General features: G+C 49.4%; 53 protein-coding genes and 1 pseudogene (1 of these 54 running past the window's edge). 27 read left to right on the top strand and 27 right to left on the bottom strand.

The genetic code is table 11. The features are described 5' to 3' along the window. From Q3O60_RS12655 to Q3O60_RS12645, 3 genes are all read left to right on the top strand, one after another. Positions 1-263, top strand: partial view of a virulence RhuM family protein/type II toxin-antitoxin system death-on-curing family toxin gene (locus tag Q3O60_RS12655; RefSeq protein ID WP_305894307.1) — the final stretch only. It extends 706 nt beyond the left edge of the window; the window shows 263 of its 969 coding nt (coding positions 707-969); its start codon lies beyond the left edge, outside the window; its stop codon occupies positions 261-263. A gap of 20 nt (positions 264-283) precedes the next feature. Further along, positions 284-4,210 (top strand): DEAD/DEAH box helicase family protein, encoded by a 3,927-nt coding sequence (locus tag Q3O60_RS12650; protein ID WP_305894306.1) that lies wholly within the window; start codon positions 284-286, stop codon positions 4,208-4,210. Positions 4,211-4,816: 606 nt separating this feature from the next. Further along, entirely contained in the window at positions 4,817-5,437 is a 621-nt protein-coding gene (locus Q3O60_RS12645; RefSeq protein ID WP_305894305.1) for a DUF642 domain-containing protein, read from the top strand. A gap of 108 nt (positions 5,438-5,545) precedes the next feature. On the opposite strand, the gene Q3O60_RS12640 is transcribed toward Q3O60_RS12645, so the two are convergent. Then, positions 5,546-5,668 (bottom strand): hypothetical protein, encoded by a 123-nt coding sequence (locus Q3O60_RS12640; RefSeq protein WP_305894304.1) that lies wholly within the window; start codon positions 5,666-5,668, stop codon positions 5,546-5,548. An 11-nt stretch (positions 5,669-5,679) separates the two neighbouring features. Here Q3O60_RS12640 and Q3O60_RS12635 point away from each other — a divergent pair, with 11 nt between their 5' ends. Further along, positions 5,680-7,539, top strand: coding sequence for a tetratricopeptide repeat-containing diguanylate cyclase (locus Q3O60_RS12635; protein ID WP_305894303.1), 1,860 nt, complete (start codon positions 5,680-5,682; stop codon positions 7,537-7,539). 80 nt (positions 7,540-7,619) lie between these two features. On the opposite strand, the gene katG is transcribed toward Q3O60_RS12635, so the two are convergent. Both katG and Q3O60_RS12625 read right to left on the bottom strand, forming a co-directional pair. Continuing rightward, entirely contained in the window at positions 7,620-9,809 is a 2,190-nt protein-coding gene (gene katG, locus Q3O60_RS12630; RefSeq protein WP_305894302.1) for a catalase/peroxidase HPI, read from the bottom strand. Between the two features lie 166 nt (positions 9,810-9,975). After that, positions 9,976-10,401 carry a VOC family protein gene (locus Q3O60_RS12625; protein ID WP_305894301.1) on the bottom strand — a complete coding sequence of 142 codons (426 nt, stop codon included), beginning with the start codon at positions 10,399-10,401 and terminating at the stop codon, positions 9,976-9,978. Between the two features lie 250 nt (positions 10,402-10,651). Between Q3O60_RS12625 and Q3O60_RS12620 the strand changes: the two genes are divergently transcribed. From Q3O60_RS12620 to Q3O60_RS12605, 4 genes are all read left to right on the top strand, one after another. Continuing rightward, complete coding sequence (locus tag Q3O60_RS12620) at positions 10,652-11,575, top strand: chemotaxis protein CheV (RefSeq protein ID WP_305894300.1); 924 nt, start codon at positions 10,652-10,654, stop codon at positions 11,573-11,575. Positions 11,576-11,933: 358 nt separating this feature from the next. Next, a complete protein-coding gene (locus Q3O60_RS12615; RefSeq protein WP_305894299.1) occupies positions 11,934-12,626 on the top strand; it encodes a PspA/IM30 family protein in 693 nt (230 codons plus the stop codon). Next, positions 12,619-12,939, top strand: coding sequence for a hypothetical protein (locus Q3O60_RS12610; protein WP_305894298.1), 321 nt, complete (start codon positions 12,619-12,621; stop codon positions 12,937-12,939). Before Q3O60_RS12615 ends, Q3O60_RS12610 begins: the two co-directional genes overlap by 8 nt. Before the next feature lie 219 nt (positions 12,940-13,158). Further along, positions 13,159-13,530 carry a DUF6746 family protein gene (locus tag Q3O60_RS12605; RefSeq protein ID WP_305894297.1) on the top strand — a complete coding sequence of 124 codons (372 nt, stop codon included), beginning with the start codon at positions 13,159-13,161 and terminating at the stop codon, positions 13,528-13,530. An 84-nt stretch (positions 13,531-13,614) separates the two neighbouring features. Here Q3O60_RS12605 and Q3O60_RS12600 read toward each other — a convergent pair whose 3' ends face one another. Both Q3O60_RS12600 and Q3O60_RS12595 read right to left on the bottom strand, forming a co-directional pair. After that, positions 13,615-13,839, bottom strand: a complete 225-nt coding sequence (locus tag Q3O60_RS12600) for a YheU family protein (RefSeq protein WP_305894296.1) — start codon at positions 13,837-13,839, stop codon at positions 13,615-13,617. After that, on the bottom strand, positions 13,836-14,819 hold the full coding sequence (locus tag Q3O60_RS12595; RefSeq protein ID WP_305894295.1) for a hydrolase: 984 nt from the start codon (positions 14,817-14,819) through the stop codon (positions 13,836-13,838). Before Q3O60_RS12595 ends, Q3O60_RS12600 begins: the two co-directional genes overlap by 4 nt. Positions 14,820-14,984: 165 nt before the next feature. On the opposite strand from Q3O60_RS12595, the gene Q3O60_RS12590 reads away from it, so the two are divergent. Beyond that, positions 14,985-15,557: a porin family protein gene (locus tag Q3O60_RS12590; protein ID WP_305894294.1), complete on the top strand. Its 573-nt coding sequence runs from the start codon at positions 14,985-14,987 to the stop codon at positions 15,555-15,557. An 8-nt stretch (positions 15,558-15,565) separates the two neighbouring features. Here the strand turns inward: Q3O60_RS12590 and Q3O60_RS12585 are convergent, their stop codons facing one another. Then, positions 15,566-16,321, bottom strand: coding sequence for a substrate-binding periplasmic protein (locus Q3O60_RS12585; protein ID WP_305894293.1), 756 nt, complete (start codon positions 16,319-16,321; stop codon positions 15,566-15,568). Between the two features lie 193 nt (positions 16,322-16,514). Between Q3O60_RS12585 and Q3O60_RS12580 the strand changes: the two genes are divergently transcribed. From Q3O60_RS12580 to Q3O60_RS12565, 4 genes are all read left to right on the top strand, one after another. Next, on the top strand, positions 16,515-17,144 hold the full coding sequence (locus tag Q3O60_RS12580; RefSeq protein ID WP_305894292.1) for a methyltransferase domain-containing protein: 630 nt from the start codon (positions 16,515-16,517) through the stop codon (positions 17,142-17,144). 3 nt (positions 17,145-17,147) lie between these two features. After that, positions 17,148-17,666 carry a DUF1569 domain-containing protein gene (locus Q3O60_RS12575; RefSeq protein WP_305894291.1) on the top strand — a complete coding sequence of 173 codons (519 nt, stop codon included), beginning with the start codon at positions 17,148-17,150 and terminating at the stop codon, positions 17,664-17,666. An 81-nt stretch (positions 17,667-17,747) separates the two neighbouring features. After that, complete coding sequence (locus tag Q3O60_RS12570) at positions 17,748-18,146, top strand: MAPEG family protein (protein WP_305894290.1); 399 nt, start codon at positions 17,748-17,750, stop codon at positions 18,144-18,146. A 75-nt stretch (positions 18,147-18,221) separates the two neighbouring features. Beyond that, positions 18,222-19,079 (top strand): PA4780 family RIO1-like protein kinase, encoded by an 858-nt coding sequence (locus Q3O60_RS12565; protein ID WP_305894289.1) that lies wholly within the window; start codon positions 18,222-18,224, stop codon positions 19,077-19,079. A gap of 4 nt (positions 19,080-19,083) precedes the next feature. Here the strand turns inward: Q3O60_RS12565 and Q3O60_RS12560 are convergent, their stop codons facing one another. Then, entirely contained in the window at positions 19,084-19,710 is a 627-nt protein-coding gene (locus Q3O60_RS12560; protein WP_305894288.1) for a DUF2799 domain-containing protein, read from the bottom strand. Between the two features lie 124 nt (positions 19,711-19,834). Between Q3O60_RS12560 and Q3O60_RS12555 the strand changes: the two genes are divergently transcribed. Beyond that, positions 19,835-20,386, top strand: a complete 552-nt coding sequence (locus Q3O60_RS12555; protein ID WP_305894287.1) for a histidine phosphatase family protein — start codon at positions 19,835-19,837, stop codon at positions 20,384-20,386. A gap of 57 nt (positions 20,387-20,443) precedes the next feature. Here Q3O60_RS12555 and Q3O60_RS12550 read toward each other — a convergent pair. Further along, positions 20,444-20,590 (bottom strand): annotated as a pseudogene (locus Q3O60_RS12550) (helix-turn-helix domain-containing protein); the annotation flags it as partial. Between the two features lie 9 nt (positions 20,591-20,599). Between Q3O60_RS12550 and Q3O60_RS12545 the strand changes: the two are divergent. Continuing rightward, a complete protein-coding gene (locus Q3O60_RS12545; protein ID WP_305894286.1) occupies positions 20,600-21,004 on the top strand; it encodes a hypothetical protein in 405 nt (134 codons plus the stop codon). A gap of 197 nt (positions 21,005-21,201) precedes the next feature. Beyond that, entirely contained in the window at positions 21,202-22,335 is a 1,134-nt protein-coding gene (locus tag Q3O60_RS12540; RefSeq protein WP_305894285.1) for a Fic family protein, read from the top strand. Between the two features lie 174 nt (positions 22,336-22,509). On the opposite strand, the gene Q3O60_RS12535 is transcribed toward Q3O60_RS12540, so the two are convergent. From Q3O60_RS12535 to Q3O60_RS12520, 4 genes are read right to left on the bottom strand one after another with little or no spacing between them, the layout of a single operon-like run. Next, positions 22,510-23,370: a DUF7281 domain-containing protein gene (locus Q3O60_RS12535; protein ID WP_305894284.1), complete on the bottom strand. Its 861-nt coding sequence runs from the start codon at positions 23,368-23,370 to the stop codon at positions 22,510-22,512. Then, positions 23,370-24,611 (bottom strand): hypothetical protein, encoded by a 1,242-nt coding sequence (locus Q3O60_RS12530; RefSeq protein WP_305894283.1) that lies wholly within the window; start codon positions 24,609-24,611, stop codon positions 23,370-23,372. The genes Q3O60_RS12535 and Q3O60_RS12530 overlap by 1 nt, the downstream gene beginning before the upstream one ends. Then, positions 24,611-25,231 carry a hypothetical protein gene (locus tag Q3O60_RS12525; protein ID WP_305894282.1) on the bottom strand — a complete coding sequence of 207 codons (621 nt, stop codon included), beginning with the start codon at positions 25,229-25,231 and terminating at the stop codon, positions 24,611-24,613. The genes Q3O60_RS12530 and Q3O60_RS12525 overlap by 1 nt, the downstream gene beginning before the upstream one ends. Further along, complete coding sequence (locus Q3O60_RS12520) at positions 25,231-28,896, bottom strand: ATP-binding protein (protein ID WP_305894281.1); 3,666 nt, start codon at positions 28,894-28,896, stop codon at positions 25,231-25,233. The genes Q3O60_RS12525 and Q3O60_RS12520 overlap by 1 nt, the downstream gene beginning before the upstream one ends. 262 nt (positions 28,897-29,158) lie before the next feature. On the opposite strand from Q3O60_RS12520, the gene Q3O60_RS12515 reads away from it, so the two are divergent. Together Q3O60_RS12515 and Q3O60_RS12510 are read left to right on the top strand one after the other, a co-directional pair. Further along, positions 29,159-29,779: a hypothetical protein gene (locus tag Q3O60_RS12515; RefSeq protein ID WP_305894280.1), complete on the top strand. Its 621-nt coding sequence runs from the start codon at positions 29,159-29,161 to the stop codon at positions 29,777-29,779. Between the two features lie 46 nt (positions 29,780-29,825). Next, positions 29,826-30,899 (top strand): hypothetical protein, encoded by a 1,074-nt coding sequence (locus tag Q3O60_RS12510; RefSeq protein ID WP_305894279.1) that lies wholly within the window; start codon positions 29,826-29,828, stop codon positions 30,897-30,899. A 52-nt stretch (positions 30,900-30,951) separates the two neighbouring features. Here Q3O60_RS12510 and Q3O60_RS12505 read toward each other — a convergent pair whose 3' ends face one another. From Q3O60_RS12505 to Q3O60_RS12470, 8 genes are all read right to left on the bottom strand, one after another. Further along, positions 30,952-31,560 (bottom strand): YigZ family protein, encoded by a 609-nt coding sequence (locus Q3O60_RS12505; protein ID WP_305894278.1) that lies wholly within the window; start codon positions 31,558-31,560, stop codon positions 30,952-30,954. A gap of 121 nt (positions 31,561-31,681) precedes the next feature. Next, positions 31,682-32,446, bottom strand: a complete 765-nt coding sequence (locus Q3O60_RS12500) for a hypothetical protein (protein ID WP_305894277.1) — start codon at positions 32,444-32,446, stop codon at positions 31,682-31,684. 579 nt (positions 32,447-33,025) lie between these two features. Further along, positions 33,026-33,778: a DUF3083 family protein gene (locus Q3O60_RS12495; RefSeq protein WP_305894327.1), complete on the bottom strand. Its 753-nt coding sequence runs from the start codon at positions 33,776-33,778 to the stop codon at positions 33,026-33,028. Positions 33,779-33,874: 96 nt separating this feature from the next. Further along, the gene (locus Q3O60_RS12490) at positions 33,875-36,157 is read right to left on the bottom strand and encodes a putative bifunctional diguanylate cyclase/phosphodiesterase (protein ID WP_305894276.1); all 2,283 of its coding nucleotides are present in this window, start codon (positions 36,155-36,157) and stop codon (positions 33,875-33,877) included. A gap of 100 nt (positions 36,158-36,257) precedes the next feature. Further along, positions 36,258-38,297 carry a S9 family peptidase gene (locus tag Q3O60_RS12485; protein ID WP_305894275.1) on the bottom strand — a complete coding sequence of 680 codons (2,040 nt, stop codon included), beginning with the start codon at positions 38,295-38,297 and terminating at the stop codon, positions 36,258-36,260. 63 nt (positions 38,298-38,360) lie between these two features. After that, positions 38,361-39,251 carry a substrate-binding periplasmic protein gene (locus Q3O60_RS12480; RefSeq protein ID WP_305894274.1) on the bottom strand — a complete coding sequence of 297 codons (891 nt, stop codon included), beginning with the start codon at positions 39,249-39,251 and terminating at the stop codon, positions 38,361-38,363. A 145-nt stretch (positions 39,252-39,396) separates the two neighbouring features. Next, positions 39,397-40,521 carry a beta propeller repeat protein gene (locus tag Q3O60_RS12475; RefSeq protein ID WP_305894273.1) on the bottom strand — a complete coding sequence of 375 codons (1,125 nt, stop codon included), beginning with the start codon at positions 40,519-40,521 and terminating at the stop codon, positions 39,397-39,399. A gap of 101 nt (positions 40,522-40,622) precedes the next feature. Continuing rightward, on the bottom strand, positions 40,623-41,000 hold the full coding sequence (locus tag Q3O60_RS12470) for a c-type cytochrome (RefSeq protein WP_305894272.1): 378 nt from the start codon (positions 40,998-41,000) through the stop codon (positions 40,623-40,625). Positions 41,001-41,193: 193 nt separating this feature from the next. Between Q3O60_RS12470 and Q3O60_RS12465 the strand changes: the two genes are divergently transcribed. Both Q3O60_RS12465 and Q3O60_RS12460 read left to right on the top strand, forming a co-directional pair. Further along, positions 41,194-42,420 carry an MFS transporter gene (locus Q3O60_RS12465; protein ID WP_305894326.1) on the top strand — a complete coding sequence of 409 codons (1,227 nt, stop codon included), beginning with the start codon at positions 41,194-41,196 and terminating at the stop codon, positions 42,418-42,420. Between the two features lie 44 nt (positions 42,421-42,464). Beyond that, positions 42,465-43,760, top strand: a complete 1,296-nt coding sequence (locus Q3O60_RS12460) for an amidohydrolase (RefSeq protein ID WP_369812669.1) — start codon at positions 42,465-42,467, stop codon at positions 43,758-43,760. A 71-nt stretch (positions 43,761-43,831) separates the two neighbouring features. On the opposite strand, the gene Q3O60_RS12455 is transcribed toward Q3O60_RS12460, so the two are convergent. The 4 genes from Q3O60_RS12455 to gorA form a co-directional block, all read right to left on the bottom strand. Continuing rightward, positions 43,832-44,443, bottom strand: coding sequence for a hypothetical protein (locus Q3O60_RS12455; RefSeq protein ID WP_305894271.1), 612 nt, complete (start codon positions 44,441-44,443; stop codon positions 43,832-43,834). Then, on the bottom strand, positions 44,440-45,009 hold the full coding sequence (locus tag Q3O60_RS12450; protein WP_305894270.1) for a hypothetical protein: 570 nt from the start codon (positions 45,007-45,009) through the stop codon (positions 44,440-44,442). Before Q3O60_RS12450 ends, Q3O60_RS12455 begins: the two co-directional genes overlap by 4 nt. Positions 45,010-45,125: 116 nt before the next feature. After that, positions 45,126-45,887 carry an alpha/beta hydrolase gene (locus tag Q3O60_RS12445; protein WP_305894269.1) on the bottom strand — a complete coding sequence of 254 codons (762 nt, stop codon included), beginning with the start codon at positions 45,885-45,887 and terminating at the stop codon, positions 45,126-45,128. Positions 45,888-45,921: 34 nt separating this feature from the next. After that, a complete protein-coding gene (gorA, locus tag Q3O60_RS12440; protein ID WP_305894268.1) occupies positions 45,922-47,277 on the bottom strand; it encodes a glutathione-disulfide reductase in 1,356 nt (451 codons plus the stop codon). Between the two features lie 166 nt (positions 47,278-47,443). Between gorA and prlC the strand changes: the two genes are divergently transcribed. Further along, a complete protein-coding gene (gene prlC / locus Q3O60_RS12435; RefSeq protein ID WP_305894267.1) occupies positions 47,444-49,492 on the top strand; it encodes an oligopeptidase A in 2,049 nt (682 codons plus the stop codon). Between the two features lie 11 nt (positions 49,493-49,503). On the opposite strand, the gene Q3O60_RS12430 is transcribed toward prlC, so the two are convergent. Both Q3O60_RS12430 and Q3O60_RS12425 read right to left on the bottom strand, forming a co-directional pair. After that, positions 49,504-50,343: a complement resistance protein TraT gene (locus Q3O60_RS12430; protein ID WP_305894266.1), complete on the bottom strand. Its 840-nt coding sequence runs from the start codon at positions 50,341-50,343 to the stop codon at positions 49,504-49,506. A 2-nt stretch (positions 50,344-50,345) separates the two neighbouring features. Then, positions 50,346-51,077, bottom strand: a complete 732-nt coding sequence (locus Q3O60_RS12425) for a complement resistance protein TraT (RefSeq protein WP_305894265.1) — start codon at positions 51,075-51,077, stop codon at positions 50,346-50,348. Positions 51,078-51,206: 129 nt separating this feature from the next. On the opposite strand from Q3O60_RS12425, the gene Q3O60_RS12420 reads away from it, so the two are divergent. The 4 genes from Q3O60_RS12420 (at position 51,207) to Q3O60_RS12405 (ending at position 53,948) form a co-directional block, all read left to right on the top strand. Then, entirely contained in the window at positions 51,207-51,695 is a 489-nt protein-coding gene (locus Q3O60_RS12420) for a hypothetical protein (RefSeq protein WP_305894264.1), read from the top strand. Between the two features lie 68 nt (positions 51,696-51,763). Then, complete coding sequence (locus Q3O60_RS12415; RefSeq protein ID WP_305894263.1) at positions 51,764-52,519, top strand: class I SAM-dependent methyltransferase; 756 nt, start codon at positions 51,764-51,766, stop codon at positions 52,517-52,519. 106 nt (positions 52,520-52,625) lie between these two features. Next, positions 52,626-53,099 carry a peroxiredoxin gene (locus Q3O60_RS12410; protein ID WP_305894262.1) on the top strand — a complete coding sequence of 158 codons (474 nt, stop codon included), beginning with the start codon at positions 52,626-52,628 and terminating at the stop codon, positions 53,097-53,099. Positions 53,100-53,207: 108 nt separating this feature from the next. Further along, on the top strand, positions 53,208-53,948 hold the full coding sequence (locus tag Q3O60_RS12405) for a glycosyltransferase (protein ID WP_305894261.1): 741 nt from the start codon (positions 53,208-53,210) through the stop codon (positions 53,946-53,948). A 66-nt stretch (positions 53,949-54,014) separates the two neighbouring features. Here the strand turns inward: Q3O60_RS12405 and Q3O60_RS12400 are convergent, their stop codons facing one another. After that, positions 54,015-55,025, bottom strand: coding sequence for a glycosyltransferase (locus Q3O60_RS12400; protein WP_305894260.1), 1,011 nt, complete (start codon positions 55,023-55,025; stop codon positions 54,015-54,017). 137 nt (positions 55,026-55,162) lie between these two features. On the opposite strand from Q3O60_RS12400, the gene waaA reads away from it, so the two are divergent. Both waaA and Q3O60_RS12390 read left to right on the top strand, forming a co-directional pair. Beyond that, positions 55,163-57,274, top strand: coding sequence for a lipid IV(A) 3-deoxy-D-manno-octulosonic acid transferase (waaA, locus tag Q3O60_RS12395; RefSeq protein ID WP_305894259.1), 2,112 nt, complete (start codon positions 55,163-55,165; stop codon positions 57,272-57,274). A gap of 1 nt (position 57,275) precedes the next feature. Next, on the top strand, positions 57,276-57,671 hold a 396-nt coding region (locus tag Q3O60_RS12390; RefSeq protein WP_305894258.1), incomplete at its 3' end, for an FAD-dependent oxidoreductase.

The raw sequence follows: 57,671 nt of genomic DNA, 5'->3' as shown, positions 1-57,671 counted from the left end.
CCGCTTACCCCAGCATTGAAAGTAAAGCCGCGCATTTAATGTATTTTGTGGTGAAGAACCACCCGTTCAGTGACGGCAACAAACGTAGCGCAGCATTTTTATTTGTTGATTTCTTAAATAGAAACAAACGTTTGTTTAATGAACACTACCAAGCTGTTATAAATGATACAGGCTTGGCCGCTATTACCTTGTTGGTGGCTGAATCTGATCCGCAGGAAAAGCAGACCTTAATTCGGTTGATTGAGAATTTATTGGCAAAATAATAGTTAGCACAGGAAGTTGCATGTCGAATTTTTTATTTTTATCTGAATGGCCTGAGTTACAGGAATATGCGCTAAAAGCTGAAGCGGTAGTTAATGCCGACCCGCGCTCCAGTTGTTTTTACAGCCGCTATACCCTGGAACGTACAGTGCAGTGGATGTATGAATTCGATAAATGGCTGCAAAAACCGAAATACGACCAAACCTTAAATACCCTGATTAACCAAAGTGACTTTAAGGCTGCGCTTGGCAGTACAATTTTCCCCAAGATTAAAGCGGTGCAAAAAGCCGGCAATAATGCCGTTCACAGTGAGCGCAAGGTCACAGAGCCGGAATCAACCCAGGCATTAAAAGAGCTGCACCATATTCTGTACTGGTTTTACCGTACTTACAGCAGTGGCATAAAACAAGGCCAGCCGCTGCAAGATCAGGTATTCGACCTGGCCAAGCTGCCAAAAACCATACAAATAAATGCAGATTTGGTGATGCAGTCTGCCAAGCAGCTAAAGCTGCTGCAAAAGCAACTGACCGAGCGCGACGAAGCACATCAGCAAGCCTTGGAAAAAGCCCGCCAACAAAATACGGCCCTGCAACACCAGCTTGAGGCATTGCAAAACCAGTTGGCGCAGCAAAAAGCCAGCAATGCCAAAGTAGCGCAAAAAGTAACAGACCCGCACAATTACAACGAAGCAGAAACCCGCGAATTTATAATAGACCAGTATTTAAAAGAAATGGGCTGGGTATTGGATGCGGCCAATGTAAAAGAGTTTGAAGTGAAGGGCATGCCGCCCAGTATTCACAATAAAACTGGTACCGGCTTTATTGATTACGTGTTGTGGGGAGCTGATGGTAAGCCTCTGGCAGTAGTAGAAGCCAAACGCACTATGCTTAGTGCCAAAGAAGGACGACAGCAGGCCATTTGTTATGCGGATTGTCTGGAAAAAAACTTTGGCCAACGCCCTCTGATTTACTACACCAATGGTTATGAAATCCATTTTTGGGATGATTGCCAGTACCCACCCCGTTTGGTGCAGGGCTTTTTAAATCAAGATGAAATGCAGCGCTTGATAAACAGACGTACCGCCAGGCAAGCGTTGAGTGAGGTTGAGCTGGATACCAGTATAGCCGGCAAGGGCAGGCCTTATCAGCGCCTGGCTATTGAGTCGGTATGCCAGCAGTTTGATATACAAAAACAGCGTAAAGCCTTACTGGTTATGGCCACCGGCACAGGTAAAACCCGCACCACTATTGCCTTGGTTGATGTACTCATGCGCGCCGGCCTAGTAAAGAACACCTTGTTTTTGGCCGACCGCAATGCGTTGGTTAATCAGGCAAAGAAGGAGTTTTCTAAATTACTATCGAAAAGCTCGCCGGAGATCTTATCCGGCGGTACCTCGCAGTTAAAAGGGCGGGTATACCTTTCTACTTACCCTACCATGATGGGATTACTCAGTGCGGCACCCGATAGCCGGCTGTTTGGTGTCGGCCATTTCGACTTGGTGATTGTCGATGAAGCCCACCGATCGGTCTATAAAAAATACCGCTACATTTTCGATTACTTTGATGCGTTGTTATTAGGTTTAACGGCTACACCCAAATCTGAGTTAGATAAAAATACCTACGATATTTTCGAGCAGCCGGAAGGCGACCCCACCTTTGCTTATGAGTTAGAGCAAGCCATAGCCGATAAGGTGTTAGTGCCACCCAAAGACGTAAAAATAGATCTTGGTTTTATTCGTAAAGGTATTAAGTACGCCGAATTGTCAGCTGCAGACAAAGAAGAGTGGGAAAGTAAGGAGCAATTGGAGGGGAAAGACGAGGTATTACCATCAGAGGTAAACAAATTTCTGTTCAACAAAGATACCGTTGACAAAGCCCTGCAGGTACTGATGGAGCGTGGCGTTACTGTCGCTGGCGGTACCCGGTTGGGGAAAACCATCATATTTGCTGCCAACAACGACCATGCCGAGTTTATTGTTGAACGTATTAATGCCAACTACCCGAGTTACAAAGGTAAGTTTGCACGGGTGATCACCTACAAAGAACAGTACGCCGATACCCTGATTGATGAGTTTAAAGGCGAAAAGAAACCGGTAGATCCCAACTTGCCGTTAAGCATTGCCGTGTCGGTGGATATGCTGGATACCGGCATTGATGTGCCGGAAGTGGTTAACCTGATGTTCTTCAAGGTGATCAAATCTAAAGTTAAATTTATGCAAATGCTGGGCCGGGGCACCCGTTTGTGTGAAGATTTATTTGGCCCCAGTGAACATAAGCAGTTTTTTAAGGTGTTTGATTGCTGTAAGAACTTTGAATATTTTGAAATGAACCCTGAAGGGGCGAAGGACAGCCTGAGCAAAAGTTTACTGCAAGTTATTTTTGAGAGCCGATTGCAGCTGTCGCAATTGCTTAAAGATAAGCCTGAATTTGGTGATTTTGGTAGCAACTACCAGCAGTACAACATTCGTAGCTTGCAGCACCGGGTTGCCGGAATGAACCTGGACAACTTTATTGTGCGCGCTAAACGTCAGTTAGTTGAAAAATATCAACAAAGTGCAATATGGCAGCATTTAACTAACGAGCATCTGGCTGAACTGGAAAAGCAGATAGCGATATTACCCAGTGAAGCTTCGCCGCTGATACCTGAAGAAAAAGAAGAAGAACTGTCACTCCGGTTTGATCAACTGCTGCTAACCATGCAACTGGCACTGGTGAACAAAACCGGGATTTCGGATTTTTATCGTGACAAGCTGAATCAAATAGCGGCAAAGCTGGAGAGCAAAGCCAGTGTGCCTGCGGTCATGGCTCAGCTGGACTGGATCCAATATGTACAAAGTGCCAACTTCTGGACTGATGTATCGCTGGAAGATATAGAAAAGACCCGGCTTAAACTGCGTTTACTCATGCGCTTTATCGAAAAAGAAAGCACCGGTATTGTGTTTACGAACTTTCAGGATCAATTGCTGGAAGTGCATGAAAATGAAGGTGTGTATGAGTTTTCTACTGATTCAAGCCTAGCCTTGTATCGAAAAAAGGTGGAAGCCTATATTCGCGAACATGAAGATGACCTAACTATTCAGCGGATTAAGCGTAACCAAGCGATTACTAAATTGGATTTGGAACAACTGGACCACAAGTTATTTGAAGCCAGCGGTATAGCAGATTTAGAGCAGTACAATAAAACCATTCACCCAGATAAATCCGTTGGCGAATTCGTGCGGGAACTGGTGGGGCTTGATCGCGGTGCTGCTAAAATCGCCTTTGCAGACTATCTTGATAACGCCAAGTATAATCCGCAGCAGCTGCAGTTTGTAAATACTATCATCGATTACCTTACTCAAAACGGCATCATGAGCCCGGCACAACTAGCAAAGCCGCCATTTTCAGACATTCACTTCGAAGGTGTTTTTGGTTTGTTCGATGACAACTCAGTCATAGATATCAGAAACCGGATAAAAGGTGTGTCGGATGTATCAAGTTTGCTAGTTGACCCGGATTTTCAAATTGAGAAATTAGTTGTTGGTTCAGCAAATCTGGTGATTGATGAAGAGTTTGGTCCTTGGTCGGTAGATTTTGCCAATGATCTTGCAACTTCAATCAATCGACACCTGGCCGAATATCTTCCGGTGGAAGCTAACTCTTTGACGGTCCATGTTGATGTCATTGAGGTTAAAGCGGGTAGTATCGATATTGATCTGCTGATTAAATGTGGCGGTAGTGTTAGCGCGTTTTTCACCCTATATCCAGTACTCAGAAGCGGATTTTTATGCTTTTGGAATGACATAGCCAAAGCGTACGCCAAATTAGTGCCGCAACTACAAAGGAAATACCAACGCAATTTAAAAACGAGTATCAAAGGTAACGAGCTAAGACTAATGACGGATGATGAGCTGCTGGAAAGTATTAAACAGGAAGCCCGAAAATCAGCCAATGACAGAAAAACTGGCTAGTTATGAGTAAAACCGTTGATATTTACCACCAGGGCGCAGCATTGTTTCAGCCCAGTACGATGCACTTAGCTTTAAGCAGGTGCATGATTGCTGGTGACAGTATTGGCCCGCAGACTGAAAGGATCTCTTACGAGGCTATCCAGTCTGCTTTTAGAGGGTTAATGTAGTTTTGCTTTATTTCTGGTTGGATTTGGTTGTACTAAATCCAATATTTTGCACGCAATACATTAGCCCCTCTAGTGATGCATCTTTCAAACCATATGAAAAATATAATATTATTAGAATAATCACGACGGTTATTTCGACTAGGCGATGTGCGTGTACCCAAAAAACTCTCATAATGATAGTGCTCCATTTTTATCGTGGAGCTTAATTGTGCCACTGGGTAGATTCTTGTTGGGAGATTTGAGGGGGTCTTTTGAGCATGCCAAACCAAAAACCTTAACTTCAACTGTACTTTTTGCGTGCTGATAATAAATGAGCGCATGCTTCTACACGAGAGTGAGTAACCCCCTGATTAACAAAGCTGATTAATTTTTGTTCCGCTACCATTTGTTAACTGGTACAATGAGGGTGTTTTTTAACCGCACATTTGAGGGACCAAAAATGTCATTTGCACTTGTTCGTACCGTGGTAGGTGCTGCTGTATTGGCAGTAGCGAGTTTTAGCAGTCAGGCGTCGTTGATTGTGAACGGCGATTTTGAACTGAATACTGTCAACCCAAACTCCTGGACTTGGTTAGCTTCCAGTCAGGTTGCTGGTTGGCAGGGAAGTAACATTGAAATCTGGAACTCGATGAATGGAGTGCAGGCCGCTAGTGGTAATAACTTCATTGAGTTGAATGCTCATGGCAGCAATCAGGGGGCCTGGTCTATTTTCCAGAGCTTTGCGACTGACATTGGGCAAAGCTATGAGCTGAGCTTTTTTTACCGTGCTCGTAACGGTAGCAATGAGCAGTTTAACGTGACTGTGGCGAATTTAAGCCAAACGTTAAATGATCATACTAACCAAGGTTGGAGCTTCTTTAACAGCAGCTTTGTCGCCACCGACAGCAACACCACCTTGCGGTTTACTTCACACAACAGCGGCACCATCGGCAATTTTCTTGATGGCGTAAGCGTGGTGTCGCGGCAGGGTGTGGCAGCAGTACCAGCTCCTGCGACCTTGGGTGTGATGGCCCTTGGCCTGGTATTGCTTGGCGCGGCTCGGCGCATGCGCTCCCGTTAAGCTCTGGCGCTGCTTGTTATCTGAAACGCCCCGCCTACTGCGGGGCGTTTTGCGTTTTTAGCTTACGCTGCTTAAGTAAATCACCTCGCTCTAAATCATTCCTCACTTTTACACTTGCAAATTGGGCGTATAGCTGGCTAGATAAACGAAACGGTACCCATGGATAGGAGGAGTGGAGTCTTTGTTGTTATTGGTGGCTGCTTCTGCTGCCGTTGTCACTTTCGTCGCCATAAGGATTTGCTATGTATCGATTGCTGTTTGTTTTTTTCCTTAGTGTGCTGTCCTGGCACAGCCTTGCCGAGCGTGTTTCCCATGTTGAACAACAGCTGGACCGGCATACTCAGCTTCCTTTTCTTATTCCCAGTGAGGTCATGCTACAGCAATGGCTGCAGCAGCTTGAATCGCAGCCGGATTCTGCCAGTTGGTACCGTGCCTACTCATTACTCTTGTTGCAGCAAGGCATAACGCAAGTGAAAGGTCTTGAGGCAAAAGGCGAGTTACAAGCTCTGCTTGAAAGGATTGATGCTCAGGCTCTGTCAGCTCAGGCTGAGGTATACAGTGCTCTGGCTGAACTGCTGCTTTATCATCAGCATTACAGCACAGCCCTTGAGCTTGTAGAGCCGATGCAGACTATGCTGTCTGAGCTGCAGCATCCGCGTCTTGTGTATCAGTTTAATCATCAGATCGGCCGGATGTTAAAAGCCAATGGCCAATTGGAAGAGGCTCTGACGTATTTTCTGACGGCTCACTTAGAAATTACACAGCTCAATGATGGACAAACCGAATTCAGACGGCAGTTTTTGCAGCTGCATATGGCTCGCATTCAATCTCGGTTGCAAAATTACCGCTACTCAAGGCAGATTGCTTCTCAAGCGCTGGAGGTGGCTTATCGGGAAGGGTTTCAGGTGCTACTGGCTGAGCTGCACTTAATTTATGGCGCAGCAATTCACATGCTGGAAGGACCAACGGATGAGGCGCTGGCTCAATATCATCTGGCCAGCAAGCCTGTCGAAGGAATGATGGCTGGGCGCACGCAGATGATGGCGTTGAATAACCTGGGCGCTGTGCACTTGCATCGGGCGAACTACGAGCAGGCTCTGGGTTACTTGCAGCATGGAGTGGTGATTGCTGGACAGTTGAACAACGAGCGCGAAGTGCATGTAATGAGCTTTAATATCGGTTACATCCAAGTGTTGCAAGGACAAACCGAGACAGGGCTGCGACAGATGGAGCAAGCGTATGAAGCCTATAAAGCCAAAACTACTCCAGTGACACAGGGCATTATGCTGGGGCATTTAGCGGATGCTTACCATGCTGCTGGTTTGTATGAGCAAGAGAATGCAGCTTTGCGCCAGCATAGGCGGATCAGAGAGAAAGTGCTGGAGGTTGAACGGGATCGAGTCTATAGCGAGCTGCAGGTGCAATTCGAAGCACAGGAGCAAGGGCTGAGGATTCAGCTGCTGGAGCAGGAGTCGCTGCTGCGGGATGAGCGCTTAGCGACAGCTCATCGGGAAAACCTCTGGTACAGTGGCCTCATTACCTTGTTGCTGCTTGGTTTTATTGCGGCCATGCTGGCGATGCGCCATACGCGGAAATTAAATAGTCAGCTGCAAGAGCTCTCTAAGCGCGACCCTCTGACGCAACTATACAACCGCCGCGCATTGCATGACGTGAAGCAGCAAGGTGGTGATCTGGTGCTGTTGCTGGATGTAGACCACTTTAAACAGATTAATGATCAGCATGGTCATGATAAAGGCGATACTGTGCTGGCTGAGCTGGCACAACGCCTGATGAACAAGGTACGCAAAGAAGACTGGGTACTGCGTTGGGGCGGCGAGGAGTTTTTGTTAATTTTGCGTGGTGTGGAAGCAGATACAGCCATCGAAAGTATCCAAAAAGTTGTTGCAGCAGTATGCGATCAGCCTATAGCCGAGTTGGATGTATCGGTCAGTGGGGGAGCCGTGTTACTTCGTGATGCAGAGGCGATGCAGCAGGTATTAAAGCAAGCCGATCTGTTGTTGTATCGGGCCAAAGAGCTGGGGCGGAAACGTATATTGTACCAAGCCGATCATCAGGACGATCCGGTCGAAGTATCGCGATAGCTGCCGCTCGCGATTAGGCATATAAAAACGCCCCGCTAACTAAATGCCAGCGGGGCGTTTTGCTTGGTAGGTTCGCTTAGTTACTTCACATCAAAGCGATCGTTGTTCATCACCTTGACCCAGGCGTTGACAAAGTCGTGGACGAACTTGGCCTTGTTATCATCCTGTGCATAGACTTCGGCATAAGAGCGCAGGATGGAGTTGGAGCCAAACACCAGATCGACCCGGGTTGCCGTCCACTTGGTTTTGCCGCTGCTGCGCTCGACAATGTTGTATTGGTTTTTGCCAGTAGGCTCCCACTTGTTGCCCATGTCGGTGAGATTGACAAAGAAATCATTGCTCAGCACGCCAACCTGGTTAGTAAAGACACCATGCAGGCTGCCGCCATGGTTGGTACCTAGCACCCGCATACCGCCTACCAATACTGTCATTTCTGGCGCGGATAGCCCCAGCAACTGGGCTTTGTCCAGCATCATTTCTTCTGGCTGTACGCTGTAGTCTTGCTTCAACCAGTTGCGAAACGCGTCATGTAATGGCTCCAGCGGCTCAAATGACTCAGCATCGGTCATCGCGTCTGTGGCGTCACCACGACCTGCGCTAAAGGGCACGGTAATGTCTACACCCGCATCTTTCGCCGCTTTTTCGATGGCCGCACTGCCGCCAAGTACAATCAGATCGGCCAGGCTGACTTTCTTGCTTAAAGCACTTTGAATGGCCTGCAATACCTTCAGTACTTTTTGTAGTCGCTCGGGTTCGTTACCTTCCCAGTCTTTCTGCGGCGCTAACCGGATACGGGCACCGTTGGCACCGCCACGATAATCTGAGCCGCGGAAAGTACGGGCGCTATCCCAGGCGGTGGCAACCAGCTCAGCTGTACTTAGGCCACTGGCCAGAAGCTTGGTTTTTAGGTCACGAATTTCCTGCTCGGTTAGGGTGTAATCTGCTTTTGGTACCGGATCTTGCCAGATCAAGTCTTCTTTCGGTACATCTGGCCCTAAGTAGCGGCTTTTTGGCCCCAGGTCACGGTGCGTCAGTTTAAACCATGCCCGACGAAATACTTCGCCGAAATACTCCGGGTCTTTGTAGAAACGCTCAGAAATCTTACGATACTCTGGGTCCATTTTCATTGCCATATCGGCATCAGTCATGATTGGATTCTGACGAATCGATGGGTCTTCAACATCAGGAGCTCTATGCTCTTCTTTGATGTTCACCGGCTCCCATTGCCAGGCACCGGCAGGGCTCTTTCTCAACTCCCAGTCATAGTTGAGTAACAGTTCAAAGTAACCGTTATCCCACTGCGTTGGGTTGGTGGTCCAGGCGCCTTCCAAACCACTGGTCATGGCATCACGACCAACGCCACGGGTCTTGTGGTTCATCCAACCAAAGCCTTGTTCGTGAATATCGGCGCCTTCCGGTGCCGGACCTAAATTTTCTTCTTTGTTATTACCGTGTGCTTTCCCTACGGTATGGCCACCGGCAGTTAATGCCACGGTTTCTTCATCATCCATCGCCATGCGTTTGAAGGTTTCACGCACATCATGAGCGGTTTTTAGTGGATCAGGCTTGCCATCTACGCCTTCCGGATTGACGTATATCAGGCCCATCATCACCGCGGCTAACGGATTATCGAGGTCGCGTTCGCCAGAATAGCGAGATCCTTCACTTCCTGATGGGGCGAGCCACTCTTTTTCTGAGCCCCAGTAGGTGTCTTTTTCCGGGTGCCAGATATCCTCGCGGCCACCGGCAAAACCAAAGGTTTTAAAGCCCATCGACTCATAGGCCATATTGCCGGCCAGAATCATTAAATCAGCCCACGATAATTTGTTGCCGTATTTCTTTTTAATCGGCCATAGCAAACGACGTGCTTTATCCAGGTTGCCGTTATCTGGCCAGCTGTTTAATGGTGCAAAACGTAAGTTGCCGGTACCTGCACCGCCACGACCATCAGCAATCCGATAGCTACCGGCGCTGTGCCAGGCCATTCGAATAAATAAGCCACCGTAATGCCCCCAATCGGCTGGCCACCAGTCTTGGCTATCGGTCATCAGGGCTTTTAAATCACTTTTTACTGCTTCTAAATCAAGCGTTTTGAAGGCCTCAGCATAATTAAAGTCGCTATCAAGTGGATTTGTTTTATGATCGTGCTGATGCAAAATATCGAGGTTAAGGGATTTCGGCCACCATCGCATGACATTGTCGCTGGACGTGGTGTTGGCGCCATGCATCACTGGGCATTTACCAGCGGTGCTGTTATTTGACTTATCCATACATACTCCTTGTTCGGGATTGACGGCAGAGCAGAATTGCTATGGCTGCTCTGTACTTGCCATCAACTATAGTCACGATACCGTGAATGCGAAAGTTACTTTTACCGAACATGGTTATCGATTTTATTAATGAATAAATTATTTATGCTCCATTATTGGTGATGATTTAGCTGGCAAAAAGTTGGCCCATATCTTTAAAGGATTTAAACTCCAGCGCATTGCCGCATGGGTCGTATAAAAACATGGTCCCTTGTTCACCCGGCTGACCCTGAAAGCGAATATGCGGTTCGATGGCGAATTGAATGCCATGCGATTGCAATCGCTCAGCCAAAGCCTCCCACGCTTGCCATGGTAGTACCACCCCAAAGTGGGGTACTGGCACGGCATGGCCGTCAACCTGACTGCATTGAGCTTGCTGCTGGTAGGGCATGGTTGGGTGTACGTGAATAACAAATTGGTGACCAAAGAAATCGAAATCAACCCAATGTTCGCTAGATCGGCCTTCAGTCAGACCAAATACATCACGGTAAAAGGTGCGTGCTTTGGCTAAATCGTCAACAGGGATGGCAAGATGAAAAGGGGGCAGGCTCATGCAACTCTCCTAAAAAGTGGATGGGTATAAAAATCCATCATAACGGAATGTGAGTAGTGCTGAAATAGGGCGCATCGGTCGGTAACGTTAGTTTTTTATCATATTTCTAAATGAAGCGAGCTAAATTCATCTACACTTGTATCCATAGGCATTCGTATCAATCACAAGCACGAAGTCGCTCTAAAAATTTGGGTGAGTAGTGGTCTTGAAAATGAGTTATTTCGTTAAAGCTGGCTGTTAAGGATATTGCATGAGTAAATTTATGGCATCTGTTGACCAACGGACAAATTTGGTTGGTCAAAACCGATTGGAGCTGTTGATCTTTCGATTAAACAGTCCGCAACCCTACGGCATTAACGTTTTTAAAGTACGAGAGGTGCTACAATGCCCTGAGCTGACGGAAACTCCCGGTTCTCATCAGTTCGTGCGGGGTATTGCTCACTTGCGGGGGGTGCCGATTACAGTGATTGACCTGAGTCAGGCAACCGGGGGCAAACCGATTGCTGACTTGGCTACCTCATTTGTGCTGGTGACTGAATACAACCGCACCACACAAGGCTTTTTGGTTGGCGGCGTCGATCGCATCGTCAATATCAACTGGGAGCAAATCATGCCGCCGCCAAAAGGTGCGGGCAATAACCACTATCTCACTGCCGTGACGAAGGTGGATGATAAGCTGGTGCAGGTGATCGATGTAGAAAAAGTCTTTGCTGAGATCTCGCCACCAGATGAAACGGTCAGCGATACCATTAAAGCTGAAGCCGCTTCGCTTGACTTAACCCAGCTGACTGTATTGGTGGCGGATGATTCGTCGGTTGCGAGAAATCAGGTAAAACGAGCATTGAGTTCGATTGGCGTGAAAGTACAGCTGGTGAATGATGGCCGCGAAGCCTTACGCTGGCTGGAAGCAAAAGCCGAAGAAATGGGTGGTGATATCACTTCGCAGGTGCCGCTGATGATTTCGGATATAGAAATGCCCGAGATGGATGGCTATACCCTGACCGCTAAGGTCAAAGCACACCCGGATTTGAACAAGGTGCACGTGGTACTGCACTCATCGTTAAGTGGAGTCTTTAATGAGGCGATGGTAAAAAAAGTGGGTGCCGACCAATTTATTGCCAAATTCCACCCGGACGAATTAGCGTCTGCCGTCAAGCACTGGATGTTTAGCTAAGCTTATGTGCAGAGCAGGCATGTGGCTTGCTCTGCATCAATCCCCTGTTATTGGTAGCCCCTTCAATTGTCAGACTGTTCCGCTTAAGCAGTTGAAATAGTATTTCCTCTTATTTTTTCACCACTTTGTAGTCAATTTTACTAAGTCAGGTATGGTGTGATGACTTTGATACGTCCTGTTGTGAGCAAGAGTAAATTTTTATCATTTTGTTTTTATTGGTTTTTTATGGTTTTTCTTAGTGGTGGCACAACTCTTGAAATAACCATTATTGAAAAAGTTGAAATGAGCTTGTTTAAAAACAGAACACTGGGACACATCACTTTGGCCACTGTAGTGGCACAGACTAAAGGAAACAACCATGAATGCATTAAACCGTTTAGCCGATATTATTAATGCCAACCTGAATGCCTTGCTGGATAAAGCTGAGCATCCGGAAAAAATGCTGCGCTTGCTGGTGCAGGAGATGCAAGAGTCTTTGGTGGAGCTGCGGACCGTTGCTGCTCAACATATAGCGGAGCGTAAGCAGCTCGAGCGCAAGCAGACGCAGATGCATGCCGAAGCCGCCGACTGGGAACAAAAAGCAGCACGAGCACTGCAACTGGGAAAGGAAGATTTAGCTCGGGCCGCTTTAGCTGAAAAGTTAAAGCTGGAGCAACATGATGATCAGTTAGCCACTGATTTAGCAACCTGTGCTGATTTGCTGGGGGATATTGAGCAGGACATCAGCCGTTTGCAAACTAAATTAACAGAAGCGAAAACGCGTTATCATCAGTTACAGCGTCGTGAGCACAATACAGGCGTTCGGCTGCAGGCCAGAACTCAGCAGCAAACGGTCAACATTGAAGCGGCGCTGCAAAAGTTTGATCGCTATGAGCAGAAAATTGATGCGATGGAAGCTGAGATAGAATCCTATGAGCTGGGTGCAAAAGTGACCGATAGTGCGGCTGGTTTACAGCAACAATTTCGCGACCTGGAGCAGCATGATGCCTTAGAGCAAGCCATGGCTGAATTGAAACAAAAAACCGGTCGCAAGGAGGCCGCACATGCGTAACCTATTAATTGTACTGGCACTGGTGGCAGCTATAGTCTGGCTTGGCCCTACCTTGCTGGGATTGATGGTCGCTTTGTTCGTCGGTGGTGTGGTACTGGTGGTCGATTTACTGGTGGGCGCAGTCGTAGTGTTGTGTCTGGCTGGTTTGGCCTACCTACTTGGCGCTGTGCTGCTGAATAGCCTGCTGCTTGGCGTGGTACTTGCTGGCGCCGTGTTGCTGGTGGTTGGCTTTAGTATGTTGTGGCCTCTGTTGTTGGTACTGGCTGTGGTCTGGGTGTTGAGCCAGCGTCGCCCGGCCAGACGAGCGGTGTAATTTTGCAGTCGTCTGCAGTCTCAGCTGATACCCATATCGTAGGGGCGCATGATTGCGCCCCTGGCCTTGCGAGCCACTGTTTTTTTTATGCAGTTGGCGTATACTGCGTTTGAAACACGCCATCAGAGTGTGTTCACTTCAGATTAGCTGCCATGAGTAGCTGACACTCAGCACGACGCCAACGACCTTGTACCAACTTACTTTGGAGAAGGACTAAGCATGACATTTTTAAAACTCACCTGTACCGCTTTATTGGCTGTGTCTGTATCGGCGATGGCCCATTCAGAACGGCCCGATCATTTTGAAGGCAAAGCCTCGAACACCCTGACGGAAGCAGTGCAGAATTTTTCTGTCTATAACGCCAGGCTGGCTGAGCTGGTCGCACTGGATACACTGACTCCGCATCAATTGCACGAAGTGCATCAGCTCACTTATACGCTGGAAAATGCGCTTGAGAAAATGCGCGAAGAGTTAGCCGAACTAGCTGAAGTGCTGGAAGAGGTGCATGTGGCCTCGGAATATAGTGATGCGGCAACGGTGAAAGCGCGTGGTCAGGTGTATCTGGATACGGCTGGTAAATTAGTACGTTAATTGTGTGCTTGGGCGCAATCATGCGCCCCTACGTCAACATGATATTCAGGGCGCGGTAGCGCCCTGTGTCAGCATGACGCGCCGCTACATGTTGTCGGCAAATTGTTGTTTTGACATCAGGTTGACGGTTTCATGCAGCTCTGAATACACCAATACCACATCGCCAGATTGCAATTGCTGACGCACATGTTCCACCTTATTATCCAGTGACACTTCATGCTCACCATAGTCGGTGCCTTCGCGCAGTACATAGTATTCAATCAGATTGTTCAAGGTAGTTGCATCCAGCTGTTGCCAGGGAATAATCATGGGGTCATCACTTGTTGGAAAAATTGTGGAATACGCTCATTCAGCCAAAATCGTGGCCGCAATGGGTTATGGCCAGCAATAAAGCCAACATGACCGCCGCTTGGGCTCAATTCATAATGAATAAAGGGAGATAGTTCTGCAGCAGTTGGCACCACATCGGGTGCGAGAAAGGGATCGTCAGCCGCATGAATGATCAAGCTTGGGATGGCAATATGTGCCAAGTAGGCTTTGCCACTGGCTTGTTGATAATAGTCCGCCGCATCCCGAAAGCCATGAATGGGAGCCGTGTAGCTGTTGTCGAACGCTTCAATGCTACGGATCTGCCTAAGCTGCTGGCTATCCAAAGGGATCGGAAACTGCGGAAAATGGCTAAGCTTCTGCAAGGTACTGGCTTTAAGTTGCCGCAGTAAGTAGCGCTGATACACTTTACTGAAACCACTGTTGATCCGTCTGGCACTGCTAGCCAGAGCCAGTGGTGCGCACACCGCAACCGCGGCACTGAGCGGATTGTTCTGTTGCTGCTCGCCACAGTATTTCATCAACACATTGCCGCCAAGTGAAAAGCCAACGGCTTGCAGCTGTACCTTTGGGTGGCGTTGAAGCAATTGCGTAATGAGATATCCTAAATCGGCGGTATCTCCCGAGTGATACGCCCGCGGCAAGCGATTGGGCCTGTTTCCACAGCCCCGAAAATGCATCAGTACTACTGGCCAGTTCAAAGGTTTAAAAGCAGCAAACATGCCTTGTACATAGTGGCTGTGTTGATTACCTGCTAAACCATGCAGCAACAGCACCAGCGGCCCTTGATAATCCGCTGCTAGTGGCTCACTCCAACACAATTCCAGTTCATCGCCATCCGGCAGTGGTAGCCATTCGGTGCTAAGGCTGCCCTGATAGCGTGGGTGCAGGTATTTGGCCGCCAGTGTCTGCAAGTGGCCGCCGGGAAGCCACCAGGTCGGCCGAAAGGTATGGTGTCGCAAGTTCAGGGAGCCTTGTTTTGTCAGTGTTGGCGTTCAGCAGCAAAGTGTACCTGTTTTTACCGCAAAACTCCCGCTAGATTACCATCACCTAAAATTAACCTTTGTTGTTTAATTGGAGTGTTTTTTGTTGTATGGTTGCCCTGTCAAATCAAAAGAGTGTTGAGTATGCGACAAAGTGCGATGTTAACAATGGTTTTTCTCGGTGCTGGACTATTTTTTACAACGGCTATGGCCAGTGAGCCGGGCAGCAGTCATCGAGTTGGTGCTAACCTCTTTTGGGGGTCAACTAAGGTAACCGATCCTGAAGCGGATCAGGATTTTAAAGTCTCAGACTTTAATGGTTACAACCTGTTTTATCGCTACCAATGGGATCCTCAGTATGGCGTTGAACTGGCCTACCGCAACGGCTCTATGGGCATTGGTAGTGTAGCTTCCAACATTTTTACTGGTGAGCTGGAAGACATCGATTACAGCGCCATCAGCATTAGCGGTTATGCTGGTTACCCTATAACGCAACAGCAGCAGCTGTACGCAAAGCTAGGCATTAGCCAAAATCGGATAGCCATGCAGTATCGCACGCGTCGCTTTAGTGAAACTGAGTTTGGTGTGATTGGCGCAGTTGGCTGGCAGTATCAGTTTAAAAATGCGCTGGGTTTTCAAACTGAAGCCAGCTACAGTTCTGGTAAATATTTTAAATCCTTTGGCACCGTGTTGTTTGGCCTGAATTACCGTTTTTAAGCCTGACATTACTGGTGAGTATACTGCTCGATCAGGGCCTGAATTACTCCCTGCTCGCGCAGCAGATCCAGCTCTTGCTGCAGCCGGGCAGTCAGTTCAGCCGGAAAGCTGGGGTGCAGTGCCAGGTAATTGTCACCCACATCCCGTAATTTAAATAGCGCCTCAGCACTATCTTCTGGTTCACCATGGTGCAGCATCCAGCTTCGCACTGAACGAGGCGAGCCGACCAGTAAGTCCACACGCTTGGCAATAAACAACGGAATTGACTCCGGCTTAGTGGCGAAGTCGAGTAGGTTGACACCGTATTCAAAGCCATGGCGCTGAAAGTAGCTTTCATATACATCGCCACGGGCAATAGCAAGTTTGAAGGCTTTCGCCTCTTCCAGATTGGTGGGGTTGACGTCAGTACGGCCTTTTAAGCGAAATAGATAGCCCCAATCGGAGGCAATAGGGCCAACCCACTGAAACATGCTTTCGCGTTCATCCGTGCGTGATGTGGAAAAAACACCACTCAAAGGTTGTTGCTGTGCCAAGCTAAAAGCACGACGCCAAGGCAGTAAACTGATGCTGCAAGATAACTCGAGCCGTTGGCATAATCCCTCGACCAGTTCTACATTAATGCCGATGACCTCACCATTCTCAACATAACTGTAAGGGGGCAGATGTTCGGTGTAGAAGGTAATGTCGGCCGGTTCTGCTTGCGCATGAGGTAGCCAAAGCATACAGAAGCATAGCGTCAGCCGGAATGCATTGGATATCATCATGATTGGGCACCACCTCACTTCGGAGACCAGAGTTACAACAAGCTCAAACCACTAATTGACCAGGATATGATTAACCTTGCTTAGCTTACCTGATCTTTAGGATACCGTGAAGCGGCTCTCTCGTTCGCTGCTTTAATTGCCAGGGAAATTAAGCTACTCTGCGGTTACTCTTGATATTTTCGACCACAGCGACATGCAGCAAGATACTCAAACCAGCGCGTTACATGATATTCGGCTTGATACCCTCTACCGGTTGGTGAAGTCGAGCGGCGTCAGCAAAGTACTGGATCTGGGTTGTGGCTCGGGATCTTTTTTACTGAAAGTCATGGCAGACTCACAATTTACGGATGTCGTCGGCTTGGAGTTATCTGGTGAGTCATTATCGCAGGCGCGCAATAAACTGTCGAATGTGTTGGCTGAAGTACCTTGCCGGTTGAAACTACTGTGCGCCTCTTACGCCGAACCGCAACCCGCGCTCAAAGGTTTTCCAATGGCCGTGATGATTGAAACCATTGAGCATGTACCGGCAGGTCGCTTATCAGCGGTGGAGCATCAGGTGTTCTCGGTATTGCAGCCCGGTCAATTATTGCTCACCACCCCGAATAGCGAATACAATGTGCTTTATGGCTTACGGCCCGGTGAGTTTCGTGACCCGGATCATAAGTTTGAATGGAGCCGGGCTAAGTTTAAGCAATGGGCGCTGGGTGTGGCGAAGCGACATGGTTACCAGGTACAGTTTCGTGGCATAGGTGAGAACGATGCAGAGCTTGGCCCTCCAACTCAGTTAGCTATGTTTCAGAAAATAGCATGCACAGGTACCTAAGCTATGGATCGTAGACAATTTATTGGTATCGCGGTGGGCACCCCAATTGTGTTATTGCTGGGCAGCCAGCTGGGGGCCATACTCCGGCGCTACCCGTTACAGGAGTTGTCCACTCAGTTGCAGCATTTACCGTTACATCAACTTCGTAGCACGGGCAGCTGGAGTGTTAGTGAAATTTTCCAGCATTGCGCGCAAAGCATTCGTTATTCCCGCGTTGGCTACCCTGAGCAGCGTTCCGCACTATTTAAATACACGGTTGGGGCTGTTGCGCTCGGGGCTTTTAGCAGTATTGGGCGCATGCACCATCCACTGGATGAAGCCTTGCCAGGAGCCCCGGCACTTAAAGCTGAGGTGCCCTTAGATGTAGCTCAGGCCGAGTTGGTGGTTGAGCTAGAGCTATTTATTGCCTGGCAGGGTGAGTTGGCTCCTCATTTTGCCTATGGCCGGCTCAGTAAAGCGCAGTATTACAATGCTCACTGGTTGCATTTGCAAAATCATCTGCAGGAAGTGGTATTGGTTTAAAATCATCAATCTGAAAAGACAGTTATACTACTGACTATGGTGAAGGCACTGTGCCTGCCAGGTAAAAAAGGACTCTGAATTATGACCACGGCTTTTTATGCTGGCTTGCTGACCATAGTATTTATTGTGCTGAGTTTCCGGGTGATTGCTAAACGCAATCAGTACAAAGTGGCTTTGGGCAGTAATGGTCAGGAGTTGTTACAGCGAGCTGTCCGGGTGCATGCTAATTTTGCCGAGTATGTGCCTTTTGCTCTGCTGCTGATGTTTCTGGCGGAATACAGTGGCTTAGCGCCGATGTATCTGCATGTTATGGGGATTGCGTTGTTTATAGGCCGGTTATCTCACGCCTATGGGGTGAGCCAGCAACCCGAGCCACTGAAATTCCGGGTGTTTGGCATGGTGCTTACTCTTTTGGTGATGTTGTTGGCTGCCATGGCCAGCATCGTATTATATGCATTGCGATCCGGTTGGCTGACATAACAGCGCCGCAGATTTTTATTCATTAAGCGCAGTTGTGATATTCCCTGCCGTGACTAACTAGGGTATAAGGGCGCTATGAAAATACCAAAACGTATTCAGCCACTGGTCGAAGAAGGCTTAGTGGATGAAGTGCTCCGCCCACTGATGAGCGGTAAAGAGGCTGCGGTCTATATCGTCCGTTGTGGCGAGGATATTCGCTGCGCCAAAGTCTATAAAGAAGCAAGCAAACGTAGCTTTAAACAGGCAGTGCTGTATCAGGAAGGCCGTAAAGTGCGAAGCTCTCGCCGTGCCCGGGCGATGGAGAAAGGCTCAAAGTTCGGTCGGGCTCAGCAAGAAGAAAGTTGGCAGAATGCGGAGGTAGATGCTCTATTCAAGCTGGATAAGGCAGGGGTGCGAGTACCGCGTCCTTATGGTTGCTACGATGGTGTCTTGCTGATGGAGCTGGTGTGCGACGACGAAGGCATGGTTGCGCCGCGTTTAGGCGATGTGGCAATGGATGAAGACATCGCGCTGGCTGACCACGCTACCATGATGCGCTACGTGGTGATGATGCTGTGTGAAGGTTTGATCCATGGCGATTTGTCGGAATTTAATGTGCTGGTGGATGACCACGGCCCGGTGATTATCGACTTGCCACAAGCGGTTGATGCTGCGGCCAATAACAATGCCAAATGGATGCTGGAGCGCGACGTTAACAATATGCGCGATTATTACGGCCAGTATGCGCCAGAGCTGCTAAGCACCAACTATGCTGGCGAGATTTGGGCGCTGTACGAAGCGGGTGAGCTGAGCCCTGAGGTGGAACTCACCGGCGAATTCATCGCCGATGATAGCGCCGCTGATGTCGACTCAGTGCTGGAGCAAATTAAAGCTGCCTTTGCTGAAGCTGAGGAGCGTAAAGCAAGACAGCAAGCGAGTGACGAAGACGCTTAGGGCACTAGTAACGTGCCGACAAGCGCCGAAAACTCCGTTGATAATCGGCGTCGGCTTGCTGGACCAGCTGCTGCAACTCCGACAATCGACCATAGCCATCATTGATGGACATCTGCAATAAAATGATTTGTTCTCGAATCTCTAGCCGCTCTTCCCGGGTATAGCCGTCGGCAATCAATAACTCTTCCTGAATAGCCAACTCACTTTCCATAGCGCTAAGCTGACGTTCCGTTTTATTTAGCTCTGCTTGCTGTTGTTGTAAATATCGTTGTAGCCGATGCAGTTGCTGACCATCGGCATGCGCGGCCAGAAATGCAGCCTCTAATGCTGGCGGGCAGCTGTTGTTGTACACCGTGCCAGCTTGGCCGGTGCGAAAGCCATTGCTGGGTGTGCAAAAACGGTCCGAGCCTTCGCGATGGCCAGCGAGGTAGGCATCTAAATCAGGTGTGATACCATGTCGGGCACACTCTTTGCGGTATTGGCTGATAGAGCCCTCATGCTTGCCTTTGCTGCCATCTTCAAAGCCGATGGTGCGCCAGTCCGCGTTCAGACAGGCATCTTTATTCATCGATGCACAGCCGTTTAGCAGCAGCAAGCCAGACAGAGTGAGCAACCATAATTTATTCATCATGAGTATCCGAGGTATTCAGTTTAACTTGGCTAGTTTAATAGCATGAAAACATCTGATTGTCAGTCACAAAACTTATTGCTACCGATTCGCGTAGAAGGATAATAAGAGACGAACTGGCTGATCCATGAATCGAACCATACTATTGTTCTGTTTGCTGATGCCGTTAGCCACGGTTGCCGATGAAGCCGCTTGGGCCGCATGGCGTGCGGGTGAAGCTGCATTACTGATGCGGCATGCGTTAGCGCCCGGTACCGGCGACCCGGCAGGTTTCGTGCTGGAAGATTGCAGCACGCAGCGGAATTTGAATGCGCGAGGCAAGCAGCAAGCCAGAGACTGGGGCCAGCTGTTAGCGAAGCAACATAGCGGATCAGTACAGCTGTTTAGCAGCCAGTGGTGCCGATGCCTCGAAACGGCAGAACTTATGGCCATTGCTGAAGTACAGCCCTTGCCGATCATCAATTCGTTTTTTGCCGGCCGTGGCGACGGCCCGACACAAACTCAGGCATTGCGGCATTTCCTGCAAACAGCGCCTCAGCAATCCCCCATCGTTTTAATCACCCATCAAGTCAACATCACAGCACTGACTGGTATTTCCCCAGCCTCTGGTGAAGGGATCCTGCTGTCACTGCCGCTAACCGAGCCGGTGCAGGTGCTGGCTCGTATACGGATGGATTAAAAGCGTTTAGTCTTAGTTTGTGCCCAACGCTATTCGCTTAGTATTGTTAGCTCAACACTATTCATGGTGTTCATGTTCATGTTCCTGCTCAGCTGGGTGCGCCCGGTATTGCGCCGGGGTCATGCCGGTGTTGGTTTTAAAGGCTTTGTAAAATGACGACCGGGCGTTAAAACCAACAGCCATAGCAATGCTTAGAATGCTGCGCTAGCGAGCTTGGCGGATCGTTTTGGCGGCATCTGGGTGATGCTGATGATGGCATCAGGCATGACGTACTTGATTGGGCTGGACAGACTGTTTCATCTCGTGAGTATCGACCAAGTGCAGGCGCTTTATCATAGCATCTGGCTTATCACCAATGCCTTGGGTGGGGGGATTGAACTGGTCGGTGGGCTCTGGGTATTGCTGCTCAGCATCGCTGGCCTTAAGCAAAAATGGTTACCCAAAGCACTGCATCTATTGGGGTTGGTTATTGGCACGCTCGGTATTCTGACCGTGCTCCATGCCGTGCCCTATCTAAAAGACGCCTTTGGCCTGTTGCAGATTGTCTGGTTTATCTGGTTGGGTGTGGCATTGTTAAGAGTCAATGCTTTTGAAGACAAAAGTGACGTAGGTACTTAACTCTTTATCTTGTTTTAAATTGCGAAACAGCAACTTATGCTCTAGATTGGTTATGAGTTGCTGGTCCCACAAGATCCGAGCGATAAACCAGCTAGTGCTTTACTGGCGCGTATTCAGGTAGAAAAAGCAGCTAACATCAAAATTAAAATGAGTAAAAAAGAGCGTAAAGCCTAAATGCAAAGAAGCAAGGAGTGCCTATGAAGTTTGAAACCTTTACAGCGGGCCAGTGGCTGCAGCAATACCAATACAAAAGCTTTTCACCTGTACCTGTCAACCGCGAATGGAGCTGGGAAGATCCGAAAATCAATACTTTATTAGAGCGGGCTTCGAGGGCGCTGGCAGAACTGGATGCATTCACGTTGATTGTGCCGGATGTTGATATGTTTATTCAAATGCACATCACTAAGGAAGCAAACAACTCATCTCGAATCGAAGGGACACAAACCCACATTGATGAAGCTGTACTAGATAGCAGCCAGCTGGCACCAGAAAAGCGTGATGACTGGCAAGAGGTGCAGAATTATATTCAAGCCATCAATGAAGCCGTGGATGAACTGCAACGCCTACCTTTATCCAACCGCTTATTGAAGCATACACATGCAGTCTTGATGCAGGGCGTTCGTGGCGAACACAAAACGCCAGGGGAGTTCCGTACCTCGCAAAACTGGATTGGTGGCAGTGGCCTAGCTGACGCAGTATTCATTCCTCCTCATCAAGAGGAAGTTACAGCTTTGATGGGTGATCTTGAACTGTTTTGGCACAACGAAAATATTAATGTGCCGGATTTAATTCGTATAGCTATAAGTCATTATCAGTTTGAAACCATCCACCCTTTCCTTGATGGTAATGGGCGTATCGGACGACTGATGATAGCGCTGTACCTAGTTGGTAAGGGCCTACTCCGCAAGCCGTCCCTATATCTTTCCGATTTTTTTGAGCGAAATAGAGCTAGCTATTACGATGCTCTTATGCGAGTTAGGATGTCTGATGATATGACTCATTGGGTGAAGTTCTTTCTATCAGCTGTCATCGAAACAGCAGGAAAAGGTAAGCAAACCTTTGAAAGTATCTTGGAGCTTAGAAGGGACATGGATCAGTTGGCATTTTCTTACGGTAAGCGAGCTGAAAATGTCCAGCTGTTGTTGCGCCATTTATATCGTCGTCCTGCTATTACAGCAATACAAGCAAGCGGGTTACTTGAGGTGAGCCACCAAACTGCCTCAGCATTACTAAATAAGATGACCCATGATGGTATGTTGCAAGAAATCACCGGTTACCAGCGTAATCGGGTTTTTGTTTTCACTCGATATTTAAGCTTATTTGGCGCTTAGTAAAGCCCTGCGGCCCATATGTAAGATAAGGCAAGTAAGTGGATATTTGATTTCCATATGTAACTTTACCTGCACTAAAATTACATATGCTGGACATATGTAAGGTTGTAGGCGATTAATTAATCCCCTGTAGGCTAATTGGCTAAATAGCTCTATAAAATAAAGGATAAGAGGTTAGTGCACTGTCACTGGTTTAAGTTGCACCCCCTGCATATTCTGCTGGCGCAGGCCTTTTAGTTGTTGGCAAAGCAATTGCTGGTAGGGTTGGAATGCTGTGCTTACGCATTTTTCATTGATGCTAGCGAGGAACTTGAGTTGTTGGTCTGGTAACATGGCGGCGCTGGCGTGACTTTGCAGCTCGGCAAATTCAGGCAATAGCATGGCATCATAGCCTTCGTGCAGCGCAATACTAACCCCCTTTACATCAAAGTCGCCGAAATAAATGGTGGGCTTTTGCTGCTGAAGCCACTGGGTTTTTAGTGATTTGCAACCACTACCGTAATGGCTGTCGCCGCGATAAATGACCAGAGGTTGTTGATACGGCAGGTCCAAGGTAAAGCATTCTAATTGATAAAAACAATCCAGGTTTTCTACCACCAGCAGAGCATCGTAATCGTTTAAGGCTAACTGCTGCCAATCGATATCAACTGTTTGTACTGGTAAGTTGGCGATGCGGGCAGTATGCTTCAATCTAAGCAATACTCGGGATTGGCGCGGGCTTAAACCTGCAGTTTTCAATTCTTGCTCCGCGTAATGAGCTTGTTGTAACCGATCGTGTTGGCTGACGCTTTCTCTGAAGCAGGCCTGTTTTAATTGCCGTTGTGTCACGGCAATCTGCTCCAGTAAGGCCTGATTAAACTGCACTTTGGGCAGGGTGGCGCTATGGTCGGGTAATAGCTGCTGTTCGATACACCAGTGAATGACCTGAGCAGCCAACTTGCCGCTGGTTTTTATCAAGGCACTACCATCGCGCTTTAGCCGTTGATCCAGCTGTTGTAGCCAGTTGAGCGCCTGTAAGCTCAGGGCGTTATGCATCAGGCGGCTCGCAGTGCAATCTGGATATCGCGGATCAGCATCAGTTGGTTAACCTCGCTGGCCGGGGTTTCATCGCGGCGAATGGCGAACATTTGCTTTTCTTCTCGCGGCAACGCCTGGTAATCGGCCAGAATTTGGTACAGCCAAATTTCGCTGTCCCAGCTGAGCTGCTGCTCGTTTAGATAATCCAGAGCGCTTAGCTTGCCACCTCGATCGATGACCTTTAGATAGAAGTTCTCGACATCGGTTTTCAGGGCTTGTTGCCGCGCCATGATGGCTTCATCGACCAGCTGTTCGGCGAAGTTGGCGCTGTGCAGTTCGGGCAACTCAATACGGTTTGGTTTGGGCAGGGCTTGCAGCAGCTCGGCCAGAATATCACGCTCGGACGCTTTATCCAGCGCGATGGCGGCTTGTGGCCGGATTGCCGGGGCCTGATTAAACAGCCCGGGCAATTCGGAGCGATTGGGGTAATCGGCCGGTTGGTATTTCGGGTGCTGGCGCAAAAACGCTGCCATATTGGTAATCAGCATGGAGCGGGCTTGCTGCTGGCGGAACTTGGCCAACAGCTGTACCAGCCGTTTTTGCACTTCCAATAAGCTGCTGTGGTGTGAGCTGAGCTGGTTTTGCAACTGACTGACCAACAGTTTGCGTAGATGACTGTTGCCTTCGGATAGCTCGATCAACTCATCAAAATTCAGTAAATCGAGACCATCCAAAAGACGGCGCAGCTGCTTTTGCGCGCGCTCGTTTTCACGGATTTTTTCATCGAGGCTACTGACAAAACCAAAGTCGCTGTTTAACCGGTGCCAGAGACTGTCGATGGCTTCTTCAAACTGGCCACTTAAATCATGAACATGCTCGGTCAGGCGTTGCAGCTGCAGCTCGGCCACACTGTAATCGCCCTTGAATTGGGCATCGCGGTAGGCTTGTACCCGATTGCGGATCTGCTCCAGCTTTTCGGCCACGTCGGCATTGATCTGACGGCGGTTTTCATCGGCCACCATGCTGGCAATCAGCTCACTGACCAGTGGTCTGAGCGCAAGCGGTTGTTGCTCGTCTGGCCGCCATAAAATACGGGCTGCGATCAGTTTTTTTAAGGCAGCTTCGCTGAAGGTGGTTTCATCCACCTGACCATCCAGATAGCCCTGCATCAATGCTTTATGATGCTTGCCAAGCAGGGCCAGCCGCTCGGCGCCGATGGCAAACAAGTTGGAGGTGAGTGTGCTATCGAGCGGAGCCATCAGAGCAGAGCCTCCTGACTTGGTGTATCGTCTACCGGTAGCTGCTCTTCATCGCGGATAAAGCGGATCACATCCAGCAGGTAATCAATTTTGCCGGTCACCACGTAATACTGCCGCTCAGCATGGGGCTGAAGCAGGTAGCCGTGCTCTTTTAAACGACGAAAAATCAATTTGACCTGACTGTCCAACTGCTCACTCTGGCTGTTGAAAAAGCGGTCGCTGGCCAGAGTCTGTAGCCGTTGTCGCAAGCTTTGGTTGTCTTCGGTGCGCAGCACAAATTCCTGCAGCTTGATGGTGTCACCAGCGGTTAAGGCGCTGTCGCGGCCCAGTGTCTCTTGCACCAGTTGCAGCCATTCGAGCAAAGGCAACAAGGATTGCACGGTGAGGGCAAACTGGCTGCTTAAGTGCTCACGGGCGTTTTTATTCAGCTCATGGTACCCAAGGTAAAACACGCTGTGGTCATCATTGCTGACCAGACGGCGGTTGAGCGGACGCAAATAGTGGTCAATCTCCTGCTGCGCTTGCTCATTGCTGAGGTGACGAAAGGCATCTTCATCGCTGATCTGACAGATAAAATCTCCGGCTAGTAGCCGTTCCAGTAAAGGACCATGGTGTAACATCAGCTGGCCTCCTGCTGTTTCTGCGCCAGTCGCTCAGCAAGGCGGCTGACTTTGGGTTGAATGCGTTTCAGTTGGCGCTTGCTTGGGTCTTGCTGGCTCGGCTCGATCAAATAGCGGTGCTGGAATAGCATCAGTACGTCAGACTCCGGGTTCGGGAAGGCGCCAACAATGACGATATTGTTGCTACTACAGGCTTGAAACAGTTTTTCCACGTTGTGATAGGCTAAGGTACCAATTTCATCAATCGGCCAGTGAATACTGACGTTGGCCTCACCACGCAGCAAGCGGGTAAAAGCCAGCAGGTATTTGCACAAAATTAAGTACGCCATACCATGGCTGGACGATTCCAATAGTTGCCTGTCGTTTTTAATCACCAGCTCGGAGCCGCCCTCACTGAGGTGCAGCTCCAGTCGTAGCAGCGACTCGATGCTGTATTGCTCGTCGGCGCGTAGCAGCTCGACCACATCGGCCAGTGCGTTTAGGTACTGTTCGGAGGGCAGGGCTTTACCGGAGGCACCCCAGTCATCGTAAAGCTTGGCGAAGTGCTTCAGTGGCTGCCAGAAACCAAGCTCATCGATGGTCGACAGAATACGCACTTCGGAGCGACTGATGCCTTCCAGCACCAAATCGTCGGCTACGGCTTCGCTTAAACGGCGGCTTTGCAGGGCAATGCGGCGGTTGATGTCGCTAAAGACGGTGAAAAACTTTTTCAGATCGCCGCCGATGTTCTCGCCCATCTCCAACAACTGCTGCCGGGCATCTTGTAAAATGCGCAGCAAGTCAGCCAGTATGGGGAGTTGCTGGCGTTTGCCAGCGTATTCAGGCAGTTTACGTTTTTCATGCTCCAGCCGATCGAGAAACTCGCTGCCGGCATCTTTGCTGAGCATACCTTCAAATTGCTCCATCGCATGTTGCAAGGCGCTATCGAGTTTACTACGTTGCTCCAGCGCTTCGTTGGCTCGTGCCAGGCGCTCAATCACATCAGCGGCAGGTTCCAGACTGGCAGGGGCGGCGCTGGCTAAGTGCAGCTCAGCCAGCTTGCTTAAGCACGGCTTTAACTGCGCAAGGCGCTGTTCGGCATGTTGCATTTTCTCTTGCTGCTGGCGCTTGTTGTGATCCAACTGTTTTTGCTGCTGGCTGTAATCGGCTTTTAGTTGTTCCAGTGCCTGTTTGGCGCTGCGCTGTTGCTGCTTCAGGCTGGTTTCTTGCTCCAACAGCTGAGGGCGTAATTGCTGCCAGTCCAGCTGCATAAAGCTCTGCCAATTGCTTAGCTCGTTTTGGCGCTCAGTAACTGCCTGAATTTCCGCTTTTAGCTGATCTTGTTTTTGACGCAGTTCAGACAAACGACGTGGATCGATGCCTTTGGCCGATAACTCTTCAGCAAAAGCCTGCTGCAGCTCACGTAACTGGCTTTTATTGTCTTCACGCTTGCGATCAAGTTGCTGCTCGAGCTCATCCATTTGTTCATCGAACACCTGCAGCTCCGCTTGCCAGTCGGCTTTTAGCTCCATTTTCTGGCTGTTGTGATCGTCGGTAAAAGCCTGCAGATCCTGCTGTTGCTGCTGCTTCATTTTTTCCAACTGCTGCTGGCGATCGGTCAGTTCTGTTCGCACGGTCGCTTGGCGCTGTTTAATCAGCTCGCGTTGCGCCGCCTCTAACCGGTTGCGGGCATCACTGGCATAGTCGATATTCTGTTCGTACTGGGTCAGTTGCCATTCCGCTTGCTCCAGTTGCGCCCGAATCTGCTCGGCATGTTCGTGTTTGTCTTTCAGGGCTTTTTCGGCCGCCACCTTATCTGTGTTGGCTTGCTCCAGCTGCTGCTCGGCGGCATGGATGCTATGACGAATGGCGGCTTCATCCTGCGCGTAGTCAGGGGTATCGATGGCGGCTGCATCGAGTTGCAAGCCATAGAGGCTATCGGTCAGATCAACCAGATGCGGCTGTAGATCATGGCGCTCTAGCAGGCGCTCATCCAGCACCTTGCCCAGCTTTTGTTCCCAACCGTTGTAATGCAGGCGCAAAAAATGACGCAAGCTGCCTTGCTCGGGGCTGAGCTGACGATGCAGGCTGTGCAATTGCTGCTCGGCACTGTGTAGTGCTTTGCGGTTTAACTCCAGTTGTTGATCGGCCTGATCACGCTGTTGCTGCGCCTGTTGATAGCTTTTTTGCAATTGTTGTAATTGCCTGGCTTGTTGTTGCGCTTGCTGCTGCGCCTGCTCACGCCTAAGCTCAGCCGCGCGCAATTCATCATGCTCTGCTTCGGTTAGCGGTGAGGCGTTGAGCTGACTCTGCAGCACGGCAATGGCGCTGCTGCACTCACTGAGTTGGTGAGCAAACGTCTGCTGCTGTTGTTGCAGCTCAGCCTGAAAGGCTTGCTCCAGCGTGGCGAGTTTGCTGTCTTGTTGCTCGCGGGTCTGATCCTTTTGTTGCTGCAGTTGTTTGGATTTGGCGCGATGTTGCTCGCTTAAGCGATTGAAGGCTTCGCCTAGTTTAGCTTTACGCTGCTCCAGCTGTCGTTCCAGATCACCATGTTGCTCGACCATCAACTGATATTGCTCGGCCAGCTCTTGCAGGGTTTCACGCCACAATGGCAGGGCATCGGTGTCACGCTGCAATTTTGGCATGTCTTTGTTGTCGAAATCATCAAATTTCTGCTGCAACCGATCCAGCCGGGACGAGGTTTCGTGCAAGTCGGCATCGGCCTTGGCAAGGCGACTGCTTAGCTCAAGTTGCTGCTGACCAAATTGTTCTTTGATGCTTTGCAGTTGTTGACGCAGGGCATTGACCTGCTGCTCCGCATCGGCCCGTTGTTGCTTGAGCTGCAGGTCATCTTCTTGCAACAGCGGCAGCAAGGCGGCCAGTTGCGACTCGGCTCCATCGAGTTGCCGCGCCAGTTGCTGCAAGCGTTCAAAATCCTGCTGCAGACGATCCAGTCGCATCGATTGGCGCATCTGCAGGATCCACTCCCGTGCTTTGGTATTTTTTACCTTGGTGGTCGGCAGGGTGACGCCATCTTCTTCAAAAATGGCCGCCAGCATGGCTTTCAAGGTATCCATTTTGCCTTCTTTGGCATGCACGGCACTGACCAGCTTTTCGATGTGGCGCAGCTTATGGCCACTGGCCACCAAGCTAAAACTGGCAGCTAAGCGGCGTAACTTGACGCTATCGGCATTGTTGCCACGCAGGGCAGCAGCGTCGTTCTGGATAATGCTGCGGTACTCGCTGGTGGCACTGATTTTAGCCGATACCTGCACATCCGAGCGAGCACGCATAGCGCTGGCCCAGTCGTTGTAACTGAGAGCTTTCACCCCATCTTCGTTGTGCTGTAGATAAAAATCGCTTTGGTAAGGTGCCCCGACAAAGCGGTACTCGACACCGCCATCGCTCTTTTTGGTCAGCACCACCTGACAGACATCGCCGTTCTCCCGCTGGTATTCGTAGATCAGGTAACTGTTGGAGTAGGGCAGATAAAACTCATCGAATTTCTTGCGGGTTTTCGGTACGACGCGGTTCGGCTGCTCGCCATAAAACACCGGTACCAGCCGTTGCAAGGTGGTTTTACCCGAGGCATTGGTACCACAAATATTGGTGTGCTGATCCAGTTGCAATTCTACCACGCCCGGTAAATGGGTATGGAGCAGCACAATACGAAGTAATTGAGACATAGCGCATCCTGTCGGCAACTCTTAGCGGCTGCCATGGTGTCATTATAGTGTCGTTTCTTAGCGGTTATTATCCATGGAATAAGCGTAAATGCTAGTTCCAATTAATAAGTAAACTAAGGCGATAGCCCAAAGAATAATTGCTCTTAGCCTCAAATTGCTACACTTGAAGGACTAAAATTACATTTAAATATTGTCTTTTATTGCTTTTTTTTTACGATATGAACCTCTATTAATTTAAATATTAACTAATAGGTGAATATATATGAGAAAATTAACTTTTGTAGGTATTTTGCTAATGTCCTTGGCTCTTATCGGCTGCTTCGAGTTGATACTCGGCTATGAAAGTGAGAGTACTAAGGAACAGGCTCCACCTGAAGTAACCGGAGGAAGTGGAGGAACCGTTGAAACAAGAAAGGTAACAGGAAGTGGTAGACTATGCATTCCTTCTTGTCAGAAACCGTCTAAGCAAGATGTCGAAAATCATATTCGCAACTTTAATGTTGTACTTCAACAGACTAATACTTATTCTACACCTTTGAATCAGAAGGTATTAGTTGAAGTGTTAAATGCTGATTATGTTGTTTCCAGCCAAGCATTCAGCACTGTTACCGTTGGCAACCAGATACGCATTGCTGACCCTGCAGGTGCAGCTGATTGGCTTTACTACGCGGTAGATAATGGTACATCGGTACAAATGTCACTCTATCTTGAGTCAACAGGCTTTGGTAGCGAAGTAGTAACGGCACAATTCAGAGAGGGGTCACAAGTGTTGACAGCAACGAGCTTTTTAGTAGAAATAGATTGTGGACCTGAGCATCCTTGGGAAGCCCCTCCTCAAGGTTGTGTACTTGTGCCATTGTATCTAAAGGTAGACCCGTGCTAAGTAGTCAATATTTAGCACGGGTTTTCAGAGGGAATTCATAACAAGAATGCAAAAAAATATACTTTTGATTTTTCTACTTTGCTTGAGTGGTTGTGTTTCTTATGGCGAATACAGGGATAAGTTTGAAAACTATTATCTGTCTAAGGTGCTGGAAAAAGACTATCGAGCTAATGCCGGCAGTGTTAATGCAGATGTTGTATGGATAAAAAGTGATAATAGCTACTACAGCAAGAACGGCTATTCTTTATGGCTTAGAACGATGGTGCACTACGCCAATGATTCTGATGCATTACGAAGTCACCAATTAGCCAAATTGAACTTCAAGCAGCTATCAAGCACTCGAATTTTAAATAATATTATCAATATTAGTTACGACAGTCAGTTCGATTGCCCAGACACTGTTATGGATGCTTGGCGTAAATTTCTTCAAGATATTGATATTTCAGGTATTTTCAAGCAGTTTCAATTGCAGTATCATGTTAATGTTTTTTTTGTGTCAGGGCAATCCTTTCATAATTTTCATCGAATTAGTCCTGATGAGTTACTCCTTAATTTTTATTTTTATTTACCCTCTGATTGCAAGCAGGTAAAACAAGCAGATTGGAGTGCTGCGAGGTTTAGCACTATAACTCATGAGATTACACATATTGAACAAATTTGGATTCATGATGGTTACAGGGATTTATTTCCATTGCCACAAAATCTGAGCAGAAGGCGGACCGATCCATTAAAGCTTTTAGGCGAGTATATTGCCTATAAGGTAAGCTTTTGCACGGAGGCACTTATCGTAGCTTCAGTGATACCTGAAGATGAGCCTTTACTTATGGTTGAAATCACTGTCGAAGAGGGTTTTTTGAAGGAGTATAACTTCGAAAACCTTGGCCAATATCTTCTTGAGCATGCCTCCTTTGAAGGCACTAGTTTCACAAAGAGCCGGTTTTACTCAGATCTAGGGCGTGAGCTTGTATTCTTATGGCTTGAGCAATACGCTGATAGCGAAGGTTTTATTTACAATAACAGTACTTCCAAGGGTAGTTTTCTTAAGGAGTGTAAAAATGTTTTGAGTAAGCCCGCGCTTCTTGATTCGGCGCTCGAAATTGAAGCTATAATGACACATTAACAGATGAGATGTGATTTCAAGAGTCTGGTTAAAAGGGTATTATTGCTGCGACTTACTCAGAGGCAATGGTGGCGCTACCCGCGGTTATATTGCTCAGTTGGCTGCAAAACTCAACTTCTGCCGTCGCGGGCAGGGTGATCTGCAGCATCACTTGGTTGCTGTAGTCACAGCCTTTCAGCTCGCCTTGATGCTGACTGAGCAATTGCCGTACTTTGGATTCATCGGCAAAGTTGACCTGAACAGTGAGCTCAAGCTGTGGGCTGACGGTACTTAACTCAGCCAGATTTGCTGCCTGCGATACCGCAGCAGAGTAGGCTCGTACCAGGCCACCTGCGCCTAGTTTCACGCCGCCAAAATAGCGCACCACCACGGCTACAGCGTTGCCAAGTTCGCGCTCTGTCAGTACATGCAGCATAGGCCGGCCTGCCGTGCCACTTGGCTCGCCATCATCGCTGAAGGCCTGAGTATCAGGCTGGCGCGTGTTGCCCATGATATAAGCCCAGCAGACATGGTTGGCATCGCGATAACGCGCGCGGTAGTGCTCGATCCACTGCATCGCTTCATTACGATCGGCGATCGGGTGCAAAAAGGTCAGAAACTCGCTGTTTTTCTCAGTAGTCTGGTGTTCAACCGGAGCGACCAGAATGGTAAAGTGACTCATAAGTAATGCATTTAACTATACAGTTGGCTAATCATCATAACGAAAGAAACGCAGCTTATCTTGTTTAACTTGCTACCGATATCACCTTGATAGACTACATAACTATAAATACCAGCAGCTGTTAATTGGTAAGCAACTGCCTAATTTCATCGCCAGCTTCGATGATGGCTGCTTCGCTTAAAATGTTCTGGCAAGCTGCGATAAAACTGTCGTCAGTCGAACTGCCATGGAAGATAAAGCCCTCATCATCGGCGTACTTTGCCAGCCAGTCATTAGCCAGCAAGCTTCCGAATGAAGACAATAGCCCCCCTCCTTCCGAGAGGTCTTCGGTATTGAAGTCAGTATCTTGCAGTATGAGTGCCCCCAAATTTTGCAGAGTATAATCTGCAGAAAATTTTTCAGGTCGATTGACAATAATCCTTGCTAACGGCTGATCTGGAATGGAGCTATCCGTCACGCTGATAAGCATCGCACAAATATCCATTTTATGCGCAATGTACTCACCTAAAAGGCGGTATGGTTCTGGGGACGACCTTGTCATGACCTTGGGAAACTGGACGAGCCTGCTGTATCTGTCAAAAAGCCAATACTGTTCGATATGCGTGATTTCATGGGCGATGGTTGCGAGCTGCAAAGCACGCCATTCTTCTTGCTGAATGTCCTGGCAATCGGCTGGGAAGTAAAAGTTCAGTTGTGCGGTAGCAGGATCAATGCGATGTATATAATGAAACGATTGTTTGGAGACAAAGCGTACCCTGACATCATAAGGCAATTGGAACTGTTGAAACAAAAGCGCAGGAAAAGAGTTTACAAGAAACTGCTGCCATGTGCTGATATCTGCTTCTGAGCAGTTTAACCGACTGTCGTAACTGAAAGTTAATTGCATGCTGTCTGTTTGGATGCTGTGTAGCGGAAGGTAATCCAACGCAGCTAATTGTCTAGCGGACAGTCTGTTTGGCTGTGCTCGGTAATGGGCATGTGTTTTTAGCCATAAGACATAACCGCTTTTGCTATACAGTGAATGGTTACTTTCACGTGTAACGATAGAAGCCGAAATGGTACCCGGATTGTTCTGATATACCTTGATAGAATGTTTCTGAACAAGCCAGTTTTCAAGTTGCGGGACACTGCTGCAACCGGTTGTGAGCATTATCAGGCTTAACAGCAGCGTTTTCTTTATGGTTGACATTGGCTCGCTCTAAAAACTATCAGGCACTTCGTGCCTGATAGGGTGCTATGAGATATTAAGGGATAATAACACAGCCTTGTTCCGGAGCGTCCCATGGGTTATCGGGACCACAGTCAATTTCTATCAAAAAGCTGACGGCAGAAAGGACGTGTGAACCGTCCCTTACCTGAGCAGTCACCACTTCGCTACCAATGCCGGTTGAGTCCAGATAGATGCCTTTACAGAAGTGCCGAGGACAGTGATGTGTGGGTGGGAGGTTTTCCCACCCATCGGTACTTACAGCACGTAACTAATATGCTGGAAGAAGCGTACGGTCAGGTTTTGGTGCTGGCCATCAAACCCGATGCTCTTAGCGAAGCTGCGTAATGCGTCTTCAACCTGATTCATAAAGCGGCCGTAGCCCATTTCGGTATTATCTTCTTGGCTGGCTACCAGCACAAAGTGGGCGCTCTCTACCAGATTATCGGCTTGCCAGAACGTCAGGTACTGCGGCTCACTGCAATCCGGGTTGAAGCTGATTTTCTGAAGTTCACGATTTTTATCGTGCTGATCCCATTTGCTGTTGCGTACCAGCGGAGTCAGGCCATTAGCTACCATCGCCAGACGATCCAGTTTCTTACCGGCACAGGCCTGTTGAAATTTGTCTTGCAGCGTCTGATACAGCGGGCTGAAGTCCTCACTGCGCTCGTGCAGCAGCTGTTGTTTTAATGCACGACTGAGTGGCAAGGTCACTGTGACATAGGTAATGTCGCTGTGCTCAACGGGGAGCTCACACTGTCTGGCTTGATAGCGCGGGTACAAGCCACGAAGCTTGTAGCCATAGCTTTCTTTTTGGCCCTTCGCTTTGGCAAAAAGATCGTAGGATAAATGCTGATGATCGCGCAGCTTGATGCTGCATGGTTCGGCCAGCTGTTCTTTCAGCTGATTGAGCAATTGCACCACTTTAGCGTGGAAGCTTGCAGCCTGACTACGAAGCTCTTCGCCGGTGGCCCATTGGTGGGAATATACACCCGATGTGGGTTGTGCGATGGCATATCAAACTCCTTGAAGGCAAATGAATGCCAGCGAGTGTAGAGCAATTTGATGACGCCTTTATTGTGCTAGATTAAGTTTTGCTGTGATGGCTCACTGGCTGATGGGCAATGACTCGAGATAGGATTTTAGTGCGGAGGCAGGCATTGGTTTGGCAAAAAAGTACCCTTGAAAATGCTGGCAGCCCATTTGCACTAACAAATCCCGCTCGTAATCATGCTCTACCCCCTCGGCAATGGTGATGAGCTTCATGCGCTGACCGATAGCAATGATGCTGGCGGTCATGTTGCGGCAGGTTTCGTCATCCTGAATGCAGTCGACAAAGCTTTTATCAATTTTCAGTTCATCCACTGGCAAGGTGCGTAGCATACTTAATGAGGAGTAGCCGGTGCCAAAGTCATCCATTGAAATTTTACAACCCAACTGCTTGATGTTGTTGAGCAGTTGACAGATGTGCTCATGATCTTCGATCAGAATACTTTCGGTCAGTTCGATAGTGAGCTGTGTAGCTGATAGGCCTGATTGCTGAATGTGCTGGCTAAGTTGGGTTAAAAAATCGGCTTGCAGTAGCTGACGGACTGAGATATTGAGCGACAGCTGGAAACTTTGTCCGAGCTGTTGCTGCATGGTTCGGATCTCTGTGAATGCCTGCTGCATAATAAACTGACCCAGTAGTGGCATTTGGCCACTTTTCTCGGCCACTGGAATAAATTGATCCGGTGGGATAAAACCATCGGCAGGATCCTGCCAGCGAACTAAGGCTTCAACGCCATACAACTGGTTATTGGCATCAAGTTGAGGTTGGTACACCATAAATAAGTGTTGTTGCTCAATCGCCGTGCGCAGACGCTGCTCAATTGAAAAGCGTCGCTGATACTGTTCATCAAGCTGTTTGCTATACAAAAAGACATTATTTTTGGTTTTTTTGGCTTCATACATGGCGACATCCGCCGCCCGGATCAAATCGTCCAGCTGATGGACATGACTGGGGTAGTGCGCAATGCCGATGCTGGCACCCAATACAAAATGCAATTTATTTACTAGATAAGGGCTGGATAGGTGCTCGATCAACTGGTTGGCTAATTGCACGGCTTCTTGTTCTGAGCGGCCGGGCTGGAAAATTAAAAATTCATCGCCACCATGGCGTACAATGGAGTTGGCGCTACTCGCCTGTTCCTGAATACGGCGGGCCACCTCTCGCAGCACGGCGTCGCCCAGTTCGTGGCCGAACGAGTCGTTGATGGTTTTGAAGTTGTCCAAGTCGAGAAACAGCAGATAACAGCCTTTGGCCTTCTCACCGAGTAACTTACTTCTGTATTGGCGAATGTAGTTCCGGTTTGGAAGGCCAGTCAGTTGATCATGGGTTGCTTCAAACAATAGTTCAACCCGGCGGGAGCGCTCGGCCTGAGCAATGGTGCGAACCAGCAAAAACAGCAGCAACTGACTTAAAACAAAGACAGCAAGATAACGCCAGATATCGCGCCAAAACGCCTGTTGGATCACTCGGGTATGCAGCTTGGATACCGCCCAGAGCTGATACTCTGGCAAATACCGTAAAACGGCCTGCACCTTACCACTTGATGTTGAGAGTACAACACTATGAATATCTTCAGTTTGACGAAGTTGCTGCAGACTCAGGTTGGTACTGTGCTTCAGCTGGTACTGCAATTCTTGCAAAACGGAGAGCGCTACTGGCGCTTCATAACGCTGCGCGATGGCGGAGCCTGAGCCGGCAATAAACTGGTAAAAGCCATCTTGCTGGCGAATCAGTGCCAGATGATTGTCTTTGGGCAGCAGCAAGGGTGAGACGAAAGCATTTAAATCCTGTTTTAATGACACGCCCAACGCCATCATGGCAATGGGTTGGTCATCGATTGTATGCAGCACATTACGGACCGGTATTGTCCACATATCCATGCTTGGAATGTAGTAGGTTTGACCGAGTACCAGACGCTTGGACTGTAAAGCGCGATCAAATAGCTCGGGATTAAGCTGGCGCAGGTTACCCAGTTCAGCAGTGGTTCGATTGGAGCTAACGAGTAATATGTTGCCATCTAGTTGCGACACAGCATAGGCGGTGGCATAGCGGTTGTTCTGCATTAAATGATCAAGCAGGCTGGTCCCCCGTGTCATATCCAAGGATTCGGCTTGAACCAACTGCACCAATTGATCATGGTACAGGTCGGCCAGTACTTGCTGTACTGAAAGCAGTGACTGCACCGAGGAACTCAGTTGTTGCACTTGGGTTTGTTGCAGCTGGCTATGCTCTTGTACTACCAACTGCCAGCGTTGGTGCAGAAAAAACAGCAACAGGACGGAACTGCCGAGAAAAAGCAGGGCAAAAAGAAACCAGATATTTTGCCGTAGTTTGGCCAATTCTTTTTCCTGTCAATGAGATAAAGGAACAGTGTAGCCTATTCTGCAAGGCTACACTAATGCTGCATCAGCACCACTAAGCCGTATCCAGATCCCCCAATTACTCTTTCCTGTAGCGGGCGAACCAAGCCAGCGCATGTTCGGTTTTTGCAATCATCCGGGTGGGCCGGTTGGACACGCCATGGAAAGCGCCTGGCACCCGCACCATGACCGTATCGACCTGACGTAATTTTAGCGCTTGATAAAACTGCTCTGTCTCAGCCATCGGCGTGCGACGGTCTAATTCTCCGGTAAAGAGTAAGGTGGGTGTCGTCACATTACCGACCAAAGATAGAGGCGACCGCTGCCAGTAATGTTCATGGTGATCCCATGGCATGCCAGGGAATTGGTTCTGGATTTGCCCCATGTAGCTATCGGCGGTCAACACTTTGCTGACCCAATTGATCACTGGATTGGTTGCAGCGGCGGCATTAAAGCGGTCCGTCAAACCAATGGCATAGGCTGTGGCAATGCCGCCAGCCGAACCACCTGCAATAAAGAGATTGTTTTCATCAATAAAGCCCTTGGCGATCATCGCATCCACACCGGACATATGGTCGGCAAAATCATCGGGCGAGGAGTATTTATTTTGCAGCAACAGCGCAAAACGCTCGCCGTAGGAAATGCTGCCACGGTAGTTGTTGTAGAACACCACATAGCCTTCAGCGGCATAGCGTTGTAACTCCGCCGAAAAATGGGGACCATACGGCAGGTGCGGGCCGCCGTGAATTTCCAGGATCAGTGGGTATTTCTGGCTGGCATCAAAGCCAGGTGGGGTGATGTACCAGCCATGGATTTCTTCATCATCCAGTGAGGAGCGGTACGTAAACTCATGCACCTCGCCAAGTTGACGTTGGGCCAGCAGGTCGTCATTTAAAGCCGTTAGGTTGCGGACCTGACCGTGCTGCCACATGGCCACATCTGCTAAACGTGAGGCAGAGCCTCTGGTGTAGGCGAGTTGACCTTTGTCCGACAGGCTAAACATGCCGCTTAAATAGGGGCGACCTGAGTTGGCGCCAGATAGGTCAGCCACCAGATCGGCCATACGATTTCGCAAGGTAACACGCGCGACCTTGCTAAGACCCCGGTCTTCGTATTTAAATACCAGATGGTTGTTATCCTGCCATACGGGAGTTTCTACCGAACGATCCAGCTCTGCTAGTAATGGCTCAACCTTTTTACTGCGCATATCCAGTACATTCAGTTTGCTATTACGATAAGCAACCGGCTCAGCTGAGGCATGCAAGAAAGCCAACTGCAGCCCATCGGGGGAGAATGTTGGATGATAATGCTGGCCTGGGCCGCTGAGTAACTCTTTCACCTCGCCACTTTGCACGGCGACTTGATATAAGTCGGATTGACGCGGATGGTATTCCCAATCCGCTGAGCGATTCCCTGAAAACACCAGGCTGAGGTTATCTGGCGTCCAGCTGAGTGGGCCGCGATGCATATAGTCGCCGCTGGTTAACTGTCGGGCCGTACCGCCATCTGCCGGTAACACAAAGATTTGGGCATAGCTGGAAGTAAGAAGACCGCGTCCATCTTGTTGGTAGTAGGTGCGCTCGATAATAGTTGGCTGCTCGGCCCACTCTGCACCTTTGGGTGGGGTGGGGCGATAGACACTGCGAGCAAAATCGGAGGGTTCCGCCGCGACATCCATCAAAAAAGCCAGATGCTGACCATCTGGTGACCACGACAATTGTGATGGGCTTTGCTCCAGATTACTGATGCGGCTGGTGCGACGTTGCTGCAACCAGTGGACATGGATCTGTGTACTACCGCTGCTATCGGAAATAAAAGCGATGCGATTGCTATCTGGCGACCAGCGTGGCTGTCTCTGTTGATATTCACCATCCAGTAAAGGCCATTGCTGACCCGTGCTGGTGTCGACCAGCCATAACCGTTGCAAGGTATTGTCTTGCTTGATGTTGTTGCTATTACGCACATAAACAATGTGCTGGCCATCGGGAGAAATCTGCACGTCACTGGCATGTTCTAGCTGGAAAATATCTTCGGCACTAAAGTGGGGTAATTCGGCCTGAGCCAGTGGCAGCCAGAGGCAAAATAGCCATAAAGCAGTCAATCGTAGCAAGGGGGTCATTGAGTGGTACTCCTGAACGAAAAAAATAAAGTGACTGAGCCTGCGGGCAGGCTCAGTAAAAAGTCAGGGTGCGTTGGACAGCAGCAGTTCAGCCAGCTCAGGTCCAAGGTGACGATGCATGATCTGGTGATAACTTTCCGTTTGGCGATAACCACCATCGGCAGCGAAGAAAGCGAGCATAAATTGTGCCCAGTCGTTGCTATGCGGCATGATAAAACCGAAGGTTTCATCGGTTTCCGCCGCCATGGGGTGATCGCGTAACGGCATACCGGCCTGACGTGCCCGCCAGTAATTGTAAGCATCTACATAGCTGTAATAATCGCCACTAGCGACTAACTCCAACAGCTCTGGATTGGAACTTGCGCGTTGAATGGCTTCTCCTGGCTGATGCTGATCGCGCAGTCGACGAATACGAACTTCGTGCAAGGTGCCAGTAAAGGCCAGCGGTGATAATTCAGCAAAATGATGGTTGAACTGTTGCCAATCGGTTAGCTCTGGCACGTCCTGATGGCTGATCAGGGCCGCCACATTATTCATGTAAGGCGGGGAAAATTGCAGCTCTTGTTTGCGCGCTTCGGTGATGGTGACATTACCCAGGCCAAAGACGCCTCCTTCAGCATGCATAATACGCTGATAAAAGTGCTGCCAGTCCGTTTCTGCAACAAAGTTTAGCTCTAATTGCAGTTGATGGTGTTGCCCCGCCCAACGGACGAAATCATGCATAATATCGACACTGACACCGGTGAGTTCACCGGCAGCATCATAGTAGGCAAAACCTTCAGCTGGCACATACAGCACAGTTAAACTGGCACGGCGTTGTTGCTGCGCCAGCTGATAGCTATCGCCTTGATCGGCGCCAAGATGAGTACTATCAACCACAGGCTCAGGTGCGCAGGCACTAAGCAGCCAACTGCCTAGCAGCAGTGAGAAGATAAATGAGGCACGAGGCAACATATTCGTTCCAAAGTATGTTTTTAGTGTGGTTATCTTGGCAAAGTGTCTGTCAGCTGTCAAAGCTGCTGAGCGGTCTTAAAGTGGTGTTAATCGAAAACACCATGTGTTTACATGGTGTTTGCTATCGATGGGTAGCCGTCGAGCTTTAGAAGTTGGGGGTAACTTTCATCACGCCACCACGGTACAAACCAAAATAAAGCACCAGTTGCTGATTGTGTTGCAGTGCTAACATACTCCTTACCCCGCCAAATACAGCAGTATTAGGGTAGGTGAATTGTTCCCAACTCTGGCCATTGTCTTTCGACCACTCCAGAATCAGTGGTTGTGGCGAGTCGAAATTTTTATCCCAACCTGCGGTGAACAAGCGCGACTCGACGGTTGGATCCAGAATCACATCGAAGTAAAAGCGGGAGTCCACATCGCCCATCAAATTGACCCAGCTGAGGCCGTTATCAGAGCTAAAAGCGATACCACCTTCGCCACTGGCATAAATATGCTCCGGGTTTTGTACACCAAAGCGAATCGATTGCATGGCTACTGGCGAGAGGTCGGCATCGCCGCTGGTGAGTATTTCATGCATCCGCTGATGATGGGTATGCAAGCTGTTCTGTTCAAGCTTGTATTGATACAGCAATGGGTTTTCAGTCGCCCCTTGTCCCCCAGACCAGACCTCTTGTAGCTCTGAGTTAATGGCAAGTGCTCTATTCGGCTGCCCAAAGGTATGCCAATCCCCGTACAAAACCTGCCAGCTCATGCCAAAGTTAGATGATACCGCAACCACATCTAAACCACTGCCATAGAGCAGATGCTGTTCGGGTTGATAAGCTAGTGCATAGATACCTTCAGTTTCGGTACCGCCAAAATTATGTTTTATTTCGTGCCAGCTTTGGCCCGCATCAGTCGACTCAAACAAGCTGTGAACAGGGTAACCGTCGTTGTCATCATGCCTTACCGCGGCCATGAAGTGATGATCGTTGATCAAGCTAAGATCGAGTACCTGCATATCGGCAAAGCCGATAAGCTGCCATGTTTCCGCAGTTAAGCCTGAGCGATACAGGCCATTATCTGTCAAAGCAAACAGGTAATGTTCATGCTGGTACAGCCGTTCAATAATGCGTTCTTCAAGGCCTGCAGCTTCAACTGTAAAAGGGGTTTCCGCTACCGGTGGTGGCGTAGGTATTGGATTGCTGGTTAACGGGCCGTCACTGCCACCACAAGCAATGAGCAAGCATGCAGAAACAAGTAAAGATAAACGTAAGAAGTAATGCATCACGGCCTCTGAACAAACAGATTTAAAAAATAATACCAGCTATCATTACATATTATCTATATTGAGCAAAAATAATGTAGCAAATTGTTATCTGCTACCCATTAACGTGCAGTAGAAAGCAATGGATAGTAAGCCGCCAGTAATTCTATATCTTCATCGGATAAACCTCGGGCCTGAGGCGACATCAGCGGGTTGGTTCGCTCGCCACTGCGATAGTCCAGCAGCGCTTGCTTGAGCTCGGCTTCGGTAAGGCCTGCAATACTTGGGTACATCCGGTTACGGGAAATGCCCATAGGCCCATGACAGGCCGCGCAACTGTGTGCACGAGCTTGCCCCTGCCGGAAGGTTTCTTGCTCTTCTGCGGTGAGGTGTGCAAAAGGATCTTGTTTGGCGGTTTCTGTGCTGCTTTCGGGGTCTGAGCAGGCTGCTGCAAATAGGCCAATACTGACAACGATCAAAAGGTGGGAAAGTCGATTCATGATATGCTTTACTCCTTGGTTACAGCGCAGCCTGCCACAGACAGGAAAAGAACACCAGTGTGCCTTTTGTGTACTCCCTTGTGTATAAAGCAGGTACTGGCCTGAAGGGACTTACTTTGCTAATCTTATTGAACTTCAGAGCTTTAGTGCAAGCTTCTAAGCCGACTTTAAAAAGGATACTTCTTTGTTTTCGATGATCCGCACCATCTGGCCGCTGTTGCTTGGCATGTGTATTGTTGGCATGACCACCGGGCTACAAAATACCTTGTTGTCTATCCGCGCCGAAATGGAAGGCTTTAGCAGTGGCAGTACCGGGATGATTTTAGCGGGTTATTTCATCGGGTTTTTACTGGGCGCTATTCGGGCACCCAAAATGATCCACCGCGTCGGTCACATCCGTGCTTTTGCAGCATTGGCAGCATTGGCATCGATCAGTATTTTGGTCCATGCCATTTGGGTCAATACTGCGGCTTGGTTTGTGCTTCGGATGATTTCAGGTTTTTGTTTCTCTGCTATTTTTGTGATCGCAGAGAGCTGGATTAATGCAGGGGCGACCAACCAAAATCGCGGCAAGTTGATGTCGCTTTATGTGATGATGCTGTTTGGCGGTATTGGTTTGGGGCAGTTCCTCTTGTATATCGGCGATCCGCGTGACTTCCTGCAGTTTACTCTGGTATCCATTTTAATCAGTGCTGCCGTGATCCCGTTGTTGATCACTCAGACACCGGCCCCTGGCTTTGGTCAGCCCACGCGAATGCGAGCCAGTGAATTGTTGCGTATTGCTCCGATGGGGGTCATTGGTTGCTTCCTCATGCAATTTGCTTATGCCTCCTTGTTTGGTTTAGGGCCAGTGTATTTTTCCCGCTTAGGTTTGGAGCTGACTCAAATTGCTAATCTGGTCGCTATTTTGATCTTTGGCTCGTTGTGTTGTCAGTTCCAACTGGGTAAGTTATCGGACCGTTTCGATCGCCGATTGGTGATCAGTGGCTGTGCATTTGCCTCCTGCGCCATGGCGTTATGGATTTCTCAATTGACGGCAGAAGATATCCTGCTGCTGTATGCCAGTTACTTTGTGTTCGGCGCTGTATTCTTGCCCATATTCTCTATGGTGGTGGCGCATACCAATGATTATTTGAACAAAGAACAGATGGTCGGTGCCAGTAGCGTACTGGTACGAGCCAACGGTCAAGGCGCCATTTGCGGTTTATTAATCTCCGGGGTGTTGATGCAACACTTTGGCACTCAAGCATTTTTCTGGTTTATTGCTCTGATCCCCAGTATGGTAGCTTGCATGGCATTGTATATGCGCTTCTTTGATCGTCGTCAACAGCAGCGTCGGGCCAGTGCAACGGTGATGTTACCGACGCAATCATCCGAAAGTATGATCAAAGAAGGTTTGGAAAAGCAGCAGGAAGAATGATTTCACTGCTAAGCTTAAGTATTACGACGAAGAAGGATACGATTATGTTGCGTGTTATCACGGCATCTCTACTGTTTAGCTTTGGCCTGCTTGCCAGCCCGGTTGTTCTGGCAGAACACCATAACCTAACTATTGATGAAGAACTGGAACAGAAGGTGATCGCCTGGCGGCGCGACATTCATCAGCATCCTGAATTGAGCAACCGTGAGTTTCGCACCTCGGCTTTAGTGGCAGAGCATCTGCGAGGCCTTGGTATCGAGGTGCAGACGGAAATTGCTCATACGGGTGTTGTGGGTATGCTGCAGGGCGGTAAGCCCGGCCCTTTGATTGCACTGCGGGCTGACATGGACGCTTTGCCGGTGACTGAGCAAACCGATGTTCCTTTTCGTTCTACCGTCATTGGCGAGTACCGTGGCAATGAGGTCGGGGTGATGCATGCGTGCGGCCATGATTTGCATGTGGCCATGCTGATGGGGGCCGCTGAGTATTTGGCACAACATCGTGAGCAGATAGCGGGTACGGTGATGTTTATTTTCCAGCCAGCGGAAGAGGGGGCGCCTCCCGGTGAAGAAGGCGGTGCTGAGCTGATGCTAAAAGAAGGCTTATTTGCCGAGCATAAACCTGACGCTGTGTTTGGTATTCATGTTTGGGGCCAAGCACCGGTCGGCACTATTGGCTACCGTAAAGGACCTTTAATGGCGTCGTCCGATCGATTTGAAATTCGGGTGAAAGGCCGGCAAACGCATGGTTCTGCACCTTGGGCAGGGGTTGATCCTATCGTTGCCGCAGCGCAAATCATTAATAATGTGCAAACCATTGTTAGTCGGCAGATCAATATTACCAAAGCGCCTGCTGTGGTTAGTTTTGGCATTGTCGAGGGCGGGGTTCGCAATAACATCATTCCGGACGAAGTATACCTCGAAGGCACCATCCGTAACTTTGATATGGATATTCGCCAGCAAATTTTCCGTCAATTGACTCAAGCCGCAGAAGCATCAGCCCATGTTACCGGAGCAACGGCAGAGGTTACAATTGATGAAGGGTACCCAGTCACCATCAACAGCCCAGAGCTGGTCGCGAAAATGCTACCTACGACTCAACGTGTGGCTGGCGAAACCATGGTGCATGAAAGCCCACTGGTGACTGGTGCCGAAGATTTTTCATTTTACGCACTTGAAGTGCCGGGCATGTTTGTCTTTTTGGGTGTAACACCAGAGGGGCAAGATCCAGCCAAAGCTCCAGCTAATCATTCACCGTTTTTCTATGCCGATGAAAGTGCACTTCGTATTGGCACTGAGCTCTTTATCAACTGGGTGTTTGATTATCCGGAAGCGGGCTAAAGCTGCGCTTTAATCTGACTGGCGGGCAAGTAACTGTTGTGCCCGCCAGCACGCTTGCATCGTCAACGAAATTATTGTTTTGAATCGCACCGCCAGGCAGTGACATGCTCTGTCAGAAAGGCATCAATCTCAGGGTAATAAGCAATATTTTCAGCCTGCACCACATATTTTAACCAGAGCTTGCCAACCTTTAAGTCACGAAAGCAGCTCAGACTGCCGTTAAAGTCATCACTACACCTTCCCCATGGGTGGAACTGCTCACCATCAAAACTACTGACTCGCCAACCAAACTCCTCTTCATCGGTGTCTGTATATAAATCTGGGCCATGAGGAAGGGCTCTGGCATGGTCTGGATTTATATGCCAATTAAAATGTGAAGACTTCCGTACATTGACATGCAAAGGGGCGCGAAGCCTGCCGGTGCGCGTAGATTCCAAATAGGGTTGGTAATTCTCGATTGATTCGGCAACGTATTCTGGTGGAAACATCAGCAGTGCCAGTTCTTCATCATCAGACACATCAAAATTTTTATCCGTGTATGCCTCGGGTGGAATATTTAGATTGACGACGAAATCTTTCGGCGGACAAAAAACTTGGGGCGCTTTGTCAGTACTGTTGCCTGAAAAAGCGTAGGCAAGCAGAGCAATAAGGCTGCCAGTAAATATAAATAGTATTTTTTTCACGGACGAACACCCTGGTAGCCTTCACTGCTGTCGCAGTCGTGGCAATATAAATGGCCATAAGTCTCAAATTGAATAGTCTCCGGAATGGAACCAAACCAGGTGCCGCCGTAGTAACTGGGTGGAATGTTGAATTCCTGAAAAGCACGATGATGGTAATCTGCCATTTGCTTCAGGCTAAGTAGTCCGGGAACCTGGCCTATTTGGTCTTGGTAATCGTTATGAACATACTGTGCATGCCAGTCTGCTACACGAAGGCCAACCCGTTTGATTTGTTGTCGAGTTTCTCCGACAGTTCCCCGAAACCCGCCTTTTTGCAGGCCTACCGCCAGGTTGACTACGGTGGAGCGGGCCATCAGTTCCCAGTAGGCAAAGCCGCGCTGATTCCAATAGACAGGATCACCAGTAGTAATAGCATGCTTTAAGTCATCAACATCTTTTACCCAGATAGCATAGCCAATGCGGGCAACAGGATCTTTTTTCTGCAACCTGCTGTACCAGAAACTTTCGAGATCTTCCTGGGCCAGATAGGCACGCTCTTGCGGAGAAATAGCGAGTGAGTTGGTCATTTCAATTTAAATTTTTGTGATAATTCCGCCTATTCTAAAGGCTAAGTCAGACTTGTCAAATGCAAAAAATTAACAACATCCGCAATGAAACCAGTTAATAATTTACAAAAGAACGCTCATTCATGCTTTGGCCGCGCAATTAGATCATGTAGCTGATGGGCGGGTAGGTAACTATTGTGATTACCATTAAAATGTACCATACGAACGGAGCCTTTTGGAAACGCGTTATACAATGCTTCGCTTCGCTCACGACCGATGATTTCATCCTCGCGGGCTACCAGCAATAAGGTTGGAGTATGGATTTTGGCGGCCGATCTGGCGGAATCATAACGATCTTTCAATAACAAGCGCACAGGGAAAAGTGGGAACTGCTGACTGGCCAGTGCGGTTAGGCTATCAAAGGGCGTGATCAACACCAGTTGCTGCACCGGGCGCTGAGCCGCCAATTGCACGGCCACACCAGAGCCCAGACTACGGCCTATCACGATGATATCGCTGTGCTGCTGGCTGACCTGATCAAACAAAGCCAGGGCATCACTGACCAGCGCCTGCTCGGAGGGTTTTCCATCGCTGCCTGCATAACCACGGTAATGCATCAGATAAATGGCATGCTCTGGAAATTCTGCGCTGAACTCCGACAGACTGACACTGGTATCTTCGGCATTGCCACCAAAGTACAACAACGCCTGCTCGCTCTGGCGAGGCCGATGACTCACCAGAACCTGATGCTCACCTTGTTGTAAGATCAGCGGGTTGTCCGGCGGAAAGGCAGCCGGCACCGGAAAATAAATCAGCTGGCGCTGCAGCAGGTACAATAGCAGGCATATCACAACATAGCCTGCCACCAGATACAGTAACAATGTAATCAAAGTACGCATCAGCCAGTCCTGTCTGTACCCAACTAACTATTCACTACCTCAGCGTAACAAACTCCTCGGCGCTGGTCGGGTGTAACGCGACCGTGGCATCAAAATCAGCTTTGGTGGCGCCCATTTTCATGGCGACGGCGAAGCCTTGCAATACTTCATCCATACCTTCACCAATGCCATGCAGGCCGATGACTTTTTCGTCATCGCCAGCGCAAATCAGTTTAAAGGTACTCATGGCCCGGTGTGGCGTGATGGCGTTGTACATGGCGGCGAAGCTGGAGCGATACACCGTAATGCCATCCTTACCGTACTTGTCGATGGCCTCGTCTTCGGTTAGCCCCAAAGTGCCGATCGGTGGGTGACTGAACACCACGGTTGGGATCAAGCTGTAATCCATGTGGGCATCGGGCAGAGCTGGGTTAAATAAACGTTCGGCCAGCATGCGGCCCGCTTTAATGGCTACCGGAGTCAGCTGGGCTTCACCGGTAATATCTCCGACTGCATAAATACCTTTCACATTGGTATTCTGGTAGCGATCAGTGCGAATGAAACCATCTTTATCGGTGATGACACCAGCCGCTGCCAGATTAAGGTTATCGGTAGCTGGTTCGCGGCCTATGCCCCAGATCAGACAGTCGACATTAAATAACATACTGCCATCTTCGCAGCTGATGGTCAGCTTGCCATCGACAGCTTGCTCTACTTTAGTGACGTTGGTGTGGGTATGCAGCTGCAGCTCATCCTGTTGCATGCGCTGCAACAGAGCATCGGTGATATCGCTGTCAAAGTCGCGCAGTGGCCGGTCTTTACGGATCAGCAGGTGGGTATCGCTGCCCAGGGCATGCAAGACGCCGGCAATTTCCACGGCAATGTAGCCAGCACCGACCACGACTGCTTTTTGCGGCTGCTCAGTTAAGGCAAAAAATCCATCGGAGTCGATGCCAAGTTCAGCGCCCGGAATATCGGGCCGGCTAGGGCGCCCGCCAACGGCAATAGTAATGTGATCAGCTGTGATAAGTTCGCCATTCACTTCCACGGTATTGGCATTGACAAAGCGGGCAAAGCCTTCAATAAACTCGACACCGTTGCTGGCAAAGCCACGTTGATAGCCGCCGTGAATACGCTCAATGTAAGCTTGGCGGTTTTGTACCAGCGTCTTCCACTGAAAGCCCTGTTGCTCCAGTTGAAAACCATAGGCACTGCTGTATTTGATGGCTTCAGCAACATGAGCGCCGTACCACATTACTTTTTTAGGTACACAGCCGACGTTGACACAAGTACCGCCGACGGCTTTTGCTTCTATTACTGCTGCTTTAGCACCACGCATAGCGGCCCTGTTGGCCGACGCGATACCACCACTGCCAGCACCGATGGACAGATAATCAAAATGCCGAGTCATAAAGTTGCCTGTTTATTAAGTAGAATATCTTTTATATAAGGCTGCACTAAGCCAATCACAAGGCGTATTGGTAATATACCCGGATCACTTCAGTATAAATACCTTGAGAACCAGGCCATGTATCCCAACATACAATGAATAAAACCTCGCGTTCACAGGATACGTTATGACCATGATCAACAACCCATTACTGACCTTCACGGATTTACCCCCGTTTTCCGACATCAAACCTGAGCAGGTGAAACCTGCGGTTGAAGCCGCGATCGCCAGCGCCAGAGCTGCCGTAGAAGACGTGGTGCAACAAACGGATGTCAGCTGGGCCAGTCTGGTTGAGCGGCTGGAGCAAGATACGGATCGGTTAGGTAAGTTGTGGTCACCGGTATCGCACTTAAACTCAGTGATGAATAGCCCTGAGTTGCGTGAAGCTTATGAAGCCTGCTTGCCATTGTTATCTGAGTTCAGTACCTGGTTGGGGCAGCATGAGGGCTTGTATCAAGCGTATCGGACCTTAGCCGCCAGCGATGAATATGCTGACCTGACGACTGCGCAGCAAAAAGTCATTCAAAACGCGCTACGCGATTTTAAATTGTCCGGCATTGGTTTACCGGCGGAGAAAAAGCAGCGTTATGGCGAGATCCAAAGCCGCTTATCTGATTTGGCATCCAGTTTTTCCAACCATACCCTAGATGCAACGCAAGCTTGGTTTAAGCATATTACCGATGAGTCGGCATTGGCCGGTTTGACGGAAGATGCCAAATTAGCCGCGGCAGAAGAAGCAAAAAGTCGCGAGCTGGAAGGCTGGGTCATCACCTTGGAGTTTCCCAGCTATCTGGCGGTAATGACGTATGCGGATGACCGGGCATTGCGGCAAGAGCTGTACAGCGCATACTGTACTCGTGCTTCTGATCAAGGGCCAACAGCCGGTCAGTTTGATAACTCGGCCATTATTGATGAGACGCTGGCGCTGCGACATGAGTTGGCGCAGCTATTGGACTTTGCCAGTGCAGCAGATGAATCCCTGGCGACTAAGATGGCAGAAAGCCCGGCTCAAGTACTGGATTTTTTGCAAGACTTAGCCGCACGGGCCAAGCCGCAGGCGGAGCAGGATTTGACGGAGTTAAAACACTTTGTACAGCAAGAGTTCAACCAACACGAGTTGGAAGCATGGGATATTGGCTATTACGCTGAAAAGCTGAAACAAGCCAAGTACGCTATCTCGGATGAGCAGTTACGGCCTTACTTCCCGGAAACCAAGGTGGTGCCCGGTTTATTTGCCGTGGTAGAAAAACTGTTTGGCATGCAGGTCAAACCGCGCGAAGGGGTGGATGTCTGGCATTCAGATGTACGGTTTTATGATATTTTTGATGCCAAAGGCGAATTACGCGGCAGTTTCTATCTGGATTTATACGCCCGGGCGAAAAAGCGTGGTGGTGCCTGGATGGACGATTGTCGAGGCCGCCGATTACTGCCCTCTGGCGAGCTGGAAACCCCGGTTGCGTATTTAACCTGTAATTTCAACAAACCGGTTGGTGGCAAGCCTGCGTTGTTTACGCATGACGAAGTGGTGACCTTGTTTCATGAGTTCGGTCATGGCCTGCATCATATGCTAACGCAAGTAGATGCCGCGGCAGTGGCGGGTATCAATGGGGTGGCTTGGGATGCGGTGGAGCTCCCCAGTCAATTTTTGGAAAATTGGTGTTGGCAGCCCGAAGCGTTAGCCATACTCTCCGGTCATTATCAAACCGGAGAAACGTTGCCACAGGATTTATTGGATAAAATGCTGGCGGCGAAAAACTTTCAATCGGCGATGTTCTTAGTACGACAGCTTGAGTTTGCGCTGTTTGATTTCCGTTTGCATGCTGAGTACGACCCTGCCTTGGGTGGCCGGGTGCAGCAATTGTTGGATGAGGTTCGAGCGCAGGTTGCCGTGATCGTACCGCCGCGATTCAATCGTTTCCAGCATGGGTTTGGTCATATTTTCGCTGGTGGCTATGCGGCTGGCTATTACAGCTACTTATGGGCAGAAGTCTTGTCGTCAGACGCCTTTAGCCGCTTTGAAGAAGAGGGTGTCTTTAATGCCGATACTGGCCGTGATTTTCTGCAATGGATTTTAGAACGTGGCGGCAGTGCCGAGCCAATGGAGCTATTTAAAGGCTTCCGTGGCCGGGAGCCATCCAATGAAGCTTTGCTGCGGCATATGGGGATAAGCGCTTAAAAAACGCTTTACTAAAAAATACCGGCTAGTGAACGCATCAGGCCGAGCTGCAAAGCAGGCTCGGCCTCTTGCCAATCCAGATTGGCCTGATTGGCAAAGCTGACGATACGTGCCTGATATTTGCGTCGGTCCAGAGTGCGTTGCCATAGCTGTTCAGTCGAGCCGCTATCTCCTTGCAACAGCAGGTGGGCACTTTGCTCAAGTACCTGCTGCTCTTCCTCGAGTGGCAGCTTTTCTGCCACCTGAATATCGGTCACCATGGTGTAATAGACATCTTGTACCATTTGACGGCCGGCATACTCGGCACCTGCTATGACTGCGAGAGCAAACAACGTATTACGCAATTCTTTGCTGCTGACATTACGACCACTGGAATACCCTACATATACGTTGCTTGAACCTGAGCGGCTACGACGACGCTCTTGTTTTGCTTTCGCTTCATCGGGTAGTGGCGGCGGCAGCGCAGCGAGTGCAGGATTCATCAGCACCGCAATGTCGTGTTCGCTCATGTCGTATTCAGGTTGAGCCAGCACCTTTTCTGGTGATTGTTTGAGCACGGTCCGAACATTGACCTGCAACCAATACTGAGCCATCGCCGGGCTGTCAATCACTTGATAACCGCGTTGAAGAAGCAGTTCAGCGACGGCCTGCCCGATAGGGTGTTGAAATTCGGCGGCGGTTTGGCGAATGTCGAGAAAGACAGTGCGTTGTTCAGGGTCGACCGGGTCTAAATAGATGGTTTGACTCATACGGGTTTGCACATCCAAATCGCCTTTGACGATGGAGGTATGTATGGCACTGCAACCACTTAGCCACAGTGCAACAGCCAGTGCAAACCAGCGTAGGATCATGCTTAAAACAGGCCTGCTAACGACCGGACTAATCCCATTTGCAGCTCCGGCGCTGCGTCGTCCCATTTCAGGTTGGATTGGTTGGCATAGCTAATCACCCGGCTTTGATAACGGCGTTGATCACTCTGGCGCTGAAAGCTGGAAGTAGTACTGCCGCTATCGCCTTGCACTAATAAATGCTCCGAACGTTCTTGCACAGTGCCATCGAAGCGCTCCATGATTTGAATATCAGTGATGACGCTGTAATAGACATCTTCAATTAAAGCATCAAATACCGTTCCTGCGACAGCTCCGGCGATGGCTGCTCCAGTAGCGGCAGAGCCCGATGACCCACCGGTGGCTCTGTGAACGGTGTGGCCAAGTACGGCACCGCCGGCAGCGCCATAGCCTGCATTCATGGCACTATTGGCAGCCCGGGCATTAGTTCGCCCAACTTGCAAGATGTTGGCTTGCAGCCAGTAAGTCGCCTGCGATGGGCTGTCAATCACCCGATAGCCCCGGCTTTGCAGCGATTGAACCACCATCGGGCGGATATCAAACTCAGGTTTGTCAGAGGTATTACGAATATCAACAAAGATAGTGCGCTGCTCAGGCTCGACCGGATCCAAGAAAATAGTGGAACTCATCTGCGTTTGCACATCGAGGTTTCGTTTCGATACCGAGGTATGAATGGCACCACAGCCGGTAACGGTTAGTGTTATAAAAATCACACTGAGCCAAAGCATTTGTTTCATTTTAGGCTTCCTGTTATAACATAAGCTCAACACCTTAAGTCTAACCAGTTTAGCTTAATGGCCGCTTAATGGCAGCTTACTCGATAAGTTGTCTACACTTAGGGCGTGCCCTACTATTTGGAGTACATCATGCGAATTTTATCGAGGCTAATGGCCTGTTGTTTCGTCGTTTTGCTTGCTGCTTGTCAACAAGGCCAGGCGAGTGCAGATCGTGTGGCACCTGAACCACTGATTGAACCCATCGATCCGCAAACCAATCCCATAGCAGCAGTCAGAGAGCGAGACAGACAAATGAAAGCGAATCCAGATTTGTCACAGATGCGGTCCGAAATCATGGCGATGATTGGCGATGCTAAAGCCGATGATGTTAGCCAATGCCGTGTGATTGGCTTTGGTCACAAACCCTGTGGAGGCCCGGCTGAATACATTGCCTATTCGGTAAAAAGCAGCAATGAAACGGTGCTTCAGCAAAAAATTAATAGCTACAATAAAGCTGCGGAAGCTGAAAACATTCGTCTGGGCAGGATGTCTGATTGTGCCATTGTGCCGGAGCCTCAAGTCAGTTTGGTTGATGGACAATGCAAATTGACCGGCACGTCTAAGCAAGAGATCATGTAACAGCGGATGGTCTCTGGTGCTCTTTGGCTGCAGGCGTTACACTGCAGGCTTTTGCGGAGTCTGTCCTGATGATTGTGTTACCGGCCATTGCACAAAATGCGGTAGATCAGGCCTATCTTGAAAGCTTAAGTCAACGCTTTGCTTTGCCACTTGGTGACAAAGCTGTCGGCTGGTACCTAAGCTGGCACGAGGAACGTCTGGTGCTGCGTCATACTGAATTAATAAAGCAAAGCGATATTCTGGTTGATTTCGCCAGCGGCAGCAGCAGTTACCGGCGTCAGCATGGCGGTGGGAAAAGTGAGGCGATAGCCAAAGCGGTTGGCCTGCATAAAAAGCGCGATCTTACCGTATTGGATGCGACGGCCGGCCTGGGGCGCGATGGTTTTGTGTTGGCGAGTATCGGAGCCGATGTCACTCTGGTCGAACGTAACCCGATGGTAGCGGCACTATTGGTTGATGGTTTACGGCGGGCGGGGCTTGATCCGGGCTTGTCTGAATGGTTGCCTGATCGAATGCGTTTGCGCTTTAGTTCAGCATTAGACGCTTTGCAGCAATCCGAGTCGGTGGATGTAGTGTATCTGGACCCTATGTTTCCCGAGCGGCAAAAGTCGGCGCTGGTCAAAAAAGAAATGCGCGCTTTTCACGATGTGGTCGGCGAGGACCCCGATGCGGATCAATTGCTTGAGCCTGCGCTGGCATTGGCGACAAAGCGCGTGGTCGTGAAGCGACCGGCTTATGCTGAGCATTTGGCGGGAACCAAACCCAGTCATATGGTCAAAGGAAAGAACAACCGTTTTGATGTGTACATCAACGCAGCTTTATAGTCATTATCCTCATCAGCAGCAATGTTGGTGAACGAACCAAACAAGGGACGGCAGTATGTTATGCTGATCTCACTGTGAAACGAAGTAGAACCAAAAGGATAGGATCATGATTAACGTTGGCGATAAGTTACCAGATGTAAGTTTTCAGCAGTTAAGTTCAGATGGCATGAAAAACCCAACCACAGCGGATATTTTTGCCGGTAAAAAAGTGGTGCTGTTTGCGGTGCCGGGGGCGTTTACCCCAACCTGCTCCGAGTCTCACCTGCCAGGCTACATTGCTTTGGCTGATGAGATCAAAGCGAAGGGTGTGGATACGATTGTCTGTACCTCAATGAATGATGCTTTTGTCATGAGTGCCTGGGCAGAAACCCAGAATGCTGATGAAATTAGTTTTCTTTCCGATGGTGGTGGAGCCTTCCACAAAGCGTTGGGCTTGACCATGGATACCGGCGACTTTGGTGGCGTGCGCTCAAAGCGCTATGCCATGATTGTTGACGATGGTAAGGTCACGGTCTTGAACGTAGAAGAAGGCAAGAGCTTCGAAGCCAGCAAAGCAGAGACGATACTGGCAGCGCTGTAAGATAAGACTTGCTTTATTATTCCGAGGGTAAAGCCGCTGCTTTACCCTTTTTCTTTTCATATTCAGAGCTGGTATGATGACGTCATTATCTCTGGTCAGGAATGCGATATGCAAACGGTAAATATTATCTGTATTAAATGGGGCACCAAGTTTGATGCCAGCTATGTCAATAAGCTGTACTCAATGGTCAGCCGCAACATCACTTTGCCTTTTCGTTTTATTTGTTTTACCGATGATGCACACGACATCGACCCTGCGGTAGAAGTGAAAGAGATCCCAATGGTGGGCTTCAAAGATTTTGATGAGCGCCTGCCCTGGAGTTTTGGCCATGGCTGGTTGAAAGTAACCAGCTTTGCCGACCCGCTGTATGACTTGACAGGTCCGACGCTGTTTCTGGACTTGGATGTGGTGATAGTCGATAACATCGACTGCTTTTTTCAGCCAAAAGGCGAGTTTTTTGTCATCAAAGAGTGGGATAAATCCGACGCCACTGGCAATACATCGGTGTATCGCTACGAGATTGGCGCGCATAGTGATTTGATTGAGCTATTGAAAAACCACAAAGACCGTGAGCTAGCCAAGGTACGTAACGAACAGGAGTTTGTGACTCAGAACTTAGCTCAGCAGGGTAAGTTGCAGTACTGGCCAGCAGAGTGGTGCGTTAGCTTTAAGCGCCACTGCATGGCGAAAGGCATTATGAGTTGGTTTAAACCCGCAGCTATACCCGAGGGCGCTAAAATCGTGGTGTTCCATGGCAAGCCTAATCCACCGGATGTAATTGCTGGTGTCAGCGGTAAGTGGTATCGCCGTGTACTGCCAGTGCAATGGGTGGCCGATCTGTGGCGGTAGGCTAAGACTCAGCTGGCTTCAACTAAGCCAGCTGAAACAAAGCATTTTTCTGGTACCTTTAAGCCGCTATATGCGGCTTTTTGCTAATTGTTGTTGATAGAACGCCAGGACTTCGTCTGCTTTGGCTGCTGGTAAAAAGCGATCCATCGGGTATTGTTGGCGTGGAGCTGTGGCATGCTCTCGCATTGCCTGAGCCAAGGCCTGAGGGTCATCAATAGGGGTTAATGGCCGGGCAATGCAGGGCTGCAAATAACTGGCCCCCTCCGATGCTGTAGCAAGAATAGGCAAGCCTGCATGCATTGCCTCCAAAAATACCAGCCCAAAGGGCTCGGTGCGAGCCGTACTGACAAAGAGATCGAAACAGCGTAACCAGTTTTGTGGTTCATCGCTAAAACCCGGCATAATGATGTCAGCGGGGGTCTGCTGCCGTATCTGTTGCCAGCTCTTGCCCTGCCCAACAATCACCAGCCGACTGTTCGGGATTTTTGCCTGCTGAAACGCCTCGATCAAAACGTCATGCCCTTTGCTGTGCTCGACCCGTCCCAAAGCCCCAAACACGATAGCATCCTCAGCGATGTTATACTGCTGGCGCAACCGAGTTCTGGCGTCCGGGTCGGCTGGTGTCGGTAATGACCAGTTATCAATCTGCCTGCTGTTGGAGCGCAATGGTTCTGGAATAGCATCCAACTGCCAGGGGGCAATTGCAATCAAAGCATCCAGTGCGCGGTGTTGCTGTTTTTTATAATGAATATGCAAGGTTGCGACGCGCAGGCAGAGCCCGGCAACACCATGCAGAGCTCGACAGGCCGCACTTAGATGAGCATGCGCTACATCTGGCGCCAGTTGACGTAAGCGCTGGCGGCACTGCCAAATCGCCCATGGTGTCCAGCCGCGAACGATGTCAACTTTGACCTTTGCTGATAAGCGATGGGCAATGGCATCAGGCCGTTGTTCACAGCCGCGCTGATGCAAAATCATTGTGACATCGTGCTGCTCGGCTTGTAAATTCGCCAGCTCGACGGCGTGACGTTCGCTACCGGCAAAACTATGAGTCAGGATAATGTGGACAATTTTCATGGGCGGAGTTCTTAATTCAGTGGGGGGGCGCAGCATCAGGCAGCACCAGATAATGATGCATGTTATACTAATTGCAGTTGTGGCTAAAGTCTGCTGCTGATAGCCTGATTGCACAAAGTTTTGGGTGATTAACCTCGTTGACTGTTATTTTTTATTCATTAATGCTCTATGTAGCACTGCCTTTTGTTGTGCTTTATTTCTTATGGCGCTCACGCAAAGACTCAGCCTATCGGCAGCGTTTAACGGAGCGTTTTGGCTTTCGGCTTTCTGCTAAGTCACTGAAACCTGGCGGTATCGTGGTGCATGCAGTGTCCGTAGGTGAAGTGATTGCAGCTACACCACTGATTCAGCAGTTGCAGCAGCAGTATCCTGATAAAGCCATTACGGTCACCTGCACCACACCTACAGGGTCTGCTACGATTCAAAGCCGTTTGGGTACCAGCGTGCAGCATTGTTATTTGCCGTTGGATTACCCGGGAGCTGTGAGACGTTTTTTAACGCTGCTGCGACCAGAGCTGCTGGTTATTATGGAAACCGAATTATGGCCTAATCTACTGCATGCTTGTGCCAAACAAGCGATTCCGGTCGCAGTGGTGAATGCGCGTTTATCGGCACGCTCTGCCAAAGGCTATCGCCGTTTTGCTGCCATGACCAAGCCACTACTGCGAAATATCAATCTGTTGCTCACGCAAGATAGAGCCAGCAGCCAGCGCTTTCGTGCCCTTGGTTATGCTGGTACCTTACAGGTCAGCGGTAATGTAAAGTTTGAACTGGACATTCCGGCCACTACCGCCAGCATGGTTGCGCACTTTCAACCGATGGTTGCCAAGCGTTTGGTGTGGGTGGCGGCCAGCACTCATGCCGGTGAGGATGAGCAGCTTCTGACGCTTTATCGGCAATTAAAACCACAATTTCCTTCGTTAGTGTTGTTCTTGGTGCCGCGCCATCCGGAGCGTTTCGACAAAGTAGCTGAGCTGGTTAAAGAAGCGGGTCTCAGTTTATGGCGGCGAAGCAGTGTCACTGTAGAGCAAAGTGAGTCCGCAGAATCAACCACAACCTCAGCAGAAATAACCGCAGATATTGCCCTGGGCGATTCCATGGGCGAGTTACTGGTTTGGTATCAATTGGCCGATCTGGTCTTTATTGGCGGCAGTTTAATCGAACGTGGCGGCCACAATCCACTGGAAGCCATTTGTTTTGCCAAAGCGGTACAAACTGGGCCGCATCTATTTAATTTTAAAGAAGCTTATCGGCAATTGCAGCAACAGCAGGCGGTCAGTGTGGTAGCAGATAGCCATGAGTTATTGGACAATAGCCGCCGTTTATTGAACAACGCCGATGCCCGCCAGGCTCAGGGGCAGCGGGCACAGAGCTTTTTCTTACAGCAGCAGGGCGCAACCGCGCACACAGTGGCTGCAATAGATACATTATTTTCAGGAGCAGCTATGCCAGCAAAGCCTACACCAACAAACGCTTCACCAGAAAGTACCGCCCATCACGCCGAAGAGCCCGCTGCGTATCAAGTACGTGAGCAAAACGGTGCCAGCTACTGGTTTGACCCGGATTTTTTTACTGAGGTCATGCCACAACACTTTCAAAGCCAGTGGTGGCAACAACAGCAAGCGGTAATTGGCAGTTCAACCGGCCGGAATACCGCTTATTTTGTCCAATATGGCGAGCATAAACTGGTGTTGAGGCATTATTACCGCGGCGGCTTAATTGGTAAGGTGCTGCATGACCAGTTCTGGCTGCAGCCGGTGGCACAAAGCCGGGCCATGCAGGAATATCAGTTATTAAGCTGGATGCGAAGCCAAGGCTTAGCTGTCCCCAGGCCGGTAGCTGCTCGATATCAGCGTAGCGGCTTGATTTACCGTGCGGACTTGCTGATTGAACTGATCCCGGAGAGTAAGGATCTGGCTGCCATTTTGCAGCAGCGGGCGATGAATGCGAGTGAGTGGCATGCGGTCGGCGCCGCTATCGCCCGGATGCATCAACTGGGTGTGTATCACTCGGATCTGAATTGCCGCAACATTATGCTCGATGCCAGTGGCAAAGTGTGGCTGATCGACTTTGATAAGTGCGAGCGTCGACAGCCCGGCGAGTGGACCGTGCAAAACTTAGCGCGCTTATTGCGCTCTTTTAACAAGGAGCTGGGCAAATTAGCGGTATTTCACTGGCAGCCAGCCGATTGGGATGCACTTAAGCACGGCTATCAGCAGCAGTTACTCACACCAAAAGAGCGGACATAACATGCAGCAGTGGGATGTCATCGTCATTGGCGCTGGAGCGGCCGGTTTAATGTGCGCTATCGAGGCCGGTAAGCGTGGCCGCAAGGTGCTGGTACTCGATAATGGCAAACGAGTCGGTCGTAAGATCCTGATGTCTGGCGGCGGCCGCTGTAACTTCACCAACATGTACGCCAGCCCGGAGAATTTTTTATCGCAGAACCCGCACTTTTGCAAATCGGCGCTCAGTCGTTATACCCAGTGGGATTTTATTGCTCTGGTGCAGCAGTATCAGATCCCCTACCACGAGAAAACACTCGGCCAGTTGTTTTGCGATGAAAGCGCCAAAGATATTGTCGAGATGTTGCAGCAAGAGTGCAGCAAAGCCGGCGTGCAAATCGCTTTGCAGCAACAGATCACC

Source organism: Alkalimonas collagenimarina, from assembly GCF_030717845.1.
In the GTDB taxonomy this organism is placed as follows: Bacteria; Pseudomonadota; Gammaproteobacteria; order Enterobacterales; family Alteromonadaceae; genus Alkalimonas; species Alkalimonas collagenimarina.
The sequence above is the reverse complement of the archived record's forward strand: the minus strand, read 5'-3'. Positions and strand labels throughout refer to the sequence as shown.

Coding starts and splice junctions, on each gene's coding strand:
- Q3O60_RS12650 (WP_305894306.1), top strand. CDS start 284: ATGTCGAATTTTTTATTTTTATCTGAATGGCCTGAGTTACAGGAATAT.
- Q3O60_RS12645 (WP_305894305.1), top strand. CDS start 4,817: ATGTCATTTGCACTTGTTCGTACCGTGGTAGGTGCTGCTGTATTGGCA.
- Q3O60_RS12640 (WP_305894304.1), bottom strand. CDS start 5,668: ATGGCGACGAAAGTGACAACGGCAGCAGAAGCAGCCACCAATAACAAC.
- Q3O60_RS12635 (WP_305894303.1), top strand. CDS start 5,680: ATGTATCGATTGCTGTTTGTTTTTTTCCTTAGTGTGCTGTCCTGGCAC.
- katG (WP_305894302.1), bottom strand. CDS start 9,809: ATGGATAAGTCAAATAACAGCACCGCTGGTAAATGCCCAGTGATGCAT.
- Q3O60_RS12625 (WP_305894301.1), bottom strand. CDS start 10,401: ATGAGCCTGCCCCCTTTTCATCTTGCCATCCCTGTTGACGATTTAGCC.
- Q3O60_RS12620 (WP_305894300.1), top strand. CDS start 10,652: ATGAGTAAATTTATGGCATCTGTTGACCAACGGACAAATTTGGTTGGT.
- Q3O60_RS12615 (WP_305894299.1), top strand. CDS start 11,934: ATGAATGCATTAAACCGTTTAGCCGATATTATTAATGCCAACCTGAAT.
- Q3O60_RS12610 (WP_305894298.1), top strand. CDS start 12,619: ATGCGTAACCTATTAATTGTACTGGCACTGGTGGCAGCTATAGTCTGG.
- Q3O60_RS12605 (WP_305894297.1), top strand. CDS start 13,159: ATGACATTTTTAAAACTCACCTGTACCGCTTTATTGGCTGTGTCTGTA.
- Q3O60_RS12600 (WP_305894296.1), bottom strand. CDS start 13,839: ATGATTATTCCCTGGCAACAGCTGGATGCAACTACCTTGAACAATCTG.
- Q3O60_RS12590 (WP_305894294.1), top strand. CDS start 14,985: ATGCGACAAAGTGCGATGTTAACAATGGTTTTTCTCGGTGCTGGACTA.
- Q3O60_RS12585 (WP_305894293.1), bottom strand. CDS start 16,321: ATGATGATATCCAATGCATTCCGGCTGACGCTATGCTTCTGTATGCTT.
- Q3O60_RS12580 (WP_305894292.1), top strand. CDS start 16,515: ATGCAGCAAGATACTCAAACCAGCGCGTTACATGATATTCGGCTTGAT.
- Q3O60_RS12575 (WP_305894291.1), top strand. CDS start 17,148: ATGGATCGTAGACAATTTATTGGTATCGCGGTGGGCACCCCAATTGTG.
- Q3O60_RS12570 (WP_305894290.1), top strand. CDS start 17,748: ATGACCACGGCTTTTTATGCTGGCTTGCTGACCATAGTATTTATTGTG.
- Q3O60_RS12565 (WP_305894289.1), top strand. CDS start 18,222: ATGAAAATACCAAAACGTATTCAGCCACTGGTCGAAGAAGGCTTAGTG.
- Q3O60_RS12560 (WP_305894288.1), bottom strand. CDS start 19,710: ATGATGAATAAATTATGGTTGCTCACTCTGTCTGGCTTGCTGCTGCTA.
- Q3O60_RS12555 (WP_305894287.1), top strand. CDS start 19,835: ATGAATCGAACCATACTATTGTTCTGTTTGCTGATGCCGTTAGCCACG.
- Q3O60_RS12540 (WP_305894285.1), top strand. CDS start 21,202: ATGAAGTTTGAAACCTTTACAGCGGGCCAGTGGCTGCAGCAATACCAA.
- Q3O60_RS12535 (WP_305894284.1), bottom strand. CDS start 23,370: ATGCATAACGCCCTGAGCTTACAGGCGCTCAACTGGCTACAACAGCTG.
- Q3O60_RS12530 (WP_305894283.1), bottom strand. CDS start 24,611: ATGGCTCCGCTCGATAGCACACTCACCTCCAACTTGTTTGCCATCGGC.
- Q3O60_RS12525 (WP_305894282.1), bottom strand. CDS start 25,231: ATGTTACACCATGGTCCTTTACTGGAACGGCTACTAGCCGGAGATTTT.
- Q3O60_RS12520 (WP_305894281.1), bottom strand. CDS start 28,896: ATGTCTCAATTACTTCGTATTGTGCTGCTCCATACCCATTTACCGGGC.
- Q3O60_RS12515 (WP_305894280.1), top strand. CDS start 29,159: ATGAGAAAATTAACTTTTGTAGGTATTTTGCTAATGTCCTTGGCTCTT.
- Q3O60_RS12510 (WP_305894279.1), top strand. CDS start 29,826: ATGCAAAAAAATATACTTTTGATTTTTCTACTTTGCTTGAGTGGTTGT.
- Q3O60_RS12505 (WP_305894278.1), bottom strand. CDS start 31,560: ATGAGTCACTTTACCATTCTGGTCGCTCCGGTTGAACACCAGACTACT.
- Q3O60_RS12500 (WP_305894277.1), bottom strand. CDS start 32,446: ATGCAATTAACTTTCAGTTACGACAGTCGGTTAAACTGCTCAGAAGCA.
- Q3O60_RS12485 (WP_305894275.1), bottom strand. CDS start 38,297: ATGACCCCCTTGCTACGATTGACTGCTTTATGGCTATTTTGCCTCTGG.
- Q3O60_RS12480 (WP_305894274.1), bottom strand. CDS start 39,251: ATGTTGCCTCGTGCCTCATTTATCTTCTCACTGCTGCTAGGCAGTTGG.
- Q3O60_RS12475 (WP_305894273.1), bottom strand. CDS start 40,521: ATGCATTACTTCTTACGTTTATCTTTACTTGTTTCTGCATGCTTGCTC.
- Q3O60_RS12470 (WP_305894272.1), bottom strand. CDS start 41,000: ATGAATCGACTTTCCCACCTTTTGATCGTTGTCAGTATTGGCCTATTT.
- Q3O60_RS12465 (WP_305894326.1), top strand. CDS start 41,194: ATGATCCGCACCATCTGGCCGCTGTTGCTTGGCATGTGTATTGTTGGC.
- Q3O60_RS12460 (WP_369812669.1), top strand. CDS start 42,465: ATGTTGCGTGTTATCACGGCATCTCTACTGTTTAGCTTTGGCCTGCTT.
- Q3O60_RS12450 (WP_305894270.1), bottom strand. CDS start 45,009: ATGACCAACTCACTCGCTATTTCTCCGCAAGAGCGTGCCTATCTGGCC.
- Q3O60_RS12445 (WP_305894269.1), bottom strand. CDS start 45,887: ATGCGTACTTTGATTACATTGTTACTGTATCTGGTGGCAGGCTATGTT.
- gorA (WP_305894268.1), bottom strand. CDS start 47,277: ATGACTCGGCATTTTGATTATCTGTCCATCGGTGCTGGCAGTGGTGGT.
- prlC (WP_305894267.1), top strand. CDS start 47,444: ATGACCATGATCAACAACCCATTACTGACCTTCACGGATTTACCCCCG.
- Q3O60_RS12430 (WP_305894266.1), bottom strand. CDS start 50,343: ATGATCCTACGCTGGTTTGCACTGGCTGTTGCACTGTGGCTAAGTGGT.
- Q3O60_RS12425 (WP_305894265.1), bottom strand. CDS start 51,077: ATGAAACAAATGCTTTGGCTCAGTGTGATTTTTATAACACTAACCGTT.
- Q3O60_RS12420 (WP_305894264.1), top strand. CDS start 51,207: ATGCGAATTTTATCGAGGCTAATGGCCTGTTGTTTCGTCGTTTTGCTT.
- Q3O60_RS12415 (WP_305894263.1), top strand. CDS start 51,764: ATGATTGTGTTACCGGCCATTGCACAAAATGCGGTAGATCAGGCCTAT.
- Q3O60_RS12410 (WP_305894262.1), top strand. CDS start 52,626: ATGATTAACGTTGGCGATAAGTTACCAGATGTAAGTTTTCAGCAGTTA.
- Q3O60_RS12405 (WP_305894261.1), top strand. CDS start 53,208: ATGCAAACGGTAAATATTATCTGTATTAAATGGGGCACCAAGTTTGAT.
- Q3O60_RS12400 (WP_305894260.1), bottom strand. CDS start 55,025: ATGAAAATTGTCCACATTATCCTGACTCATAGTTTTGCCGGTAGCGAA.